Source organism: Paracoccaceae bacterium Fryx2 (genome assembly GCA_032334235.1).
Lineage (GTDB): Bacteria > Pseudomonadota > Alphaproteobacteria > Rhodobacterales > Rhodobacteraceae > JAVSGI01.
Map to the genome: position 1 here is coordinate 1,288,288 of JAVSGI010000003.1, position 57,671 is coordinate 1,345,958.

The window sequence follows — 57,671 nt, forward strand, 5'->3', positions numbered from 1 at the left end:
AATGCGCGGCGTCCTGGTGGACGCTCCCCGGCAGGAAGCTGCTGCTCGCGCGAGACCCGAGACTTCGTGGTTCCGCATGCCGGACAACGAAACCTGATGGAAGAACCTTCAGATCTGACCAGCCTCTGGCTTGATCAAGACGACAAAAATCGTCTTCGTTGAGCAAAGACTAGTCAGCGGACCGTCCTGCGTCAACGCCATCGTTCGAACAGCCGCCGCAGGACATAGGACCGGGCTATGCTGACCGAAGTGAAAACCAGCCCCATCTTCAGGTTCTGCGCCAGCGTCGTCTGCAGCCCGAAGACCGGGAAGATAAGGATCTGCGTGATGACGGCGACGCCGTAGCCGACGACCACGTTGGCCACAGCTTCAACCAGCGACATGGTGCGCGACTGCTTCATCCCGCCACCTCATCCATCGGCCAGCAATTCAACTGCCAGAGTTCGGAGCGCATGCGCCGCAACCAGGGGGACCACGCCATTGCCACAGAGGCGAAGCCGGTCCACCCGGTGGGCCAGCCCATCAGCGCCTCGACGAACAGCGGGTTCAAGGTCCGGCGCACATCGCAGGTATCGCTCCCAGCCACCTTCATCACCAGGACCTGGCGGCCAAGCAGGCCGTTCACCGGTGTGTTCGCCAATGTCGTCGCCCCGTCCTTGTGATCGCGCGCCGTCGGCGTCATCCACATCCCGGCCGCGTGGGTCAGGTCGGCTGTCCGCCGGTTGCCCGCACTCGGTTTGCAGCCATCGTTCGCCATCGGCGTCGGCCAATCCCGCGCCATGCGGTCCAGACCCTTTTCGTCCTTCCGCTCGCCGCCCCGGCTGTGGAAGCTGTCGATCTGCGGCGTCGGCCATAGGGCTGCTGTGGTCGCGAGGTTCATCCCGTGCTGCCCCGCTTCCTGCGACGGAGTCGGCCTGGTCTGCCGGTTCTCGTTGGCGCTGGCCCTCGGCGTCGGCCAGAGCCGCAGCAGCTCCGTCCGGTTCCCGCCACTGGACCGCGTGCCAGAGCAGGCGCGCGGGGTCGGCCAGCTCGCAGCCTTCGCGGATGGCAAGGATGAAGAGCCGCTCGCGCTTGTGGGGCGCGCCGACTTCCGCCGCCGTGAAGAGGCCTGCCGCAAGCTTGTAGCCCATGCCGACCAGTCCGCTGGCGACTTCGGGGAAGCCGAGGCGGAGATGATGGGCGACATTCTCGAGGAACACGAAGGGCGGCTCGATCTCACCGATGATGCGGGCGACATGGGGCCAAAGGTGGCGCGGGTCGTCGGCACCCCGGCGTTTGCCCGCGACGGAGAACGGCTGGCACGGATAGCCCGCAGTGACGATGTCCACTGTGCCGCGCCACGGGCGGCCGTCGAAGGTTGCAACATCGTCCCAGACAACAGCCTGATCCAGGGACGCGTCTTCCATCCGCGCCACGAGAGTGGCTGCGGCGTAGGTTTCCCGTTCGACATGGCCCACAGCACGATATCCGGGGATGGCGATGGCAAGCCCAAGGTCGAGCCCGCCAGCGCCGGAGCAAAGGGAGAGGCCGAAGAGGCATGCGTCTGCGGTTCCGGAAGCGCGTCCGGAGGAAGGTAAAGCCAGGTCATGCATGTCACGCGGCGGCTTCGGGTTGGGTTTCAGGCGCGGCCGGGGCGTCGTCGCCCAGCCGTTCAGCTTTCACGGCCGCGAAGGTCCGGCCATCGCCGTCGAGGATCGCCTCGCGACCGGTGTCGGCCTGCCAGCGCTCCACGGCCACATCGATGTACGCCGGGCTGATTTCCATCGCGAAGACGCGGCGGCCATTGGCCTCGCCCGCCATGATCTGCGATCCCGATCCGCAGAACGGCTCGTAGCAGAGGCCGCCCCGCGCCACATGCTGGCGCATCGGGATCCCGAAGGCGTCCAGCGGCTTCGGCGTCGGATGGTCGGGCCGCTCGTCCTTGGCAAAGCTGGGCAGTGCCCATGTCGATGGCAGCGTTTCTTCTGCCACCTTCGGCGGCCGGTTCGGTCTCCGCCAGCCCATGAAGCAGGGCTCGTGCTTCCAGAGGTAATGCGACCGGGTCAGAACCCCGCGGTCCTTCACCCAGATGATCTGCTGGTGCACGAAGGCCCCGGCCTTTTCCCAGCAAGCCTCCAGCATCGCCTGGCGTCGCGAGGCGTGCCAACAATACCAAGCAGCGTTCTCGGCGATCGCTTCCGCCACAGCGGCTGCGATGAAGCCGTCGTAAAGCTTGGCCCCCTGCGAACTGTCGTCCCAGGTCGTGCCGTAGGACGCCGACCAGTCCTTGTTCCGCGTCGGATGGTTCGAGCCGTCATAGTCCACAAGATACGGCGGGTCGGTCGCAAACAGGATCGCCCGTTCGCCGTTCATCAGGCGACGCACATCGGTGGCGCTTGTGCTGTCGCCGCAAAGGAGCCGGTGATCTCCGAGGATCCACAGATCGCCGGTGCGCGAGGCCGGATTCCGGGGTGGTTCCGGGATGGTCACCGGTGGCACGGAGCCACCGGCGCCACCTTCTTGCCCGTCCCCCTCCGGCACGTAGGCCAGCAGCTTGTCCAACTCGCCGTCAGAGAAGCCGACCAGCGACAGGTCGAAATCCTCGGCCAGCAGGTCGTTCAGTTCGGCCGACAGCAGCGCCTCGTCCCAGGTGCCGAGTTCCGTCAGCTTGTTGTCCGCGATCCGGTAAGCCCGGCGCTGCGCCTCGGTCAGATGCCCCAGCACGATCACTGGGGCCTCGGTCAGCCCCAGCTGCGTCGCGGCCAGCACCCGACCATGCCCCGCGATCAGCTCGCCGTCTTCGGCCACGAGGCAAGGCACGGTCCACCCGAACTCGGCCATGCTGGCGGCGATCTTCGCGACCTGATCCGCGCCATGCGCCTTCGCATTGCGGGCGTAGGGCTGCAAGCGCACGAGCGGCCATTGCTCGATACGCTCCGGGGCGAAGCTGAGGGTCATATGGGGCGTCCTGTTGAAGGATGGTCTGGCTTCCGGGCTGGACACCGGTTGTGGAATCCATGCCGGATTTCATCGGCCGCAGGAGTCCAGAGGTATCCACCTCGGAGTCCACCAGCCAAGTGCCTGTTTTATTGCGATATCTCAGCGGTTTTCGGGTGGCTTCCTAAGGGGGTGGCTTCCCAAAAATCCGGCCCTGTCGCTAGCGATGTGCCGCGCTTCGCCCGCCAGCATACGTTTTCGGCCCGAAAGGAACCGGAAAACAATGGCTTGGCGGATCGGGCGGTCAACTGGCACTGGCTGGACCCCGGTTCGGACTCTGGGGTCCACCACGGCATCCATCCCGAGACCGATTGCGCGAGCGGTCTCCCACACGCGCCTCTCCCGAGTATATCCAATTCATACCCTCGGGAGATGGTTTCTGTCTCAGCGAAAACTGTCCGGCGGACACTTTCCCATGTGGCGCGCAGGGTTACGCGCCACTGGCCAGTTCGATTACCCGTTGCTTCGACAGGTTGCGGTTGAACCGCCGCTTGTTGAGGGTCAGCGCGATGACGGAAATCCCGAACTGCCAGTGTTGATGGGCTGCCGAGCGATGCAGACCAACGGCCCAGCAGATTTCCTTCCAGCGTTCGCCATGCGCCTTCATCCAGACGATCTTGCCGTCGACAGGCTCGAGGCAGGCCGTCCAGGTCAGCGTCTCCTCCATCCGGCTGATCGCCTGTGGTGATGGCAGCACACGCATCGGCTTTGGCTCCTGCCCCACCTTGTCGGCGAAGCTGTAGACAAACTCTGGCCAAGTGCTGAAGTAGCCCTGCCGCCGGGGTTCAGGCAGGCACTTCAGAACATAGGCGGCTTCAGCCAGCCGTTCCTCGACCAGCGCGGGGGTCCAGATGGTCATCGTTGCACCTCCCGCCCACTCATGGCCGTGCCGTAGAGTTTCTCGCCAAGCTGACGCACCAACTCCCGCTCTGGCCAGGTCAGGCGGTGATCGTCGATGGCGACGGCCAGCAAGCCCTGTTCCCGCCAGCCGTCGCGCTTGACCTCGTCGGGATTGCGGCGATGGCCGCCATAACCCTTCGGCGTGAACCGCATCCCGGTCATTGCGGGCCCCCCTTGGTCTCGAGCGCCCAGAACAGGATCGCGATGGCATCGGCTTCGTTGTCGTCGGCGGGGCTGAAGCCACGGGCCCGGGCGGCGGCGATCATCGCATCTTTGTCGGCATTGCCCTTGCCGGTGGCGTGGCGCTTGATGGTGCCCACCGGGACGCCCTCGTAAGGCACGCCGCGCAATTCGGCCCATGCGGTCAATGTGGCCATCAGCCCGCCATAGACGTGGGCAGCGTCAGTGCCGGCATGGCGACGGACCTCCTCAAACCAGATGGTGGCGATGGGCCCCGACAGACGGTCCAACTCGCCCAGCCAGTTGGTGAACCGCAGGTAGCGCATGCCGCCGCCATCGAACCGACCCGGGCGAAAGGACACGGTGCCACTGGTGATCAGCCCATCGGCGCCATGCAGCGCCCAGCCAGTGGTGGTGCCGAGATCAAGCGCCAGGATGGTGCGTTGGCCCTGCGCAGGCAGAATGGGCGTTTTCTCGGTTGCGCCAAGATTGGTGTTGGCGAGAGTCGTATCAGCCATGAGTGCTCTCCTCTTGTGGTTGGCTGCTCGGGTGGAAGACGACGGCGGTTGATGCTTGCCGGTACCGGCCGCCGTCGTCGGATTGATCTCGGCCCACAACTTCGGCCCGAGAAGATTACCCAGGGGTGGGTGGTGGACCTCCCGCCTTGCGGGGGAGTCCACCCACCCCTTTAGGGGTGCTATTTTCGTGTTCTGCGTTCTGGCGTAAGCCATTGAACTTGATGGGAGATTTCCAGAACACAGATGAGTAAATGGCAGTCCGCAATCCGTGTTCTGTGTTCTGGCGTAACTCGTTGATTTTGTTTCGGGAATTCCAGAGCTCAGAACACGGCGACCCAGAACACGGCCTGTGTTCTGGCCAGAACACGGACGATCCGTGTTCTGGAAAAGGCTCCTTTCGGGTGCCAAACTCATGCCTCACCCCCGTCCTGATCGACCCAGACTTCCGGATTCTCGACGGGCAAGAGCGCTCCGGATTGGGGGCACATGAAGTCGGACGGGAGCACCCGAATGAAGGCCGGGCACACCTCGCCGGTCTCGTCGTCGACCACTTCGCGGTCGGTGCGAAGTCGCATGTCCCTGACGCAGAGATATCCAAACTTCGACCGGTCCCGCTTGAGGCCCAGTTCTCTGATCTGATCGCCTCGGACGAACTTCACGTAACCCTTTGTGGCCAGCACATGCAGCCGATCCCGGATGCTGGTCTGGCCTCCGAGACTGCCCTTGTTCTCAAAGCTGGCCGCGAACTGGCTGAGCGTGAACATCTTCCCCTGTTCAGCCTGCTCACTGATCATGTGGACGATCACACCACCCTTTCGGTCTCGTTCAGCATCATGTTTTGCCCCCACCTCTGCCCGCACCAACCGCTCGTTCATGGGGTTGATTTCGACCCATTCGCCCTTGACCTTGTCGACGATCTTGGGTGCCAGCGCCGGTCCGTTGCGCAGCTCGATCTCCAACTTGCGCTGCGGGTTGTCCTCATCTGGGCGATGCAGGATCAGGCCGGAGGTGTAGAAGCCGCGCAGTGCGCTGGCCCCGGAAAGCGCCAGAAAGGGATCATCCTTCACCTGCAGCTTGCTGAGTTTCTTCGTGTGGTGGACGAGGATGACGCCACAGTCCGGGTTGATGTGATCGCGCAGGACCTCGACCCGATCTTTCAGGAAGAACATCATCGCGCCGTTGTCGTTTTCGCCGCCACCGTCGGGACCGCCGTCGAAAAGATTGCGGATCGGATCGATGCAGATGATGTCAACGGGCTCAGAAGGAAACGCGGCCCGGATGGCATGGGCGACGCCCACGCTGCCCTCGACATCAAGCAGCATCTTCAGCTTCGGTGTGGCGACGAGGTTGTCGCGCGCGGCAGCCAGCAGCTTTGGCGGCAGGGTAATCTGCTGCAGCCGCTCCCGCAGATAATGATACTGGATCTCTGCCTGCAGATAGAAGATCCGCAGCGGACGGGGCGGCGCGAAGCCAAGGAAGGGCACGCCCGCCGCCATGTGCACCAGCCAGGAGATCAGCAGATCGCTCTTGCCGATCTTGGGCGCGCCACCCAGCACCAGCATTCCACCCGGGGTCAGCACGCGCGGCGCGATGATGTCGGCAGGCATGGGACTCTGGTCGTCAAGCAACGCCCCAAGCGTAAATGTGGGCAGTTCGTTTGGCACCGGGGCTGCGCTGTCGAGGCGGATCAGCGGGGGCCCGTGCTTTTCGACATGGATGGCCCAAAGACGTTCGGACTCGCGCTTGAGCCGCTCCACAGGCCACTGCGGTCGGAGCATCGCCGCGTTGTAGCCGCAGATGCCTTCCCAGCCTTCGTCCTTCGACATCCGGCCTTCGTGGACCATGCGGATGAAGTAACCGATGGCGGCCGATGTAGCGCGTCAACCAGCATGTCCGTGACCGTCAACCACGTTGGCCGGTTTTAGGCCGCTGGGTTGGCGTATCTGGAATTGTTTTTCGCTCAGCCTTCTCCTTTGTCCTTGTTGTCGGCGATGGTTGTCGTTGGCGGTCTGCTCAGCGCCTCTTTGTTGGAGGCGGCCGCGCGCTGGCGGAAGCTTTCGGCATTCATCTCCAGGATCGCTGCGTGATGAACCAGCCGGTCGATGGCGGCGACGGTCATCGCCTTGTCCGGGAAGATCTGGTCCCAGCCGCTGAAGGGCTGGTTGGCGGCGATGGCGATGCTGCGGCATTCGTAGCGCCGGGCGATCAGCTCGAAGAGCACGCCTGTCTCGGCCTGATCCTTGTGGGCGTAGGTGATGTCGTCGAGGATGATCAGGTCGAACTTGTCGAGCTTGGCGAGCGCGGCTTCGAGCACCAGATCGCGGCGGGCGGCCTGAAGTCGCTGCACCAGATCGCTGGTGCGGGTATAGAACACGCGGTGTCCCCGCTCGATCAGGGCATGGCCTATCGCGCAGAGAATGTGCGTTTTGCCCGTGCCGGAATTGCCGATGGCGATCAGATTGCCGCCACCCTCCAGCCAGTCGCCGGCCGCCAAGGCCTCGATCCGGGCGCGCGGCAGGGTTGGCAGCGCCTTGAAGTCGAAGGTCGCCAGCGTCTTGCCAGCCGGTAGCTGTGCCTCGTTCATGTGGCGCTGAATGCGGCGCATGTCGCGCTCGGCCAGTTCGTATTCCGCGAGGACAGCCAGAAAGCGGGCAGCGGGCCAGCCTTCGGTGTCGGCACGGGTGGCGATGTCGGCCCAAAGCTTGTGGAAGCTGGGCAGGCGCAGCGCGGTCAGCATGCCTGGCAGCGTGTGGATGTCGATCTCGCGGGAGGTCATGCGCAGGCTCCCAGAAGGGCATCGAAGCTGTCGAGCGAGGGATGGGCGACGGCAACATCTCTCGGCAGCGCCGTTTGCCGCGGGTTCAGGCAGGATGCCAGAGGTCCGGGATCGGGCACCCGGCCCGCGTCCAATTCTGCTGCCAGCAGATGTGCCAGTTCCGCCTCGCAGGCCCGGTCGTGGGCGATGAACAGCAGGTCGACCATGCGGCGGCAGGCGTCGCGGCGGGGCAGATCACGCTGCAGCACCTGCCAGGCTGCAGCGTATTCGGTTCGCGGGAACAGGCTGTCGCGGTAGATCGAACTCCACAGGGCTTGCGGTTTGCGCCGCAGCGCGTGGATGACGTGATGGTAGTTGATGACATGCACGCGATGGCCGTCGCCGCGACCACGCGCCCTTGTATGGCTGACGACCAGGGTGCTGCCGAGAAAGGCCTCAAGGCGATCGTCGTAAAGGTGGACCCGCAAGCGCTGCCCGATCAGCTGCGACGGGGCGCTGTAGAAGATGCTCTTGACCAGAAAGCCGCTGGTGCGGGTGACCGGAACCACGGTCTCTGTAAAGTCGGTGGTGCGCCGGGACGGCAGGGGCTTCAGATGCGCCTGTTCCGCCTGAACCGCGATCGCCCGCTGCCGGTTGCGCCGTGCCACCAGAATGTCGATGAAGCGGCGGTAGTCCTCAATGCTGGCGAAGTCGCGGCTGCCGCGCAGGATCAGCGCCTGTTCGATGGCCTTCTTCAGGTGCCGGTTCTGGGATTCCACCGCGCCGTTCTCATGAGCTTCCCCGCGGTTGTTGCGACTGGCCTCCATGCCGTAATGGCCGACGAAGGCATTGTAGCGCGTGGTGATATCCTGGCGCTGGTCAGCCGTCAGGTTGCGGAAAGCGGCCGAGAGGCTGTCGGTGCGATGCTCCTGTGGTGCCCCGCCGAGCGACCAGAGCGCCTGCTGCAGGTTCTCGGCCAAGGCCGTGAAGCTCTCCCCGCCCAGGACCACCCCGACATGCTCCCACCGGCTGTAGACCATGACGAAGTGGTAGAGCAGATGCGGGAATAGCTGGCCCGCGATCGTCACCTCCAGCTCCTCGGCATGAGTGAAGTCGGACTGGGCCATGCGGCCCGGCTCCGGCGTCTGGCGGAAGATGATGTCGCGCTCGGGTCCGTTCAGCGCCCGCCACTGCCGCACCCGCCGTTCCAGGGTGCGCCGGATCCGGTCATCGGGGAAGGCCAGCGGGTGCAGGCCCTGAAGGTGGCGCAGCAGGGTGACGGCCTGCAAGGCGCTGTCCCTCTCCAGCAAGGGAAGGATGTCGCCCTCCCAATAACCCTCGAGGGGATCGGCCACCGTGCGCCCGTGAACGATCTTGCGGTTCGAGGGCAGCGTCGGGTTGGCATCGAACCGTCGGGCCGTGCGCTCGCTGAACCCGGCGCGGGCGGCCGACGTGCGCTGACTGTGATATCGGAGGTCGGACATGTATAATCTCAATTGCTGGTCGTTGATGGGTTTGTAGGCCAACCCGGATCCTCCGTTTGACGGCAGAGGAACCCGGCTTACCAACCCGCAGCGACCAGCACCTTCCCCGAAATCAATCAGGCCGGTGGGGCTGCCCTCCAGACGGGCATGCCCGTCTTCCGTTCAGCCCCACCGGCCAAGGTGGTTGTCGGCACCGGCCAAGATGGTTGTCGCGCAACAGGCCGATGCCCCCTCGAAGCGGGACCAGTCATCCTGACCGCCCTCGCGCACCGGCGTGACGAGGACATCGGCAACACCGGGCTTGTCGGACGAAGAGAAGTCGGGCTGCAGGGTGACCCCCGGCGCGGGCGGCATGTCAGCCACTGCCTCGATGAATTCGCCCAGATCGCGTTCCAGCGTCGGGTTCAGCGCCACGATCCGGACCTGCGTTTTCAACCCATTCTTGTAATGGACCGAGCCCGCCACCCGGATCGGCTGATGGGCCGAGCGGAAATGCATGTCGCCACCGGCCTTGGCAGCAATGTCGCCCCGCAGGCGGCACACCCGCCGAATATCATCGCCCTCTGCGGGTTCGCTGAGTTTCCACCAGACATGACACTTGCGCTGACCCTCGGGCGTGACGCCGCCGCTTTCGACCACCATGGTGGGTTGGCCGAGGTGGCGCTCCAGATGGGCCCGTTTCGTGGCGATGTCGCCGCAGTCGATATCCACCACAACGGCCTGCATCTGCAGGATCTCGGCGGCCTTGGCCTGGCCAGGGGCAGCGACGGTGCCGGGGATCACATATACAGCCGCGCCCTCGCGCGAGGCCCAAGTGGCGAAGGTGGCCATCTTGTAGGAGACGAACTCGCCCATCTCGATCCAGATGTTATGTGGTCGGCCGTCGATACCCTGCCCCTTGTCGATGAAACTGCGGACCGGGATCAGCCCGTCGCAGTAACCAAAGACCACCTGCATGAACTGCGCGATCTGATCAGGGTCCGGCTCGTCGCCGAACGGATCGATCTGCGGGACGGCATCGTTGAAGTCGCGCCATGGATTGAAATGGACAAGGTTCTGCAGCGGTGCGGCGGACGGCAGGGGTGTGTCTTGCGCTGGTTTTTCGGGTTCGTTGCCCATGATCGTGTCCTCGGGCGTGTCGGGCGGGTTCTTTGGGGCATCGCTCATCCTGCCTGCCCCCAGCAGCGCCCAGCGTGCGAGCAGAAGCGGCATTCGAAGAAGTCACGGTTGGCGGCGATGCGTGGCAGCAGGTCGCCTGCATCGGTGGCCTGAAGGATCCGCACCGCGCGGTCGGACATGCGCTGTGCGAGGTCTGCATCGAAGGGCACCAACTCGTGGTACAATTCGGCAGTGTCTTTGTTGATCGCAGTGAACAAAGCGGGGGCTGCCGAAATGCCCGGAACCGAAGGTTCCATATAGGCCTGGTAGATCGCGATCTGCGCGGCATAGACCGGCTTGGAGACCGTGACCCCGTCCTTCACGCAGGCGCGCCAGTTCTTGGCGTTCATCGTCTTGCACTCCCAGAGTGCCGGGGTGCGCAGACCGAGTGATGCGGGGGCGTCGGCGATGATCCCGTCGACATGGCCACGGATGCGGCCACCGGCGACGGAAAAGCCGAACTGTTCACCATCGGGCCGATTGCCCTTACGGGTGTAAAGGTCGATCCCGGCCGCACACAGCCAGCGGATCGCGAGATCCTCGAGCTGGTGGCCGATCTCGAAGATCCGCAGCGTCTGGCCGCCAAAATCCGCGCCTTCGTCCTTGGGCGCGCCCGCAAATTCGAACTGCAGTGCCCGCTCGCAGGCATGCCCCAGCCGGGATGCGCCGAGATAGGTCCGGGGCGGCGTGGCCTCGCGCTCGGCGATCAGCGCGGCATCGATGGCGGTGTTGACGAGCTCGGCGATGCCGGGGCGGTGATTGTAGTCCAGCATCAGAACGGTACCTCCGCCGTGGCAGCGATGCGCGACATCTCGGCCCCGTAGCCTTCGAGCACCTCTTCGATCAGGTCGGTCACGTCGGTGGCGGTGAGATCGCTCAGTCGCTTGTCCCATCCGATCTGGTCCATCGTCTGGCCCAGCCGCTTCATCACCGGCGCGATGGCGAGGCGTTCTTCCTCAGTCGTTCCCTGCATGGTCAGTCCTTTGCGATGGCGGGCCGCGAACCATGCCTGGCAGGGCATCGAGCAGAACCAGCGATGGTTGCGGGGGCGTGGTTTGGCGGGGTTGAAAAAGCCGAAGCCTTGGGCGGGTCGCAGGCAGACGGCGCAGGGTTGAAAGCGCGGGTGCCAATGGCGCGCGGGGTCCGAAACCGGTCTGATGGGCGATGCGATATGCGCGACATGGTTCACGCCGCCCTCCCGATGTCCGGGCTGGCGCGGCCGACGAGTTGGCGGATCTCGCGCTTGTTGAAACCGAAGGTCATCAAAGCCGAGGCGCGATAACGGGTGAGGCCGTAGTCCTGCCGGAACGCAGGCGGCAGATATTGCAGCTGCTTTTCGGTTGCGGCCTGTTTCAGCCAGCCTTTCGATTTGAAGGCGCTCTCGTCGGTCTCGTATTCGTTCAGCCAGTCATCGGCCTGTGCAAGGCAGACCGTCCGCTCACCCACGCCCAGCAGCCGGGGCGCACGACCTTTCGCACCGCCCACCGCGTGCCAGCGGCCGTCGAGAAAGAAGATCCCGCCCCAGGCATTGAAGCCGTTGGCCATCAGCGCGGCGTCATCACCGAAGAGATCGACCCATGCGAAGCTGGACCGCATCCGAAGGTCGATCTCCGACATGATGAAGCCCGACAGCGGGATGGCGTCCTGGCCTTCGCCGGGCTCCTCCGCGTCGCGCGGGAAAGCCTCCCCGCAGAGCGGGCATTCCATCACGGCGAGCGGGATTTCCGCTTCGCAGGCCGGGCAGGTCTTTGTGGGGGCGGCACCGGCCTCGGTCTTGCCGTCCAGATCGACATCCTGTTCGAGTGTGCCGTGGATCAGGCTCGATGTCCCGAAATCCAGCACGATGCAGTCGGTCTTGACGCTGCCGGGGTGTTCCTCGGGATCCACCGTCCGCAGGCCCCGCCCTACCATCTGGATCATGGTCGATTTGTAGGAACTGGGGCGCAGCAGCACGACGCAGGAGGTGGGAGGATGGTCCCAGCCCTCGGTCAGCACCGCGACATTGACGATGACGCGGACTTCGCCCGCGGCATAGGCGGCGAGGATGCGGCGACGCGTGCCGGCATCGAGATCGCCGTGAATGACGGCCGCCGAAACGCCTGCGCCGTTGAAAGCGGCCGCGACATTTTCGGCGTGGGCGACGGTGGAACAGAAGACGACAGTCGGCCGCTCGCTCGCCTTTTCCTGCCAGTGCCGAACCACCTCGTCGGTGACCGGCGCGCGGTTCATGATTTGCGCGACCTCGGTCATGTCGTAATCGGCGGCGGTTTTACGCACGGCGCGCAACTGTTCCTGCACGCCAACGTCGATGATGAAGGTGCGCGGCGGCACCAGATGGCCCGAGGCGATCAACTCGCCCAACCGGACCTGATCACCGACATTGTCGAAGATCTCGCGCAGACCCTTGCGGTCGCCGCGGTTCGGTGTGGCGGTAACGCCGAATATCCGGCAGGCGGGATTGGCACCCCGGACATGATCGATGATCCGGCGATAGCTGTCGGCGACCGCGTGATGCGCCTCGTCGATGACCAGCAGGTCCAGCGCGGGCATCGCGGCCAGGTTGGCGGGCCGCGACAGCGACGGCACCATAGCGAAGGTCGCCTGACCGGCCCAGCTCTTGGTCTCGGCATCGAACACCGAGCTGGTGATATCAGGTGCGACCCGGCCGAACTTGGTCCGGTTTTGCGCGGTCAACTCATCGCGATGCGCGAGGATGCAGGCCTTTGCGTCGCTCCCTTCGAGGGATTTCGCGACGACCGCCGACAGGGCGATGGTCTTGCCGAACCCCGTCGACGCGATGCTGAGGGTGTTACCGTGATCGCAGAGCGCAGCGAGGCTGCGCTCTGCGAACAGGCTTTGACGGGGGCGAAGGCGCATGGATCAGACCCTCACTGCGCCCAGGACGGACGACCCGGCACGCCCGCCGATGGCTGCGGTGCCGCGGCAGGTTGCTGGACGGCCGCTGCAGCGGGTTGCCCCGCGAAGGACGGCGCCAGCCCCATGTTCTGGGCGTAATCCCGGTGGTCCGGCGTCACCGCGCTCCGAATCTCGTTCTTGTCGTCACCGCTGGCATCGGTGCCGACGTCGATCCGGGCCAGGAACTCGATCCCGTCGAGATCCTTGAGCCCGTTGATCCGGCGCGCGGACTGCGCCTGCGGCGACTGGTCCTTGTCAGAAATCCCACGCGCCGAATTCAGCATGCCGCGCACGAGGCTGCGGCCCATGTTCGCCCAATCCGGGCCCTTGGGGCTGTAAAGTCCGATCAGGGTGAAGATTTTGCGCCGGGCATACTGGCCCTCGGTGACGGTGAACTCGCCGTTCAGATTGACCGCGCCGGTCGAGCCGCGCGTGGCGTAGCCGCCGGTCCAGCCCTGCGCGGCATCGTCGAAGCCGCCGGGGCGGATCGTCAGGCGCACCTTGGCCAGCGTGCCTTTCGGGATGAGATTGGTATTGCTCTGCGCATCATTGAAATCGTTCCAGGACCCCATGGGGTGCCTCCTTCTGTGATCAGGATTGCGGGTGTTCGGGCGTGGCTGCCTCGACGGGCGGCTGATAGGTCAGCCGTTCGATTGGCGGAGCGGCGGGCTTGCGGATCTTGGCCATCAGGCGGCCGAGGTGGGGTTCTTCGACCGGGCCAAGGCGGCCGGAGCGGTCCTTGGCCGGAAAGCCCCAGGGGTTGATCGTCTGGCAGACGAAGGCGCGGTAGGGATCGCCCCCCTCGGCCTTCAACTCCGCCATGGTAATCACCTCGTCGACGATCCCCGGCAGTTCGAGCCCTGTCTTCGATCCGTCGATCTGCGGCTGGAAAACCTTGCGATTGAAGTCATCGAGTTTCTCGTCGAGGATGCCGACGAACCAGACATTCTTGGCCCGGGTGTGCTGCAGATGCGTCAGCCAGGCTATCATCTCGCGGCCGTGCAGCCCGTAGGCGCCGCGCACGTCCGGCTTGCCGGTCTTTTCCGACAGCGCCTCGGGCTGGCCCTTGCACCATTGAAAGCAGAGCCGCCCGGCGACAGTGATCGAGTCGACAAAGATCGTGTCGTACCGGTCGACGGCGGCCGGGTCGCCGAACTTCTGGCAGACCGCCGCGTGGTGCGCCGGGCTATAGGGTTGCTCGTCCCGCAAGCTGGGGTTCGCCCCGCCGATGAACACCGCGAAGTCCCGGCATTCGGCCCAAGTGCGCGGCCGGATGCTGTCGCCCGGCCAGCCTTCGATGGCGAGGTCGCCCGCTTCCAGATCCATGAACAGCGTGCGGGCGGGATCCAGCGTCCACAGAAGTGAAGTCTTGCCGATTCCACTTTTTCCGAAGATGCAGCCTTTTATCCCGCGCGGCTCGGCCAGCCGCTGGTCGGCGGTGATGATGGGCAGGGTCACTGCGCACCCCCTTGCGGGAGGATCTCGACCTTCAGAGTGCCGGTCCGCACCGTACGGGCGGGCTCGAAGCCCTGACGGATGGCCTCGGGCCAGGCGACGTAGTTGCGCTCCGGCACCTTGAAGCTGATCTCGACATACTCAGCGGGGTCATCCCCTGCGGAGCGGATGCGCTCGACCATGGCGGCCAGCCGGTCCTGATCCCAATCCACCCGCTTCGGCAGATCGGCGACGATGGTGAAATCACCCTCGTCGAAACGAACCGTCCCGGTATCCTTGCCGGATGCGCTGCGCACTTCGGCAGCGCGGGTGGCAAACCGGACTTCCAGCGCGGTGCTGAAGCGGGCGGTCACGGCCTTCATCTGCTTGGCCGCCGCGTCGATCTCGCGCTGCATGGCGGCCAACAGGTCCACCGGAAGCAGGGCGATCTCGCCCACGGGGAGGTTGATCAGCTCGTTGATGCCTGGCGTGTTATTTGGGAAGGGCATTTCAGTCTCCGTATTGGGGGATGGGGGTCAGGCGGCCTCGAGCAGGCGCACCGAGAGGGCGGCACCGGCCCGACGGGGCTTGCGCCGGGCGACGGCGATGTAGGCAAACTGGTCGGGTCCGATCCGGGCCTGAACGAGATGGACGAGGTCCTGCTCGGCGGCGCGCAGGGCGGCAGCTGCAACCAGCCGCAGCACGCGCTGCTGATCGGAGGGCAGTTTCGAGATGACGGAAGTCGCATCGACAGCGAGAAAGCCGCGATGATAGACCAGCGTCTCTCCGGGTTCGGCCTGCGCGATCCACGCCGAAAGCCCGATTTCACCGAGCGCCGGACCGGCTGCGCCGAAGATCGACAAGACGCCGGTTGCGCGGATTGCAGAATGAAGGGCCATCATGCCGCGCCCCGCTCGGCGGTGCTGCGGCGCTGGCGCGCCTGCTCATAGGCCAGCACATCCTCGAGGCGGTAGACCACGCGTCCGCCGATTTTCAGGAAGGCCGGGCCATCGCCGGTCCAGCGCCAGCGTTCAAGGGTGCGCGCCGAAATCGTCCAGCGCGCGGCAAGTTCAGTCTGGTTCAGGCAGGTTCTCGACTGCATCGTCTTCTCCCGGTGTCTCTATGGGAGGAAGATGCACGGTCCTATGCGGGGATGTCGTCGGGATCAGAGTGGGATACGGCGGGGGATTGGCCGAGGCGCTGCAATCATGGGATGAATCACGCGGCGGGGGATCACCATCCTCCCCCATCCCCCTGCGCATCCCACGGCGGGGATCCCGAGGGGGAGGCAGGGCAGGCTGGACTCAGAGCCCGGCGAGGCGATAGGCCCCGCGACCGTTCGATTCGATCAGCAGTGGCCAGTCCTTCTTCGACTTGAAGATGTCGGACATCTTGAGGCTGCGCGACCCCGCCTCCCCCAGCACAGCCTTACCGCTCTGCCACGGCTCCCCCCGCTGTGCCGCCGCGTGCAGGATGCGCACCACCTGCGCCTGGATCGGCCCAAGCTGGAACTCATGACCGTTGCAGCGGACGTTGTGGTAGTCGGCGGAGGCGTGAAAAGCCTTGGCCTGCTTCACTCCCGCTGCCTCACGGAATCCGGATTTTGCCTCGAAACGGTCGCGTTCCTCACGGCTTAGCACGAGATCGGGCTTGCGGGTCTTGAGAGTCTCGCGCGATCCAAAGAAACAGGCATAGTCCGCCTTCGTGGTGCGAAACCGGGTGACGCTGACCTCGCCTGTACGGAAGAGCTGGAAAACATCCTGAACATGCAGATCGAGAAGCCCGTTGAATGAGGACCGCTCACAGGGGATCGAGTAGCACCTGCCGTCGTCCGTTTCCTCGAAATCACCGAACTCGATCGGCAGGTTGAGGATGCGGATCGAGAGTCGCAGCTGGTCGTTCTCGGCCAGATAGGCGACGTCGGCCTCGGGCAGTGACCACCGGTCAAGCACCTCAGCCAGGGTGAAATATGCCTTCGCGATCTCCATTCTGGCCCCCGATTCCGATGCAAAGTGTTTGGCTTTTGTTCTAGCCGCTTGACGATCCCAATTCAATCCTGTCTTATCCTATCTTATCCACATGGCGCTGGGGACAACATGAGAGAGAACCACACCTTGGCCGACCGTCTGCGGGCCCGCTCAGATCAGCTAGGCCTGGCACCGGCCCATGTCGCAGAAATGGCGGGGGTCAACCGCTCCTTCGTCTATGACATCCTGCGCGGGCGATCCTCGCGCCCCGGCATCGACCGGATTGCTGATATTGCCCGGGTGCTGAAGGTCGACCGCGACTGGCTGATCCACGGCATTGGCGAGGTCGAGGGCCCCTCCCCCTTCCATGAGAACCCCGACGATGCCTTCGTGGCGATTGCCCATGCCACGCCTCGCCCTTCGATGGGCGGCGGCGCAGTGGTGACCGAAGATGGCGACACGCCCGGTCGCGCCTACCACTTCCGCCAGTCGTGGATCCGCCACAAGCTGAAAGCCAGCCCCGCACAACTCAGGATCATGCATGTGGAAGGCGACAGCATGGCACCGACCCTGCTTGGCGGCGACGCGGTGTTGGTCGACATGACGCGCCAACTGCCCAACCCGCCCGGCATCTTCGTGCTCGACGATGGCATGGGCCTCGTGGCCAAGCGGCTCGAGCATATCCCAAACAGCGACCCGCCGGCTGTGCGGGTGATCTCGGACAACAAGCTCTATCCCGAGTATGAACGCACTGCCGAAGAGATCCGCATCATCGGCCGCATCCGCTGGTTTGCGCGGGAGATATGAGCGGTCGGCTGAAACGAAAAAGCGCCCGAGAGGGTACTCTCCGGGCGCACTTGTTCCATGATCAGATAAGACGTCAAGGGGGGCAGGTGTGTCAAGTCGAATTCTGCATCAGATTCAGTAAGATGCAGGCTATCGGACTTCGAGCGTTCTGCGGCGAATTTCATGGTATCATTAGCTGTTAATTCACCACGGACCCGGTCAGTATCGTCGGTTGGATCTCGCGGTACGGTCGCGAAATGTAGATGACCAAACCGGGGCTGGTCCGCCGTGTCGGGGGCGACATATTCGTCCGTCAGAATGATGGCGATCAGGAGTGCGATGGACAACGACCGGAAATCAAACGGCATGCGAGAGGCACCCGCAACCTTCGTCGCGGCGACGGGCCAGCGCCACGAAGTCCTGGCCGGGCTGGTCGAGCGCGTAACATTCCACAGCACCGAGACCGGCTTTTGCGTCCTTCGCATCAAGGCACGCGGGCATCGGGATCTTGTCACCACCATTGGCCATGCGGCGATGATCTCGGCCGGGGAATGGGTGACTGCATCGGGCGAATGGACCAATGATCACACGCACGGCCTGCAATTTCGCGCACGGTTTCTGAAGGCATCGGCGCCCTCCTCACTTGAGGGCATTGAGAAGTATCTCGGCTCGGGCATGATCCGTGGGATCGGCCCCACCTACGCCAAGCGCATGGTCAAGTTGTTCGGCAAGGACGTCTTCGACATTATCGAGGCCGCCCCCGAACGCTTGCGTGAGGTTGAGGGGATCGGGGCGATGCGGGCTGCAAAGATCACCTCTGCTTGGGCGGACCAGAAGATCATCCGCGAAATCATGGTGTTCCTGCATGAACACGGCGTCGGAACCGCGCGCGCCGTGCGGATCTTCAAGACTTATGGCACGGACGCCATTCAGGTGATGAGCGAGAACCCGTACCGCTTGGCGCGCGACATACGCGGGATCGGGTTCCGGACAGCCGATCTCATCGCCGAAAAGCTCGGCATCGCGAAGACCGCGATGATCCGCGTTCGCGCGGGCATTTCTTATGCGCTGACCGAGGCGATGGGAAATGGCCATTGCGGGTTGCCGAAGGTTGAACTGGTCCCACTCGCCATAAAACTGCTCGAGGTGCCGGACAGCCTGATCGATACGGCGATTGGGTTGGAGATGGCCGAAGCCACGGTTACCGCCGATACGGTCGCCGGAACAGCCTGCATCTTCCTGACCGGGCTCTACCATGCAGAGCAAGGCATCGCCGGACGGTTGCAGCGGCTAACCTCTGGGCCCCTCCCCTGGGCGGAAATCGACGCCGACAAGGCGCTGCCTTGGATTGAGAGCAAAACTGGCCTCACCCTTGCGGCCAGTCAGGCCGAGGCCATTCGTCTGGCGCTGCGTTCCAAGGCGCTCGTCATCACGGGCGGTCCCGGCGTCGGCAAGACCACGATCGTGAACTCCATCCTGCGCATTCTGGCAGCCAAGGCGGTCAAGCTGCTCCTATGCGCCCCGACCGGCCGGGCCGCCAAGCGGATGACCGAGGCCACCGGCATGGAAGCCAAGACGATCCACCGTCTTCTGGAATTCGATCCCAAGGCCTTCGGCTTCAAGCGGGGCGAGGAGAACCCGCTCGACTGCGATCTTCTGGTCATCGACGAAAGCTCCATGGTCGATGTGTTGCTGATGCAATCCCTGCTGAAGGCAGTTCCGGATCATGCCGCCATCCTGATAGTGGGCGACATCGACCAGTTGCCCTCGGTCGGCCCGGGTCAGGTTCTGGCTGATATCATTGCCTCCGGCGCGGTGCCGGTGGTGCGCTTGACGGAGGTTTTCCGCCAGGCTGCTCAAAGCCGGATCATCACCAGCGCGCACAGGATCAACCAAGGACAGATCCCCGATCTTGCTAAGCCTGAAGGAGAGACGGATTTCTACTTCGTGGCGGCTGATGAGCCCGAACAAGCCGTCGAGCGTATCATCACCCTCGTCAAATCGCGCATCCCGCGCCGCTTCGGCCTTGATCCGATCCGCGATATTCAGGTGCTCTGCCCAATGAACAGGGGCGGTGTCGGCGCGAGGTCTCTGAACGTGGCACTGCAGGCGGCGCTAAACCCCTCCGGCGACAACAAGATCGAACGGTTCGGCTCGACCTTCGCGCCCGGTGACAAGGTGATGCAGATCGAGAACGACTACGACAAGGAAGTCTACAACGGCGATATCGGCTATGTCGAAAGCCTCGACTTGGCCGAGGGCGAACTGGCGGTCACCTTCGACGGCCGCTCGGTCACTTACATGTTCGGCGAACTCGATACTCTCGTGCCAGCCTATGCCGCCACGATTCACAAGAGTCAGGGATCGGAATACCCCGCCGTGGTCATTCCTGTCATGACGCAGCACTTCACCATGCTGCAGCGCAATCTGCTTTACACCGGCGTCACCCGCGGCAAGAAGCTGGTCGTTCTGGTCGGGCAGAAGAAGGCCGTCGCGATCGCGGTGAAGAACGTCTCCGGTCGGCGGCGCTGGTCGAAGCTCGATGAATGGCTTGGGCATCCTGAGGCAACTGCCCGCCACATCATGGACTGAGTCTTGGCTGAGCAACGCGAAGGGTGCGGATTTCGCGGAGAATGGGCGCTGATTTCGCGCGATCGTGGGCACGCGTTTCGCGCCATTCTGGGCAGTCATTTCACGGGATCGTGGGCAGGCTGGCCGACGCTTTCATGGAGTCAGGCTTGAACGATTTGGTCAAGCTTTTTTGTGACGGCGGAGCGCCTGCGCAGGCTTTCACCTGAGAGGGTGAGGCGGTGTGCGTTGTGAACGAGGCGGTCGAGGATGGCATCTGCGAGCGTTGGGTCGCCGATGGCTTCGTGCCACTGGTCAACGGGGAGTTGGCTTGTGACGATGGTGGAAGCGCGGCCGTGGCGGTCTTCGAGGATTTCCAGCAGGTCACGGCGCTCCGGGGCGGTGAGGACGGCGAGGCCCCAATCGTCAATGATCAGCACATCCATGCGGGCGATGGTTTTGAGGATGCGTTCATGGCGGCCATCGCCACGGGCCAGAGCAAGGGCCTCGAACATGCGCGGCGCACGTTGATAGAGGACGGGCCGCCCATCCCGGCACGCCTTGTGGCCAAGGGCGCAGGCGATCCAGCTTTTGCCCAAACCGGTCGGCCCGGTTATCAGCAGGTTCTCGTGCCGGGCGATCCAGCCGCCATCGGCAAGATGCGCCATGACACTGCGGTCAAGACCACGTGGGCTGCGCAGGTCCAGATCCTCGACGCTGGCATCTTGGCGCAGAGCCGCAAACTTGAGCCGGGAGGCCAGTTTCTTGGTGTCGCGCTCTGCAGCCTCGCGGTCGACCAGCAGGCCGAGACGCTCTTCGAACGAGAGGGCGTCGAAGGCGGTTGACCTGCGTTGTTCTTCGAGCGCCGATGCAATGCCGGTCAGGCCGAGCGCCAACAGTCGGTCGTGGGTGGGATGGGTCAGCATTTTAGTCCTTTCTCAATGGTAATAGCTGCCGCCACGAATGTTGGCGTGCTGGAGGGGGGCGACCTCTTCGGAGCCTTCCAGGAAGGCGCGATCGAGGCCGGTCTTGAGGATCGAACGAATGGAGGTGACGGTGCGGGCCCGGATGGTCACACCCCGCTGGCAGGCCGCATCAACGCGCTCCGGCCCATAGGTTTTGACCAAGGCCAGCACACCCAGGCAGGTGCGGAACCCCTGTTCAGGATGGGGGCGGTCAGCCATCACCATCTCGCAAAAGGCGGCGACGGCGGGGCCGGTCTTGGTTGCCTGCGCCAGCATTCTGGCCGGGGTCCATTCGGCAAAGCGACGATGGGCCGATGGCATATGGTCGGCCACGGTGACATGGCTGCGCCGCCCCGGGGTGCGCACGTGGCTCGCAACCCTCTGACCACGATGGAATATCTCGACCGTCTGGCCGCTTGTGCGAACATCGACCTCTTGTTTGATCAGCGCGAAGGGCACGGAATACCATGAGCTGTCGACCTCAACGTGATAGTCGGGTGCCACGCGGGCGCGCTTCCAGCGGGCGAAGACATAAGGTTCGGGCGGTAGGGGCTGAAGATTGGGCCGATCCAAAGTGGCAAACAGATCGGCGCGGCTGGCGCCATAGCCGCGCATCACGCGCATGTTCAACTCGTCCAGCAGCCGCCGGATCGCCACGTTCAACTCGGCCAATGAGAAGAACCGGTGGTTCCGCAGCCGCGCCAGAATCCAGCGTTGTGCCACTTGGACAGCCACTTCCACCTTCGCCTTGTCCCGGGGTTTGCGCGGCCGGGCGGGCAGAACGGCGGTGCCATAATGCGCCGCCATCTCGGCATAGGTCCGGTTCAGCCCCGGATCAAACCGGTCTGCCTTGATCACGGCGGACTTCAGATTGTCCGGAACCACCGCCTTTGGCACGCCGCCCAGAAAGGCGAACATCCGGATATGCGCGAGGATCCAATCTTCCAACCCCTCCGATGCCACCGCCTCGGCATAGGTGTGATTCGATGCCCCCATTGCCGCCACGAACAGCTTCATGGCCCGCGCTTCGCCGGTCGTGGGGTCGATCACGTCGATGGTGTCGCCGGCAAAGTCAACGAACACCTTCTCGCCGCCCACATGTGTCTGGCGCATCGTCGGGCGCACCCGACCCTTCCAAGCCTCGTAATGCGTGCAAAACCAAGTATAGGCAAAACCCCCGGGGTGCGCGGCACGGTATTCTTCCCAGAGCAGCATCCGCGTCACCCCAGGGCGGCGCAACTCGCGGTCAATCTCCGCCCAGTCGGGCACAAGCCGCTCCGCGTCCGGCACCGTGGGCGGGGCTGGAAACAAAAGAAGTTCAAGGCTGTCGTCATCGATCCCCTCCGGCAAGGGCCACGTGAGCCCGGCATGACGCGCCCGTTGGGTGTAGCTTCCGACGCTCCCCTTGCTCAGACCGAGGGAAGCGGCAATGGACCGCTCGCTCAGGCCTTGCCCAAGCTTCAATCGCAAAACATCTCGTATCCGGCGCATGTTCAATCGTCCTGTCGGCATCAAGCCACCCCTTCATTCCTGAAGGCGCAACTATCCTCAATTTGCCGACCAGACCTGCCCGCGATCCCGCGAAATCAGTGCCCAGCTTCACGCGAAATGACTGCCCATGATCCCGTGAAATCGATGCCCACCATCAAGCGAAACACGCAATCAAACGGATCGCTGCCCTTTATGCAGTGGAAAAAGAGGCGCGCTACAAGCCTGCTGAAGAGCGCGTTGCCCTGCGGCTGGAAAAGGCAAAGCCGGTCTTCGACAATCTCGAAGTCTGGCTGCAGCTGCAATTGCCCAAGATCTCCGGCAAATCGTCGCTGGCCGAGGCTATCCGCTATGCGCTCGGTCGCATGCCCAAGGCCCGGGCCTATCTTGAAAACGGCCAGCTCGAGCTGGACAACAACATCTGTGAGCGATCAATTCGGCCGGTGACTCTCGGCCGCAAAAACTATCTCTTCATGGGATCAAAGGGCGGCGGTGAAGCTGCGGCCATAGCCTACACGCTCATCGAAACCGCCCGCATGAACAAGGTAGATCCCGAAGCCTGGCTTCGCTGGGTTCTCGAGCGCGTTGCAGACCACAAGATGACCCGCCTCGAAGAACTCATGCCATGGAACTGGGCTGCCGAATAAGTCAACACCAGTCAGACCGGACGGATACGTTCAATCAGCTTTCGCATGAGCGCCGTAATGGCGACTTTTGGTGGCTTTCCAGCTTTGATCATGGCTTGGTATTTGGCCTTGAGGTCGGGATTGTGTCTCATCGCCACCAGGGCGGGCATGTAGAGGGCGTTCCTCACTACTTTGCGCCCACCCTGAATGAATGATTTCCCACGCCATTGCCCAGATTGACGTGTCATAGGCGCTACTCCGGTCAAACTAGCCACCTGCTTTCGGTCCATACTCCCGATTTCGGGCATCTCTATCAAAATGGTGGACGCACAGACCGCACCGATTCCTGGAATTGAGCGGAGAATTTTCATCGAGTGCGCCAGTGTGTCGTTGGAGTTTATCAGACGGTCAACCTCAGCATCAATTTCAGCGATTTGCTTTTCAACGTGAACCAAGCGTGCTTTACTTTGACGGCAAGTGATGGACAGTGTTTGGGTTTTCAAACGGCTCATGATGCGCGTTCGGTCTTTGACCAATCCTGAACGGAAAGTGCGTAACTCCTTCAGATCATGCTGTGTTTTTGTAGCCGGTTCATCTGGTGCTAATACAAAAGCATCCCCCATGACGGCCAACATTTTGGCATCAACGGCGTCGGTTTTTGCGCGCATGCCTTGTGCTTGCGCAAATCGGCGCGCCTGCAAAGGGTTCACTTTTACCAATGGCAAATGCACGCCCAAGGCGCGTTCAAGCCCGCTGTGGTAGGCGCCTGTTGCTTCATAAACAACGCGTATCACAGCCGTCTGTGCGCAGAACTTGGCAAGTGCCCTAAATCCTGCGGGGCAATTGCTAAACGACATAATCTTCCCGTCGCTCAGCCGGTGAATGTCTAAAGTTGCTTTGGAAATGTCTATACCAATGGTATCATCCGTCATCTTCGTCATATCCTATGCTTGTCCTAGAGGGCTTTGCGCCGCTCTGTATCCGTTCAGGCCTTTGGCGAAGGTGGTGGTTGATCTTACTCTCGAACGGTCCTCAAAGACCAAGCGTCTTACGATCCAACCACCACCACAGATCAGCATTCTAGAATGCTGATCTGTGGCTCTTGTTTCGCACAAAAGCTGGGATCTTCATAAGACAAGCATCCACGCAGGCAAGGTGCCGATCACCAGGACCGGCGACTGGAGCGACGTCACCGTTGTGGATGCCGACGGCAACCGCATCCCCTGGACCGAGGTCTCGCACATCAACGATGACGAAATGCGCGACCTGATGCGAGATGTTGTTAACCGCCTCTACACGTTTCACCTCTGCGCCGATGAGCCGGGGCTGCAGGCCGAGATCGAACGGTGGATGGCCGTCGCCAGCAAATGGGACGCGCCGGAAATCGATCCTCGGATGATCGGTGGCATGGTCGAGCAGCGCTGAAACACTCAGGCTCGGGCTTTAACCTCGCGGGTAATCCAAAGGATCTCTACTTCGGGTCTGTGTCTATGGTCGGTCATAGTGCCGGATCTATGCTGATATCGTCAGCTCAGAAAGACGGCCCTCGGCGTGGGCTTGCCACCAAACTGACCTTGGGAATCTTATGTCAGGTGGGGAGCACTGGTATAACGGCGAGCATCTGCACAGCGCCATCCGCTTCGTCCCACCCAACAGCCTGCTCCGGTTAGCGGGGCTGAACTGGCCCGTACCGAACTTCTCTACCCTGTGCCGCAGGCAAAAGACCTTGGCAGTTCAGATCCCCTATCCTACGCTGGGACACGTGTCGTGTGCTTCGATAACAAAGAGGGAGATGCACGCAAGCAATCCGTTGCAGAGGGTCGGCTCGCGTTCATGGATTCATGGACGCTCCGTTGTTTGACGCCACATCGCCCGTAGCGCCGCACCAAAATCCGCAGCATAACGATCTGCGTCCCAGCCCGGGCGGGTCAGTAGCCGGGCGCGCAGCCCGCGTTTAAGGTTAAGAAGCGCTGGCCTATCCTGGCCAAGCTCCACCGCTTTGGCGACATAGGCGGTGTCATCCTTGGCGACCCAATCGGGCAGACCCGCCGCGGTCATGAAGCTTGCGCCCATGCGGGAGACGAACTGACCGCCCTCCATAGTCAGGACTGGCACCCCCATCCAGAGCGCCTGGAGCGTGGTAGTGCCGCCGCAATAGGGGAAGGGATCGAGGGCGATGTCGATCTCACCATAGGCCTGCATCATCACGTCAAGCGCGACAGGGCCACGGAAGGTCAGGCGCTCTGGCGCGATGCCCTCCTCGCTGAAGAGGCGGCGGAACCGGGCGACGGCAGCCGCATCCTTGAAGCTTGGCGCGCGCAGGAGGAGCTGGGAGTCAGGCCCGGCTTTGAGCACATCAGCCCAGAGGCGGATCGTGCGCGGGGTCAGTTTTGGAGTGTTGTTGAAGGAGCCAAAGGTCAGTGGGCGGCCACGTGTCAGCCCCACGAAATCCGGCAGGGGATAGTCCACCTCTGGCGCGAAGCAGAACACCGTGTTTGGAAGGCGCATCACGTGTTCGCTGCACAAATGATCAGCTTCGGGGGGCGTCACCAGCGGATCACCGATCAGCCAGTCGATGTTCGGCACGCCGGTGGAGCCGGGATAGCCGAGGAAACTGGCTTGGAGGGGCGCCATGCGCCGGGCAAAGGCGCGCATGGTGCCGCCTGCGGTATGGCCTGCCAGATCGATCAGGATGTCGATCCGGTCTGCTGCGACTGCTTCGGCAAGCTGGGCTGTGGTCACGTCGCGCCAGACACCCACGCGGCTACGGGCAAGCCTGGTCTGATCGTCCACCGCGGAGCCGGTGTTGTAGATAGTCAGTGGCAGGCCCGCGTGATCCCATCGCGCCAGAAGCGGTTGGAGGAAGATGTTTACCGGGTGCTGATGGTGCAGATCGCCACTGACCATGCCGATTCGAAGCGGGCGGTTCGGGTCTGGATCGGCCCGAAAGCTCTCCTGCGACCGCGCCTCATTTCCCCATTCCGCGAACAGGGCGCGGTGACGGTGGGCCACCTCTTGCGGGGTCGCGCTATCGGCGTAGAGCAGGCTCATCGCGGCGTTCGGCGCGAAACTGTCCTGTCCGTTCGCCACCAGGCCTTCATACAGGGCGAGAGCCGTATCCGCGTCCCCAAGCCGGTTGGCGATCGAGGCGCGCAGGGCCGCGCTGGCGGTCGGCGGCACAGATCCGGAGGCTTCGGCTCTGTTGAGTGAAATCAGGGCTTGCTCCAGCAACCAGGCCTTCACCTGCATGTCGGCCAGATCGAGATGGGCCTGGGCGTTATCGGGGAACAGCTTGGTCCAGCGTTCAAGGATCGCCACCGCCTCGGCCCAGAAATTGAACCGGTAGGCGAGCTGCGCCAGCTTGCGGATTTCGCGGAGAATGGGCGCTGATTTCGCGCGATCGTGGGCACGCGTTTCGCGCCATTCTGGGCAGTCATTTCACGGGATCGTGGGCAGGCTGGCCGACGCTTTCATGGAGTCAGGCTTGAACGATTTGGTCAAGCTTTTTTGTGACGGCGGAGCGCCTGCGCAGGCTTTCACCTGAGAGGGTGAGGCGGTGTGCGTTGTGAACGAGGCGGTCGAGGATGGCATCTGCGAGCGTTGGGTCGCCGATGGCTTCGTGCCACTGGTCAACGGGGAGTTGGCTTGTGACGATGGTGGAAGCGCGGCCGTGGCGGTCTTCGAGGATTTCCAGCAGGTCACGGCGCTCCGGGGCGGTGAGGACGGCGAGGCCCCAATCGTCAATGATCAGCACATCCATGCGGGCGATGGTTTTGAGGATGCGTTCATGGCGGCCATCGCCACGGGCCAGAGCAAGGGCCTCGAACATGCGCGGCGCACGTTGATAGAGGACGGGCCGCCCATCCCGGCACGCCTTGTGGCCAAGGGCGCAGGCGATCCAGCTTTTGCCCAAACCGGTCGGCCCGGTTATCAGCAGGTTCTCGTGCCGGGCGATCCAGCCGCCATCGGCAAGATGCGCCATGACACTGCGGTCAAGACCACGTGGGCTGCGCAGGTCCAGATCCTCGACGCTGGCATCTTGGCGCAGAGCCGCAAACTTGAGCCGGGAGGCCAGTTTCTTGGTGTCGCGCTCTGCAGCCTCGCGGTCGACCAGCAGGCCGAGACGCTCTTCGAACGAGAGGGCGTCGAAGGCGGTTGACCTGCGTTGTTCTTCGAGCGCCGATGCAATGCCGGTCAGGCCGAGCGCCAACAGTCGGTCGTGGGTGGGATGGGTCAGCATTTTAGTCCTTTCTCAATGGTAATAGCTGCCGCCACGAATGTTGGCGTGCTGGAGGGGGGCGACCTCTTCGGAGCCTTCCAGGAAGGCGCGATCGAGGCCGGTCTTGAGGATCGAACGAATGGAGGTGACGGTGCGGGCCCGGATGGTCACACCCCGCTGGCAGGCCGCATCAACGCGCTCCGGCCCATAGGTTTTGACCAAGGCCAGCACACCCAGGCAGGTGCGGAACCCCTGTTCAGGATGGGGGCGGTCAGCCATCACCATCTCGCAAAAGGCGGCGACGGCGGGGCCGGTCTTGGTTGCCTGCGCCAGCATTCTGGCCGGGGTCCATTCGGCAAAGCGACGATGGGCCGATGGCATATGGTCGGCCACGGTGACATGGCTGCGCCGCCCCGGGGTGCGCACGTGGCTCGCAACCCTCTGACCACGATGGAATATCTCGACCGTCTGGCCGCTTGTGCGAACATCGACCTCTTGTTTGATCAGCGCGAAGGGCACGGAATACCATGAGCTGTCGACCTCAACGTGATAGTCGGGTGCCACGCGGGCGCGCTTCCAGCGGGCGAAGACATAAGGTTCGGGCGGTAGGGGCTGAAGATTGGGCCGATCCAAAGTGGCAAACAGATCGGCGCGGCTGGCGCCATAGCCGCGCATCACGCGCATGTTCAACTCGTCCAGCAGCCGCCGGATCGCCACGTTCAACTCGGCCAATGAGAAGAACCGGTGGTTCCGCAGCCGCGCCAGAATCCAGCGTTGTGCCACTTGGACAGCCACTTCCACCTTCGCCTTGTCCCGGGGTTTGCGCGGCCGGGCGGGCAGAACGGCGGTGCCATAATGCGCCGCCATCTCGGCATAGGTCCGGTTCAGCCCCGGATCAAACCGGTCTGCCTTGATCACGGCGGACTTCAGATTGTCCGGAACCACCGCCTTTGGCACGCCGCCCAGAAAGGCGAACATCCGGATATGCGCGAGGATCCAATCTTCCAACCCCTCCGATGCCACCGCCTCGGCATAGGTGTGATTCGATGCCCCCATTGCCGCCACGAACAGCTTCATGGCCCGCGCTTCGCCGGTCGTGGGGTCGATCACGTCGATGGTGTCGCCGGCAAAGTCGACGAACACCTTCTCGCCGCCCACATGTGTCTGGCGCATCGTCGGGCGCACCCGACCCTTCCAAGCCTCGTAATGCGTGCAAAACCAAGTATAGGCAAAACCCCCGGGGTGCGCGGCACGGTATTCTTCCCAGAGCAGCATCCGCGTCACCCCAGGGCGGCGCAACTCGCGGTCAATCTCCGCCCAGTCGGGCACAAGCCGCTCCGCGTCCGGCACCGTGGGCGGGGCTGGAAACAAAAGAAGTTCAAGGCTGTCGTCATCGATCCCCTCCGGCAAGGGCCACGTGAGCCCGGCATGACGCGCCCGTTGGGTGTAGCTTCCGACGCTCCCCTTGCTCAGACCGAGGGAAGCGGCAATGGACCGCTCGCTCAGGCCTTGCCCAAGCTTCAATCGCAAAACATCTCGTATCCGGCGCATGTTCAATCGTCCTGTCGGCATCAAGCCACCCCTTCATTCCTGAAGGCGCAACTATCCTCAATTTGCCGACCAGACCTGCCCGCGATCCCGCGAAATCAGTGCCCAGCTTCACGCGAAATGACTGCCCATGATCCCGTGAAATCGATGCCCACCATCAAGCGAAACACGCAGTGATGTGGGCGGAATGGCCGAGGCCGGTGACTGCGTAGATCATGGTGCGGCCGTCGCCGATCGCCGCGCCAAAGGCCTGCGCCTCGGGCAGGGTCGCGAATTGCTCCCGCGTGCGGGTGGCGGGCGTGCGGCCCCGGGCGGCGACAAAGTGTGCGGCGTTCTTCAGGCAGAATTCTTCGTGGTTTGTCAGGGGCTTGGTGGCGGCCTTCATGGCAGTCTCCGTTGCGTTGCGATGGGTGCAGACAGCCGCTGAGACCAAAAGAGAGCAACTCCTAAGTCACTGACTAAATGATATTTATTGTGATACTAACGCGGCGAAATCGCTGGAAGCCTATTGCCCGCCCACCAATCGGGGCGGTTGACGCGAGTGCTACTTGGTATTACTTTACGTCAAAAGGAGTGCCCTTATGACGGTGAAATCCTCGATCTCGCTGACCGACGAACAGCACAGTTTCGTCAAGGAACTGGTCGAAGCCGGGCGCTATTCGAGTGTGAGCGCGGTGCTGCAACAGGGGATCGACCTGCTGCGGCAACGCATGCAAGATGACGATTTGCACCGGACAGCGCTGAAAGCGCTGCTGGACCAGCGCAGCGCCGGGGCGTTTGTCAGCGGCGCCCAGATGGACAAGACCATCGCGCGCATGATCGCTGAGAAACGCCGCGCACATGCGGTTCAGAATTGAGTTTTCGGCGGAAGCCGAGCGTGATTTTGCCCTGATCTTCGACCACCTCTTTGAAAGCTACCGAGGCTTCGGCGAAAGCATTGAAGCGTCACTGGATCATTGCGAGGCCCGCATCCACGAGATCCGGCAGGAAGCCGACCGGCTGTGTGCGGCGCCATTTCGTGGTGAGCGTCACGATGATCTGCTGCCGGGTCTGCGACATCTAACGATCGATCGGGCGATCTACTGGTTCGAAGTGAACGAAGCGGAACAGCGGGTCCGCATATTGGCGATCTTTTTCGGCGGCCAGGATCATGTCCGCCATATGCTTACGCGGCTTCTTACGCCCTGAAACGCGCAGCCCTTTGCTCGGCGTCGCTGGGTCAAGCGGCGTCTTTTCAAGAGTATTCTCAAGGCAGTCAGGGACAGCATGGGACGTTCACGTCGCGCCGGTGCGGCGCATCGCCACCCTGCAGGACGTCACGATCGATGCCGCCCTGAATTTCCAAGTGGATGTCCAGACCGATCCGACCAAGGGGCGCGGCGCCTGCACGCCCCCAGGATGAGCACTAAAACAGAGGCGGGACCGGCGCTGGGCCCGCCTCCAAGCCGGTAGGCAGGCAGCGGGAGACTAGTGTTCCCCACCTGACACAGGATTCCCATTGAGGGCCTGATGTGCCATATTCGGGGCATGAGACGCGATGACATTTGCCTTTACCTTGGCCCCGCCGACCGTGCTGAGCTTCAAGCTCTGATCACCAACCGCAACACTGCGCGCAAGCTCGTCTGGCGTTCCGAGATCGTGCTGGCGACAGCGGACGGTCACGGCACTTTTGAGATCATGCGGCGCGCACGCACTTCGAAGCCCACGGTCTGGCGCTGGCAGGCTCGGTATCTCGATGAGGGTGTGGACGGCCTCAAGCGCGACAAGACAAGGCCCTCGCGCGTGCCGCCATTGCCCATGGAAACAAGGCTGAAGGTGATCACCAAGACGGTGCAGGAGACGCCGCCCAACGCCACCCACTGGAGCCGCGCCCTGATGGCCGAAGCCATGGGGATTTCGCCGTCGAGTGTGGGTCGCATATGGGCCGAAGCTGGCTTGAAGCCGCATCTCACGAAGGGGTTCAAGGTCTCGAATGACCCGCTGTTCGAGGAAAAGGTCACGGATATCGTCGGTCTCTACCTTGATCCACCGGATCGGGCTGTGGTTCTGTGTGTTGATGAGAAGTCGCAGATCCAGGCGTTGGATCGGACGCAACCCGGTCTGCCGCTCAAGAAGGGGCGCGCAGCTACCATGACACACGATTATAAGCGGCACGGCACGACCACGCTGTTCGCCGCGCTGGATGTGAAATCCGGCAAGGTCATCGGCGATTGCATGCCCCGCCATCGCGCCAAGGAGTTCCTGAAATTTCTGCGGCAGATCGACAAGGCCGTGCCCGCGCGTCGTCACGTGCACCTGGTGCTCGACAACTACGCCACCCACAAGACGCCCGAGGTGAAAGCATGGCTGGACAAGCACCCGCGCTTCAAGCTGCACTTCACGCCCACCAGCGCCTCATGGCTGAACCTGGTCGAACGCTTCTTCGCCGAAATCACATCGAGGCGCATCCGACGTGGCAGCTATTCCAGCGTCGATGACCTGAAGACCGCGATCTACGACTATCTGGCGCAGCACAACGAGAAGCCGAAGCCCTTCAGGTGGACCAAAACCGCCGAGGACATCCTCACCCGAGAACGCCGCGCGCTCGACAAACTCGACGAAATTCGCGGAAACAGGTAGGAAGTGTCAGACTCAGAACACTAGTGTTCCCCACCTGACACAGGATTCCCATTGAGGGCCTGATGTGCCATATTCGGGGCATGAGACGCGATGACATTTGCCTTTACCTTGGCCCCGCCGACCGTGCTGAGCTTCAAGCTCTGATCACCAACCGCAACACTGCGCGCAAGCTCGTCTGGCGTTCCGAGATCGTGCTGGCGACAGCGGACGGTCACGGCACTTTTGAGATCATGCGGCGCGCACGCACTTCGAAGCCCACGGTCTGGCGCTGGCAGGCTCGGTATCTCGATGAGGGTGTGGACGGCCTCAAGCGCGACAAGACAAGGCCCTCGCGCGTGCCGCCATTGCCCATGGAAACAAGGCTGAAGGTGATCACCAAGACGGTGCAGGAGACGCCGCCCAACGCCACCCACTGGAGCCGCGCCCTGATGGCCGAAGCCATGGGGATTTCGCCGTCGAGTGTGGGTCGCATATGGGCCGAAGCTGGCTTGAAGCCGCATCTCACGAAGGGGTTCAAGGTCTCGAATGACCCGCTGTTCGAGGAAAAGGTCACGGATATCGTCGGTCTCTACCTTGATCCACCGGATCGGGCTGTGGTTCTGTGTGTTGATGAGAAGTCGCAGATCCAGGCGTTGGATCGGACGCAACCCGGTCTGCCGCTCAAGAAGGGGCGCGCAGCTACCATGACACACGATTATAAGCGGCACGGCACGACCACGCTGTTCGCCGCGCTGGATGTGAAATCCGGCAAGGTCATCGGCGATTGCATGCCCCGCCATCGCGCCAAGGAGTTCCTGAAATTTCTGCGGCAGATCGACAAGGCCGTGCCCGCGCGTCGTCACGTGCACCTGGTGCTCGACAACTACGCCACCCACAAGACGCCCGAGGTGAAAGCATGGCTGGACAAGCACCCGCGCTTCAAGCTGCACTTCACGCCCACCAGCGCCTCATGGCTGAACCTGGTCGAACGCTTCTTCGCCGAAATCACATCGAGGCGCATCCGACGTGGCAGCTATTCCAGCGTCGATGACCTGAAGACCGCGATCTACGACTATCTGGCGCAGCACAACGAGAAGCCGAAGCCCTTCAGGTGGACCAAAACCGCCGAGGACATCCTCACCCGAGAACGCCGCGCGCTCGACAAACTCGACGAAATTCGCGGAAACAGGTAGGAAGTGTCAGACTCAGAACACTAGCGTACGATGGCCGACAGAATAACCGCCTGCAGGTCCGTCCCGACGCGGAGAAAACCCATCAGACGCGCTATAGCGCGCACCATGTCCTCGGGTGGCATTTCGCCGCTCTCAGACGCGATCAGACGGGCGGCGGCCGCAATTTCCATCGGAGGCAGCGCTGTTGCCCTCAGCAGCGTACCACTTTCGGCTGATCGGTCTCGCACTGGCGGATTTTCGGCTTGCGGGCCGGTCAGCCAAAAAATCACCAATCGGTCGGATGCCGTCCGGGGCCTGGCGCATTGCATGTTTCAGCGCTGCCAGCGTCGCATCCGTGATACGGCTCCCTGTCCGGGCTTTGCCAAACGCTGCGGACACACGCCGGGCAACCTCATCGCTGTGGACCGGACCCTCAATCTCCACAATCCGCGACACAAGACCCGCCAGTTGATGAATCGGCGCCTCGTGCGGCTCGACCGCGCTTTGCAGCCGGATATCCGCGCGCTGATAGGCGGGCACCGTCAGGCGAATATCGTCGATGACAATCGGTGCTGTCTCAGGCTCTTCGATCTTGCCCCCCACAACCTCGCGCCCGATGTTTGCCCCTCTGACCTTGATCCCCTGCCCCGCGGCCTGCCGTGCAGTCTCCAGCGCCGCGGCAAGACGGCGGATTTCACTGTCACGCCGGTGGAACCAGTCCGTGCTCCAGATCCGGTGGAACTGCCAGCCGAGGTTTTCAAGGATGTCCTGCCGCAATCGATCACGCTCACGCGCCCAGAGGGCAGAATGATAGGTGGCGCCGTCACACTCGATAGCCGCGATGTACTGGCCGGGCCTCTCAGGGTGGCGGATTCCAAGGTCGATCCGAAATCCTGCACTGCCGACCTGCGCGTCAGCCTCATAGCCAAGTGAGCGGATTACTTCGGCCACGTCCTCTTCGAACGGGCTGTCGGCATCAAGACCGGTTGGCAGGCGCTCGTCAATGATGCCGGTCTTTGCGAAATCGAGAAAGCGTTTCAGCACGCGTGGGCCATCGCGGAGTGTGCGCGAAGGGTCGATATCGCCGGGATCGAACGAGGCAAACACCTCGCATCTCACTCGGGCGCGACTAAACAGCACGTTGAGCCTGCGCTCACCTCCTTCGCCGTTTACAGGGCCAAATGTCATGCTGGACAGTCGGCCATTGGCCTCATGCGGGCCGTAGCCCACGGAAATTAGGATGACATCGCGTTCATCGCCCTGCACGTTTTCGATATTCTTGACGAACACGTCCTCGTGCTGGCCTTCGCGCAGGAACGCATCCAGCACGGAATCCTGACGGCGGCCATGTTCCAGCACCTCGGTCAACATATCGGCCTGGGCTTTGGAAAAGGCCACGACCCCAAGCGACAAATCGGGCCAGTCCCGCGCGTGGCGAGCCATCGCGGCGACAATTTCATGCGCCTCGATCTTGTTGGTGCCAGCACGGCCACCGCCCTTGCTCGCACTAGAATAGACGCCCGGCACCCTACGAAACTTCAAGCCGTAGTTGTCATCCAGTTCGAGCGGCGACGGCGGCAGCACCAAATTATTGCCGTAGAATTCGGCGTTCGACACCCGGATCAGTGATGGATCGCGCGAGCGATAGTGCCATTCCAGCATCCGTTGCCGCAACCCGCGCGCCTCGCACAAGGTCAGGATACTTTCCATATCGGCGGCCGACGCGGCTACGGGCGCGTCCGCATCCTCGGCATCATTATCGTCCACATCATCAACCAGCCGATCGAAGAACGACGTCGGTGGAAGCTGTTTCTGATCGCCCACAACTACGATCTGCCGCGAACGGGCCACAACGCCCAGCGCGTCTTCAGGTCGGATCTGGCTCGCCTCATCGATGACCAGCAGATCAAAGGTGACAGACCCCGGCGGCAGGAATTGTGCCACGGAAATCGGGCTCATCAACATCACGGGCTTGATGCGCTGCACCATGGAGCCCGCATTCTTCATCACCCAACGAATGGATTTATGGCCACGCTTGCGGGCAATTTCGCCCCGGATGACGGCCATCTCGCCCATATGGCCTTTGGGCATCTGCTCAAAATGCCGTGCGAGCACAAGGGATTGCGCATCTTTCAGGCGGTCGCGTTCAAGACCCCGAAACACCTCCACCAGATCGTGACGGTTCAGTGTGGCCAGTTCGTTCAGGTCCGGGCGGACCTTGCGGGCCAGTCGCCAGCGCGCCTCAGCACAAGCGTAGGTGAATTCGGTCTGGGCCTGCGCCGCATCCAGCCTGCCTTCGGCGACGGCATCGACGATGGCTTCGGCCCCGCCCTTGACCAATGTTCCGATGCAAAGACTAAGCGCCGTCCAGTCAGCGTAACGCGCAAGACTGCCTCGCATTTGTTCCAGCCGAAAAACGATCTGCGGCAAATGCACGGACGCCAGAGTTTCACCCAAGCCCGCCTGCGCCAGATCGAGGCCTAGCCGCGCTATGGGCACCCCCAGCCGGGTTTCTGCCTCCTGCCGGTCTCGTGCAAGCGCCGCCGCCTGTGCATCGGGATCGGGCACTGCACCCATTGCCGAACTCAAGGCAGCGGGCGATGTGAACACCCCTGCACGCCGCACGGCAGCCAGCCAAGCCGCGGCGGTCTGCGCTTCGTCAAAGCGGGTCCGTTCGCCACGCCACGCTTCACCCAGCACGGTTTGCAACCAGCCCTCCTCATCGGCGAGGCTGCGACGTTTGCGATGCACATCGGCCAGCTGATCGACCAGAGCAAGGCGTATCGCAGGGGCTTTTGGCAGGGGCGTTTTCAACAGGCTGGCGAGTTCAGCACTGACACGCCGATACGGGCCGAACAAACGCGCGAAGTACGACGCTTGCCCACGCAGGATGCCTGATCGCAGCGGGGCAGGATCAACTGACCATGCCGCATCAGTGAAATCCGTTTCGGCGGACCGGCGCGCATTTGCCCAGCTGGCACCGCTGGCCAGCGCCTCAGTCAGGCGGGGTTCCGTAGCGCGGTCAAACAGCTGAGTTATCTGGGCGGCACCGGTGGCCGGTGCAGCACCGAGCGCCGCAAGCGCCTCGCCAAGTGCGGCGATGGCACCCAGGGATTCTGGAATGGAAAGACCAAGGGCCGCGGCCAGTTGGGCCGCTTTTCCCGCAACTCGCGCTGAAGCGGCAAGCGCTACGTCCAGTTCCTGACCAAGGCGCGCAAGATCAGTCGGCTGAAGGTCCAGCACCGTCACCCCGGCGAAAGGGTGATCCGCAGGTTCGCCCACAGCGGCAAGGGCCGCGACGAAACGGTCGATCCCCGCCCGCGTGTCGACGCGCGCGTCAGAGCCGAGCAGTTCGAGCCCTTCCAGTGGGATCGCAGGCGGCGACACATTCCGGCCAATGAAACGGGTGATTTCTGACATAGCCTGAAACGGTGTCTCGGTGCCCGGTGCGATCGGCAAGTGCAACAAATCGGAAATGCGGTTCAAATCATCGCGCGTGCGGCGCAGACGGGCCGTATCGCTTACAGGTGGCAGCGGGCGGGTGCTGGCCATCAGGGTGCGGCCCAGCTCCTGCGCCAGCGCCTTCTTGTTGGCACCGCGCGAATGCAGTTCCAGACAGATGTCGCGCAACCCGGTCTTGACCAGCCGGTCATGCACCACCGACAGCGCTGCCATCTTTTCGGCGACGAACAGCACTGTCTTGCCGTCATGCGCTGCGGCGGCAATCAGGTTTGTGATGGTTTGCGATTTGCCAGTTCCGGGCGGCCCCTGCACAACAAGGCTGGACCCGCGCCGGACCTCTTCGATTACTTTGGTCTGGGAGGCGTCGGCATCGATCACCTGAATGATTTCGGCCGGGTCAAGCAGGGTATCCAGTCGGTCCTCTGGGCCAAAGATCGAGGGCTCATGTGCGAAACCTTCGGACAGCAGCCCACGCACCAGCTCATTCTCCGCCACGCCACCTTCGGGCCATGTCTCCGGATCAAGATCTCGGTGCATCAACAGTTTGGCGAAAGAAAAGAACCCCAACTGCATTCCATCGGCGTCAATCGACCAACCCGGCTTGGCTGCAATCACTTCGCGGACCTGCGCAAAATAGTGGGCTGGGGTCCATTCTTCCGCTTCGCCGATATCAGGCAAGATCAGGCCGAAATCCTGCTTCAGCCGTTCCTGAAGCGGCAGGTTGGTCGAAAGGTCATCGTCGCGGCAGCGGATATCATAGGTTGAGGTGCGTTCATTGCGGATCAGTTCCACCGGCAGCAGGATCAGCGGTGCCTCGCGGTTGATCTGCGATGAACTGTCCTCGCGCCAGACCAGAAAACCCAGCGCCAGATACAGAATGTTGATGCCCTGCTCTTCTTCTGCGGTGCGGGCATCCACGGCAAGGCGCAGCAGACGCCGTTGCAACGCGTTCGGGCCCAGCAGCGTTTCCAGATATTGGTCGGTCTGGCGTTCAGCACCAGTGGGCTGATCAACAATCGCCAGATCAAACAACGCATCCTGATCCTCGGCGTCGCGGTCCTTGCCCATGGCCTTGAATCGCATCCGACGTGTGCCACCCAGCAATTGCGCGTAAACATCATCTGATCGCTCATTGATCACGTTCAGGCAGTTTGCCCGCTGATTGGCGCGGTTGACGTGGATCAGACGGTTGCGCGTGCCGGTTTCCAAAAGCTTGCGCCGCGCCGCTTCCAAAACCGAAGTTACGTAGCGGCCAGTATCCGAGGAAGTCATTCCCATACAGTCGTTGCCTTCCTTTAATCCATTGTCGAAAATAGGTTTTCGTTCTTTTTTGTCATCGCCCGGATTTCAGGCAATACTAAGGCGTGAAAGTAGGTGGGATGGGCTGTCTTGCACAATCGCGATCCGATTGCTGTTCCAGCGCGACAGCCATTTGAACCAGTCTGGACCTGCCTCTTTGCCATCACGCCGTCAGCGCCCCTGTTTCGGCAGATCACGCTGCGGCAGCCCGGCGTCACGGACCAGCAACACGATTTGCTGATCCTGCGGACGTCTTGCCGAGGGATCGGTATCCAATCCCAACCGCTTCAGCGCATAATAGAGCATAGCCCTGCGAACATGGATTGTTAGCCGACCATCGATCATCCCATAATCCAGGGCGATAGCGGCTCTTTGCGGTGGTGAAAGCTCGGGATGCGGGCCGATTTCAAGAGCCGTGATCTCTGACCAATCCGCGTCCGAAGCTTGATCCACGCCGCCTGCCCTGATGGCTCGCGTGTCAAGCATGCGCGACAACACAAAATCCTTGAAGCATTCGTCGACTTCGCACCACGCCCTTGCATGCCAGCGAAAACCATCAAAGGCCAAAGCATGCGGCGCCATCCACCGCCACATCGGTTCGGGGCGCGAAAACGATTGATAACGCACTTCCAGCGCCTGTTTGCGCCCGATTGCCTCGACTACAGCACGCAGGATTTCTGCATCCACACCGCGCACAGGAACGGGGGTGGCATCATGTGCCGGTGGCGCTGACAGCCAGCTATCGGCTTGCGCAATCAACCCGGCGCTGACCGCCCGCAAAGACGAAAGATACCGGTTGGCATCGGGTTTGAAAAAGCGAGGCGTGAAGTCCGGTGCACGCTCGTAGCTGCGGACACGAACATTATAGACCATGTTGCCCGGGGCAAGGTCCGAATACTTTGTCAGGTCACCAGAGGCCTGATTGACCGAGACCTGAAACGTTTCGATCAGGTCGGACCGGTTCACTTGCCCCTGCCAGAACAGCCGGAACTCGATGAATTCAAGGCGCTGCTCGACACTCCAGCGCAGTTCGCCGACTTCCTTCGCCACCAAAGCCTCCTCCAGCATAGCAGATGGTGTATAACCAGTAACTAGACAGGGTAGATATTTTGTCGCACGATGGCAAGATCGAATCGGTTCAGCCGTGTTTGGCAGTCCGAGGCAACGGTGTCAGGTCACGTTAGCGGAACAGGAAGGTTGAGCGCATGAAAATTGACCCGATCCTGACGGCCCACCCTGTCACCGGTGCTGTGCGGCACATCACGGCAGATCTGCTAGGCGCAACCTATCTAGCCCCTCGCACGCCCACCTTCGACCTGACGGTGGCGTTGCAGCAGGGCCCGTCACCGTGGCGCGACAGCTTCACCGCCGCACCCGCAGAAACTGCACTGGCAATTGAGCGCGGGATCGTCTCGCTTGCCCGAGCGACCAAAACACTTTCGCCAGAGGCGATCGAGATGCGCGATTTGCCGGACGGCCGCGCGCGACGGCATCTGTCGGCGCTGGGCGATCTTTGGCGGCAGATAGGTGACGCCCTGCCGGATGATCTGGGGGTCTTGGCGCATGTGTTGCACTCGGAATCAGACCAAGCCGTCGAAGCCTTGCCCGTGCTTAATCCAACGGCTTGCGCTTTTTCCGATCCGGCGGAAGTCGCGCTGATCGAGAGGCTTGTGGCACATCACGGATCGGCCCCACCGGAAGCGCGCGCTGCTTGGCAAAGCAGCAGAGTTTCCCCGCACGCCAATGCGACCGGTGCCTTGGGGCACCTTCAGGCGAACTTGACCAGCAACTCCGCGCCCTTTGACCCTGACAGCAGTATAGCCGTTTTTGGCCTGCGCGATCCCATCGAGGAGGCCGCCTTTGCCGCGGCCCGCACCCGGCAGTTGTTGGACAGCAGGGTCATTTCCTCGCCACAAGAAGTTGGCCTGCTGATCCCGGACGACGCCATCTATCTGGAACAACTTGCACAATCGTTCGACGCTCTTGGACTGCCACTGGCGGGTCTTCCCGTCGAACCCGCAACGCGTGACCATGTCGGTGAACTGTTGACTGCGGCCTTGGCAATTCTGCGTGGTCCAGCCCCCAGAACCGCGCTTGCAAGTCTTTTCACCTCGCCCTTGGCGCCCTGGAGCGCAGATCAAGGCGCGTTGATGGCCAGAGAGACAATGGAAAACGGCCGGTCGCGCAGTGCAAAGAGCCTTGAGGGGATTTCTGCAGATCTGGTCGATACTCTGCGTCCAGTCGCAACGACGGCACGCATGATGGCACGTTTACAGGCGATTGCATCGACTCTGCCGGACCCGGAGGCCAGACGCGATTTCCAGTCGCGGGTCGCCCTGATCGGGGCAGGCCAGAACGATGAGGCTCCCGAATGGACATTAGCCTTGCGCAAAGCGGCAGCACGCCCGAACGCAAGCTCAGGGTCGGACCGCTTTGTCGAAGGAGTCAGCCTTTTCACCGAAAGCGCTTTGCCATGGCGCCCAGTGCGGCAATTGATCGTGCTGGGCATGGCGGGCCGCGCCTGGCCGCGCTCGGCGCCAGCAAACCCGCTGTTCACCGACAGCGAAATAGCACAGATCAAAGAGCATACCGGTCTGACGATGCGGACCCGCGCCGATGTGCTGAACCGCAGGCTGGAATTGTTCCGCCGCCAGCTTTGTGCCGCCAGTGACGGCGCCACCCTGCTGGTGCCCGCCCGGGATGCTGCAGGAAAGTCGCTTGCGCCTGCCACTGTGCTCGCCCTGATCGGACGGGCACTGAAGGCGGCAAAGCCGGAGGATTTGGTGACAGACCTGCGCGCCATGCCCTCTGCGGCATGGCCGGTTGCGCATCGACTGACCGCGCGGCTAATGGGGGGCGGCGCGCCTGAAGTCCCCGACACCGGAATCTTGCGGATTGGCACCGATCTGTTGCGGATCAGGCGCGAAGACGATGGGCGAGGCAAGCCGCAATCACCTTCCCGGTTGGAGACGTTGATCGTCAGCCCACTCGCCTGGGTTCTGGAGGAATTGGGCGCAAGAGACCGAACCTGGACACCTGAAGGTCTTGACGTGCTGGTCCTTGGCAGCATCGTGCATGAAGTGCTGGAAATCCTGTTTCCGAAAGCCGCGCCCATTCCTGACATGGCACAGATCGAGGCATGGGCCGATGCGGCACTGGACACAGCCATTGGTATCCACGCCCCATTCTTGTCAGCAACGGACTGGGCGGCGGAACGCGCAAGCCTGGCCCGTGAAGTGAGGCGTGTGGCACTAAGTTGGGCGCGGTTCCTAACCGCCAATGGGGCCGAGATCCTGGACAACGAGTTCCAGCTAGCGGGCGATCAGCGCGGTCTTCGCATTGCCGGGCGTGCCGATACGCTGCTGCGGCTGGCTGATGGGCGGATTGTGATCGTCGATCACAAACGGTCCGCCTCAAAGGGGCGGCGCGACCGTATGGAAAAGGGCTGGGACCTACAGGTAGCTCTTTACCGGGCGATGATGGAACGGCCCGAAGTGGATACCGAACTGACCCGGCTTGTGACGGCTGGAGTCAGCCCCGTGACTGCGTACCACCTGACCAATGACGGCACTATCCTGACCGGGCCTGCAGGCGCAGGCATTCCCGGAGCGCAGGCGGTTGTGTCAGACATCGCAGAACATGCGCTTGACCACCTTAACCAGACCATTGCCGCAGTCGGCGCGGGCGATATTGTGTTGAACCGCAGCGGCGATTCGAAACACATCCGAAAAGACCGGGGCATCACGCCTTACGCGCTGGAGAACAATAGCTTTCTGGCAGCCTTCACCTTGAGCGACCTTGCCGAGGAGCCGGACGATGACGAATGATCTGACCCTGGTGCCCGCCGGTGCGGGATCGGGCAAGACCCACAGGATCGAACAGGAACTGGCCGGGCTGGTGGAGCGCGGCCAAGTCGGTGCAAGCCGCATTCTGGCAGTCACCTTCACCGAAAGCGCCGCCGCCGAACTACGTGGTCGTATCCGGGGCGAGTTGATGAAGCGCGGCCGGATCGAGGATGCGCTGGCGATCGACCGCGCCTATGTCGGCACCATCCATGCGCTGGGCCAACGCCTGTTGACCGAACACACCTTCGCCGCAGGGCGCAATCCAGATGCCCGTCTGGTCACCGAGGCCGAGCGTGACCTTCTGATCCGACGCGAAGTTGGCCGGTCTGCCGCCCTACTGCCGATCATCTCGGACCTTGAGCGGTTTGGCTATGCCTGGGACCGCGTCAGTGGTGACAGCGCAGAGGACAGTTTTCGCAAGGCGGTGCTGAAGACTACTGATCTTTTGCGCGGGCTTGGCAATCGGGCCATGGACCCCGACATCGCGGCCGGGGCGCTGGACTTCATCCGCCAGACTTATGGCGTTTGCGACAACGATGGAACGGCATTGGAAACATCTCTGCGGCGGGCCTGTGGTGAATTGTTAAGCGCATTCCCCAACTGCATTGCGACGCCGGATATGGCAAACGCGGCGCGCGATGCGTTCTGGTCGGATTTCCGCAACCTGCGCGATGCGGCGCATAAACCCGACGAGTTGGCCCGCAACTGGCCGCTTTGGCAAAAACTGCGTGGGCTGCGCATGACCAAGCGCGGTTGCCCAACCCCATCTGGCTATGACGACCGTGCGCAGGCCGTGATGACCGCCGCAGACGGGTTGTTGCGCCATCCGGGGCCACTGCAGGATGCCCTGACCCATCTTACGGCGCTGGTGCAGGGAGTTCAGGGTGCAATGGCCGCCTATGCCGGGGCCAAGCGGCAGGCAGGTCTAATCGACTATGCCGACATGATCGCCGACACCGAAGCTCTCTTGCGCAGCCAGCCCGATATCCTGGCCTCTGTCGTGGCGGAAATCGACTGTGTGGTGATCGACGAGTTTCAGGATACCAACCCGGTGCAATTCGCCCTTCTGTGGCGGCTGGCTCAAGCAGCGCCGCGCGCATTGATCGTTGGTGACACCAAACAGGCGATCATGGATTTTCAGGGCGCCGACCCACGCCTCGCTGCGGCGCTGGAGGCCAAATTTCCCGCCTGCGTCCAGCCGCAGGACCGAAACTGGCGCAGCGATCCTCGGATCATGGCCTTCATCAATGCCATAGGCCCTAGGCTGTTCCCGGGTGCCTATACGCCCCTCGCCCCGACGCGCGCCGAGACTGGCGTAACGGCGCTGGAGGCGATATCTCGCCCGAGTTCATGGACCGACAAGAAAGATCACACTGCTGATTGTGCCGCCGACCGGATCGCAGCAATCTTGTCGGACGCTGAGCAGGTCGTCTGCCCGGTTGAAAAGACGCGTCGTGCCGCAAGACCTGCCGATATCGCGGTTCTTTGCTACACTCGGGCGCAGGGTGCCAAAGTGGCCGATGCCTTACGCAAACGCGGGCTGCCTGCCCGTATTCAAAGCGAAGGATGGCTTGAGGCACCCGCCACCTCCGTCGCTCGCGCGGCAATCGCACTTGTGGCTGATCCCGACGACCGGCTAGCCGCCCTCGGCCTTGTCACGCGTGGTCCAGCGCGGATGCCTCTGGCGCAGGCATTGCGCGCGACAATTGACACCACCCTGGATGCCCATTCTGACCTTGAACGCCTGGCTGAAATCTCAGCGCTGGTGCGGGATCTGCCGGTTGGTGATCTGGTGCCTCGCATCATCGCCGCCGCCCGCCTGCGTGATTGGGCCAAAGGGCTGGCGGCACCCGAACAGGCGCTGGCCGACCTTGCACGGCTGGAGGCAGAGGCCCGCGTCTTTGACCAACTGCCCGATGAACTGAAATCCGCGGCAGGCTTCTTCGGATCTGGCCCGCAGGTTTTTCTGGGCTGGCTTGCTGCCCAGACCGAGCGGGATTTCGACCGCCATCCCGACCCCGCCGGTTGGTCCGCGCCGGGGGTCGAAGTCGTGACATGGCACGCGGCAAAGGGACGCGAATGGCCGATCACGGTGGTTCTGGGCCTCGATCAGAAGATCGTGGAACGCCCCAACACCTTGCGTGCAGATTTCTCAGATTTCGATGACCTGAGCCACGTGCTTGAAAAAGCGGGCCTGCACTGGACACCGAATTTAGCCGCCCCCGAAAAGCAACTACCGTTTCAAGAGGCGCGACAGGCGGCCGATGAGGCTTCCGCGGCCCGCCTGATGTATGTGGCCCTGACCCGCGCGCGCGACCGCCTGATCCTGATGGTGCCTCCTCCGCCCTCAAAACCTAAGGACCGGCCCGAACGGATGATCGACCTGCTGCGTGATCGCACCGGGCTAACCTTAGCCATGGATGGAACTGGCCTGAAGGCCTGCGATTCCGTATTTCCGGCACGCATCACCGCGCTGGGCCGGGAGTGGGTCGAGCCGCCGATGATCGCAGAACCAGTCGACCCAGTTGCCAGCTTTGGCATGCTCAAGCCGCATGCCGGTGGCGGCAGGACACCATGGCGGCAAAGCCCGTCCACACTTGTCGCGGCTTTGGACGGCCCCGCGCCGCACCTCCAACACGCGGATCTGGGCCCCAGAATTGGTGTCGCGCGCGATGGCATTGGTTTGGCTACCGATCGGGGCACCGCCTGGCACCTCGCGTTCCGCGTGCTATCCGAACGACCAGAGATGACAGCGCGACTGTCCACCGCCAGCGGGCTCGACCCGGCGACGCTGGACGCCATTGCAGCGCAATCAAGCGCAATGCGCGATTGGCTTGCGGCACAGGGATACACCCGACTGCACCATGAGCTTCCCCTGCAGATCACTGCACTGGATGGCTCACAAATCAACGGCGTCATCGATTGCCTGGCAGAAGGGCCGGAGGGTTACGCCATCATCGACCATAAATCCGGACCCTGCCCGGACCCTGACACCCGTTTCGCAACCTATCTTCCACAATTGCGAGCCTATGCCGCCGCGGTCGAACACTGCATGCCGGGCAAACCCGTGCGGCTGCTTGCAATCAACTGGATGAACGAAGGCCGTATCTCCAGCCACCGCATTTCCGAACCTGAAAGCGTCACATGAGGCGAACAACCTATCGCCGCCCTGCGTTTTCGCGGTGGAGATCCAACCCACCAACCGATACCCGCCGAGACCGTGAACTTCGACCCCCTGCTATTGTTTGGCTGACCTGACGGGTCGCGGCCGACGCCGCTTTCATCACGGCCATCCGACTTATCGATTAACAAAGACAGGCTAATCCGAATGCGCATTATTCACACCGCCGACTGGCACATCGGTCAAACCCTGAATGGCTGGAACCGTGAGGCGGAACATCGTGCCTTTCTGGGTAATCTGGGCCAGTTGATCGCTGACCATCAGGTGGATGTGCTGCTGGTGGCGGGCGATGTGTTCGATGGGATCAACCCGTCGGGTGATGCCCAGCGCCTGCTTTACGGCGCGCTGGCGGACTTCCTGCGCCAAAGGCCCGGCCTTACAGTGGTGATGATTGCCGGAAACCACGACCCTGCCGGGCGGCTGGAGGCACCCGGCGCGGTGCTGCGCGCGCTTGGCGTGCATGTCGTGGGCACGATGCAACGCCAAACCGGCGGGGTCGACATGGACCGCCACCTGATCCCGCTGCGGGATGCGGCAGGTGTGACGCGCGCGCATGTGCTGGCCATTCCGTTTCTGCGTGCTTCTGATCTGCCGGGCTTGACCCTTGGGGCGACGGGCGGCACTGAATCGGCCATCGTGACTGCCACTCGAGCCCTGCACGCGCAGATGACCGATGCCGCAATTGCTTGTGCCGGTGGCGTGCCGGTCATCGCGATGGGGCATTTGACCTGTGCGGGCGGGCTGGAATCCGAAGGGGCAGAGCGGCGCATCCTGATCGGCGGCGAACATGCCGTGCCGCCCGATATCTATCCGCCGGGGCTGTGTTATGTGGCGCTTGGCCATTTGCACCGCCCGCAAAGCCTTGATGGCGGTCGTGTAAGGTATTCCGGCTCTCCCTTCCCGCTTTCGGCGACCGAAATTCCTTATGATCACGGGGTGACGCTGATCGACCTTTCACCGGGTGGGATGACCATCACGCATCTCCCGATGGCACGCCCTGTCGATGTGCTGCGCCTGCCTTCTGCGGGCGCGCTGACCCCGGCCGAACTGGACGCTGCGCTTGTCGCCCTGTCACTGGATGCAGGGCTTGCACCGGATCTGCAGCCCTTCGTCCATGCCGTGATCCGCGCCGAACATGCCGTACCGGTGGTTCTGGCCGAAGTTGAGGCGGTGTTGGCCCGCCATCCCGTGCGGCTTGCCGATATTCACCTTAGTCGGCCCGAGACCACGACAATCAACGAGCCTCCTCCGACAACGCTGGCGGAAACCTCGCCCGAGGTTCTCTTCCTTGCCGCTTTCCGTGATACGCATGGAATAGACCCAGATGGCCGCCATCTTGCAGCCTTCCGTGATACTTTGGCCGAGGTCTGACCCGATGCGCATCCTTTCCATCTGCGGCCAGAACATCGCCAGCCTTGCCGATCGGTTCGAGATTGATTTTACCGCCGAACCCCTGCGCTCGGCCGGGCTTTTTGCGATCACGGGCGAAACGGGGGCGGGGAAATCGTCGATCCTCGACGCACTTTGTCTGGCGCTTTATGGCGAATGCCCGCGCCTGACCATGGGCGGAAGTGGCGACGAGGTACCCGATGCGGGCGGTGATCCGATCCGAGCCCGCGATCCGCGTGCTGTGCTGCGCCGGGGCGCAGCGCAAGGATGGGCTCAGGTCACCTTCGTCGGCGTGGACGGTGAGACATACCGTGCCGAATGGTCGGCCCGTCGCGCACGCGACAGAGTTGACGGCAAGCTGCAATCCGTCTCGCGTGCGGTGATCCGGGCAAGCGACGGGCAGGTGCTGGAAAACCAGTCCACCGCTGTCGCCCAAAAGGTGCAGACGCTAACCGGCCTCAGCTATGATGAGTTCCGCCGCACCGTTCTTCTGGCGCAGGGGGACTTTGACGCCTTCTTGCGTGCTGACACGAATGATCGGGCGGCGTTGTTGGAAAAGGTCACCGGAACTGGGCTCTACCGCGACATATCTGCCCGTATCTTCGAGCGGACTGAAGCAGCGCGCACCGAACACAAGGAGCTGGAAATTCAGCGCGCAGCACACCGTCTGTTGTCCGACGATACCATCTCCGCGTTGACGGAAGAGCGGATGATGCTCGCCGGGGCAATCGAGGCTGGGAATGCTGCGCGCGGAACAATCACGGCGGATCTGGACCGGCATCGCAGAATCGTGGCGGCGCGCGCTCTGTTTAATGAGGCCGTACAGGCGGTCGGCAGGGCCGATGCCGCCAGCGTAGCGGCGCAGCCGGACCGAAACCGTTTGTTGCAGATCGACAGCTGCGAACCCTTGCGCTTGCCGTGGCAAACGGCGCGAAGCACTGAAGCCGCCTGGTCAAGCGCAGTGCAGACCCTTGCCGTGGCCGAAAGCGCGGTGTCGGCGGCAGAGGCCGAAGTACTGACCCGGCGCAGCGCGGCAGAATTGTCCAGTACAGCGCATCAGGCAAAAGAGGCTGAATTCAAGACCCTCGGCCCGATCTGGAGCAAGGCCGCCGCGCTGGACACTCAGATCGAAGGGGCGACGGAAGAGCTTTCAAAGGCAGACGCCGTTGCAATGAAGGCCGGGGCAGACGCAGGGACCGCGCAAGCAAAAGTTGCCAACCTGACGCAGCGTGAGGGTTTGGCCAGTGCCGCATGGGCTGACGCATCCGCGCTGTTGGCAAATCTTGCCCCCATCGCGCCGCTTGCCGCGCGGTGGGCGGATATCGCCCGCGATCTTGCCGAACGAACCCGCACCCTGCAGGACGAGGAAATCGCCCGCACAGCGTTGGCGGCGCTTGACACCAAAGCTGCGGACTTTTCCCGGCAACTTGCACTACTTGAGGCTGACGATACGCAGGATCGCAACACCCGGACCGATCTTGTCGCGCAGGTCGAAGAGTTTGCCGCCCTGATTGCCACGATAGAGGCGGACCGCCCGCAAGACCTTGCCAACCGGCTTGCCGATCTGGCGGACACCCTGACAAACCTTGACCGCGCCACGCGGGAGCATACCGCAGCAGTGACAGTCGTGGCCACCGCTGCAGCCAATAAAATTAAAGCCGAAGCCGATGGCCAGCAGGCCGCAGCAGAGATTGCTGCGCAGAACAATGCTTTTGTGCGGGCCGAGGCCGCCGGACAAAGCCTGTCAGCACCGTTGGAACGGGCCTCGGCTGCTGCATCGGAGAATGCACAAGCGCTGCGGTTGCGCCTTGTACAGGGCGAACCCTGCCCCGTCTGCGGCGCGACCGACCACCCGACCCTTGCGGATGCTGCCCTTGCCAATCTGGCGCACCAGTTGCGCGCCGATCTGGAGGCCGCACGGCAGGCAGGCGCAGCGGCGCGTCTTGCGCTGAAAACTGCCGAAGGTCAGGCTGCCAAAGCCGCCGCTGTCGTGCAACATGCGTCGGATGCCAGCGCAGAAGGTTTGGCGCGGGCGGAAGAAGCCGCCAAGATTTGGCAAGTCGCGCGCGACAAGGCGCTAGGCTCCGGTCTTTGCTCCGATCTGCCCGAAACCCCTGCAGACGGCGCGAATGCTGTGGCAACTGCGCTGGCGGAAGTGGGCCAGCGGCGGAAGGCTCTGCAGACCACTTTGCTGCAGATCAGCAATCTGCGCGACGAACAGACGCGGGCCACCGAGGCGCGGAACAATCTGACCACGCGGATGGAAACCCGGGGCGCTGACCGCAGCCGCCTCGCGGGCGAGTTCGCACAGACCGCCCAACAAGTCGCCCTCACTCAGCAAACAGCCAGGACTGCGGCGCAGCGGCGCGATGATCTGGATACCGTTTTGTCGCCCTTGCTGATGCTGGCGGGCGAAAGCATCGCCGCACTTGGCACCGCACCGGATGCGGTTGCATCCCGGCTGCTGGACCAGGTCAAAGCGCTTGGCGCGGCGACAACGGCAATGGCCGCCGCCGAGGTCGAACTTGCCACGATCCGCCCTGCGCTCCAGACCGAAACCGCGCTTGCGGCGCAGGCGGTGGTGGATCTGACTGGCCTGAAAAACGCGGCAACCGACCGCCGGAATGCGCTTGCGGTGCTGCGCTCGGATCGTGCGGGGCTGTTGAACGGCGAGGCGACAGACAGCCACCGGACGCGGTTCAACGACGCCCGGCTTGCGGCGCAAACGGAACAGTCAACCGCTGCGACGGCGCTGGCCGAGGCCGCGTCGAAACTGGCGCACGCCGCGGGCCAAATGCAGTTAGCCGCCAGCCACGTTGCCGACTGCAATCTTGCCGCGTCCGCGGCGGGCAATGCGTTGCGCGCCGCGCTGGCCTTGACCGATCAGACAACCGCAACGCTCGACGCGACATTCGCACTGGCGCAGGCCGAGGTTGACGTCCTGCGGACCGCACTTCGCAAACTGGATGACGACATGACCGCCGCCATCTCGGCCCGAAACGCGCGGCAGGCCGATCTGGACGCCGCCGAGGCGACCGGCCTACCCGAAACCCCGGCCGAGGCCCTGCAAGATGCGCTGGCCACCCTTGACGCCCAACAACGCCTCCAAACCGAACGCACGGGGGAAATTGGCGGACAGCTGGCCGCCGACGCAGCATCCCGTGCTGCACTCAGCGGACTTGAGGCAGAAATCTCCACGGCAAAGGCAACGCTGGAGGTATGGCAGGCCGTCAACATGGCTGTCGGATCGAAGAATGGCGATCGCTTTGCACGGCTGGCGCAATCAATCACGCTGGATGTTCTAGTGGACCGCGCGAACCACCATCTGCGCGATCTGAAGCCCCGCTACCGCCTGAAACGGGCAGGCACCGAACTGGCGCTGAACATCGTCGATCAGGACATGGGGGATGAAGAACGTTCCACCCGCAGCCTTTCGGGCGGCGAGCGTTTTCTGGTATCGCTTTCGCTGGCGCTTGCGCTGTCCCGCATGGGCGGCAGCGGCGGTCTGGCGGCGACGCTGTTCATCGACGAAGGCTTCGGGTCTTTGGATGCCGAAAGCCTTGATCTGGCCATCGACGCGCTGGAGGCGCTGCAAAGCCAGGGGCGCACTGTCGGTGTCATCAGCCATGTCGATGCGATGAAAGAACGCATACCCGTTCAGATTCGCGTAAAGCGTCAAGGCGGAGGGCGCAGCAAGATCTCCGTGGAAGGGCCCGGCACGGAGTTGATGTGATCGATCGGCAGTACCGCCTGCAGTTGTTTCGCCCATGGTAAAGATCCCCGAGGTCCAACAGGATCGGGACCGTCGGCGAAGGCCAAAGGGCTGCATGAGCAGGTGGCAAATGAAGAAAATTCGATTTAGCGAGGTGCCAACTATGCGATTCTGCGGCAGGCTCACTCAGGCGAAGAAACGGATCAAAGTGCTGAAGAAAATTATTGGAGCGTCGATGCCGTTGAGAATTGTCTGCGGATCATGAACCCGCATTCCCCAAGTAATCCGCTGATTTCGCTGTCGTGACCATGGTATTTTCTATATAAATCATAGTGTTGATGGCTTCGAGGGACGGATTTCATGGATCACCCAGAGGGTGCGGGCTTGCAGCGGGCAGATCGGGTAGAATTCGACTCTCGCGTGCGGTTGGAATTCCGCGGCACGCAGCTCAGTTCGGACGGTGACCTTCTGGTGATGCGCGAGTTGGATGACGCGCTTGGGTTGTCTGACCTTGCGTCATCGGCGCTGTGCGACACCCGTCGTGGCAAGAACACGGTCCACCGGCTCGACGGGCTGTTTCGGCAGTCGGTCTATGGACGGCTGGCCGGATACGAGGATGTCAACGATGCTGACCGTCTCGCCCTCGATCCCGTGATGCGTCAGGTCGTGGGCGGCAGGGCAGTCGATGCACAAGCGGCCTCGGCCTCGCAGATGGGGCGGTTCGAGACAGAGACGATGGCCCTGGTCGAAAACCGGGAAGCGCTGGCCGATCTGAATGGCCAATGGATCGACCGGTTTCATGACCGTAACGGGCTGAAGTTCATCGTGCTGGACATGGACAGCTCGGTCAGCCCGACCCATGGTGATCAGGAAGGGTCCGCCTGGAACGGGCATTTCGACTGCACCTGCTATCACCCGAACTTTCTGTTCAACCAGTTCGGCATGCTGGAACGCTGTGCCCTGCGCAATGGCAACGTCCACAGCGCCGACGGCTGGCGGGATGTCCTCGATCCGGTGATCGCTCGGTATGCCAAACGTGACATCCTGCGGTTCTTCCGGGCCGATGCCGCCTACGCGATCCCGGCGATCTATGCGCGGCTCGAAGAGGCAGGCTATTTCTACGCCATCCGACTGCCCGCCAACAGCGTCCTGCGCGAGAAGATCGCACATCGGCTGACCCGGCCGGTGGGGCGGCCTTCGCTGACCAAGGTCAAACGCTTCTTCGAGGATTTCCACTATCAGGCCGCGTCCTGGGACAAGGAGCGCCGCGTAATCGCCAAGATCGAATGGCATCCGGGCGAGCTGTTCCCCCGCGTGGGCTTCATCGTCACCAACCTGCCGATGGAGCCGGACTGGGTGATGGGCTTCTACAACCAGCGCGGCACGGCCGACCAGCACATCAAGGAGGGTAAATATGCCTTTCACTGGACACGGCTGTCATGCAGGAAGTTTCGCGACAACGAGGTCCGACTGCAGCTGCACGCGCTGGCCTACAACCTGGCCACCTTCTTGCGCTGCATCGAACTGCCCGAGGAAATGGCCGACTGGTCGTTGACCAGCCTGCAATTGAAACTGATCAAGATCGGGGCCCGCGTCGTGCGTCATGCCCGCGCCATCACCTTCCAACTGGCCGAAGTCGCTGTCACCGGCCCGATGGTACGCGCCATCCTCGCCCCCATTCGCCGATTGCGAGCGCCAGCGTCATGCACTTGACGGCGAACTAGGCCCGAACTGAACGAAAGCGGCTCCATAGGTCCGTCCGCCGCGCTGAAAAACGTCGCCGCCGGGCACCGACGCGGCCGCTTTGCGGCCAAATCCGCACAACTCCAACCGTCTGCGCGACCACAGACACCGCTCAGGGCGAAAAACACTTGATCAACTGGCCCAATCAAGCGATATTGCCGACAGATCGTATCCCGCATTCCCCAAGTAAATCTATGATTTCGCTGTCCTGAACTCATTATTTCCTATATAAATCATAGTGTTGATGGCTGCGAGGGACGTGTTTTATGGATCACCCAGAGGGTGCGGGTTCGGATCAAGGTCATCGGGTCGATTTCGACCGCCGCGTGCGGCTGGAGTTCCGGGGTGCGCAGATCAGTTCGGACGGCGGTTTGCTGGTGATGCGCGAGCTCGATGACGCGCTCGGGCTGTCGGGCCTTGCGTCAGAGGCGCTACGCGATAACCGCACCGGCAAGAACACCGTCCATCGGCTCGACGGGCTGTTCCGGCAGTCAGTATTCGGGCGGCTGGCCGGATACGAGGACGTCAACGATGCCGACCGTCTCGCGCTCGATCCCGTGATGCGTCAGGTTGTCGGTGGCCGGGCTGTCGATGCGCAAGCGGCCTCAGCAACGCAGATGGGGCGATTTGAGACCGAGACCTTGGCCTCGCCCACGAACCGGGCGGCGCTGGCAGACCTGAACGGCCAATGGATCGACCGCTTCCACGACCGCAACGGGCTGAAGTATATCGTGCTGGACATGGACAGCTCGGTCAGCCCCACCCATGGCGATCAGGAAGGGTCCGCCTGGAACGGCCATTTCGACTGCACCTGTTATCACCCGAATTTCCTGTTCAACCAGTTCGGCATGCTGGAACGCTGCGCCCTGCGCAACGGCAATGTTCACAGCGCCGACGGCTGGCGGGATGTCCTCGATCCCGTCATCGCCCGTTATGCTGGCCGCAACCTTGGTGGCCGCTTCTTCCGCGCCGACGCCGCCTATGCGATCCCTGCGATCTACGCGCGGCTGGAAGAGACGGGCTATTTCTACACCATCCGGTTGCCCTCCAATGCAGTGCTCAAGGAGAAGATCGCGCATCGACTGACCCGGCCCGTAGGCCGTCCGTCGCTGACCAAGGTCAAACGCTTTTACGAGGACTTCGAGTATCAGGCGGCGTCCTGGGACAAGCCCCGCCGTGTCATCGCCAAGATCGAATGGCACCCCGGAGAGCTGTTCCCCAAAGTCGGCTTCATCATCACCAACCTGCCCATGGAGCCAGATTGGGTGGTGCGCTTCTACAACCAGCGTGGCACCGCCGAACAGCACATCAAGGAGGGCAAATACGCCTTCCACTGGACGCGGCTGTCATGCAAGCGGTTCCGTGACAACGAGGTCCGGCTGCAACTGCACGCGCTGGCCTACAACCTGGCAACGTTCCTGCGCTGCATCGATCTGCCCGAGGCCATGGCCAACTGGTCGCTGACATCCCTCCAGCTCAAGCTGATCAAGATCGGGGCCCGCGTCGTGCGTCACGCCCGCGCCATCACCTTCCAACTTGCCGAGGTGGCGGTCACAGGCCCCATGGTCAGAGCCATCCTAACTGCAATTCACCGCCTTCGAGCGCCACCGTCATGTGCGTGACCGCGAACCTGACAGAAACTGAACGAAAGCGGCAGGACAGTTCTGTCCACCGCGCTGAAGAACGGCGATGCTGGGCCAGAATGATGCGAGTTTGCGGCCCGACCCCCCCGCATTCGAACGTTCTGGCGCACGCAAACGCCGCTCAGGGCCCAAAACGCTTGATCGGCAAGCGAGTTTAGGTGATCTTGGCGTCAAACGGCATGCCACTTGGGGAATGTCGGCCAGAATCGATCCCGCCCTTAGCCACAAGAGGTTCAGATCACGTCGTCAGTGCCAAACGCGATTCCCCTGCGTATAGGAATAGGGCCCGGGAGGAACCATGCCGGGGGGGATGCGCCCCGTTTCTTGCATGTGGCAATCTTGCGGCACAACGATTATCGCATCCTTGTCTGGGCTGACCCTGACGGGATCGTTCGCGCAATCAGGCGTTGACCCGGCCCCTTCGAGAGGTTAAAGAGTTTTTTATTCAGAATTGATTTTGGAATATCACATTCTGGTGAACCCTGGTCGGGGGGGTGAGTAATGTATCTGGTTCTTTATTTATTTTGCGCATTCATTGGGTCGCTTTTTTCTGGCTTTATTTTGCTCCGGATCAGGCAGCAACTGAACGGTGTATCAAAGCCGCGTGACGATGGAACCGCCGTCCAATCCTCTCACGTCGGAAACCCGCTGCGTTTAGGTGGATTGGCGGCCGTTGCCGGTCTGGCTTTCGCCGTAGCCCTGCAAATGCTGAACGAGGGCGAAAGCTTCGCGCCGCTGTTGCTTCTGTCGGTTCTTCCGGTCTTCATTACGGGGCTGGCCGAGGATCTCGGCCATCACGTGTCGCCGCGCGGGCGATTTCTGGCGGCGGTATTCTCTGGCGTTGCTGCGGTTGCCCTGTTGGGGGTTTGGGTGCCGAAAGCGGACATACCGGGCATCGACTGGGCTATGGCCACGCCTGCGGTTGCCATCATTCTGACCGTGATCTTTTCGGCCGGGTTTTGTCATGCTGTCAACCTGATCGACGGAATGAATGGTCTGGCAGCGTCGGTGATCACGACATCGGCACTGGGCTGCGCCGCAATTGCTACGCTAGCGTCCTTGCCCGCTGTCACCGGCTTTGCCCTGTTGCTGGTAGCCGCCACAATAGGTTTCCTGTTTCTGAACTGGCCGGTCGCGCGTGTGTTTTTCGGCGATGCCGGTGCCTATGGTCTGGGTCATCTGCTTGTCTTTTTGATGTTCCTGCTGGCATCGCTCTCCAGCGAAGTGGCAGTGCCGGCTTTGCTTTTGGTGATCTTCTGGCCGCTTGCCGACGTGTTCCACACGATCCTGCGGCGCGTGGCCGACAAGGTTTCCATAACACAGCCTGACAGGATGCATCTGCATCAGAAGGTCCGACGCACGCTGGACATCGTCTGGTTCGGATACCGGGGGCGCTATCGGTCCAACCCTTTGACGACGATCATCCTGCTGCCGTTCATCATCGCCCCCGTCGTGACCGGTGTCCTGCTCTGGAACAATCCGGGTGCCGCATGGTTCGCGCTGGGGGGCTATATGCTGGCATTCTCGGCCTGCCATCCATTGACGATACGACTCGCGCGGAGGTTCCGGAGATGGACATCTTACACCCGCAAATCGCACTGACCACGCAAAATATGCTGGCAAGACACCTGTCAGACCGCTAAAGATGGAGTAATGGGCAACCAGTTTGTTGTCCGGGCATTTTAAATGGGTTGAACAGGCCCGATTAGGAAATCGCAAATATATGACAACCACAGCTGCCCACCATGCATCGCTTTTCGGGACCGTGGTCGGTGGTGGCTGGCTTGGCAAGTGGATCCGCGCTTTGATGGGTCTGCTTGCCGTTCTTGTGCTTGTGGCCTGCTCGGACGGTTATGTTGTCTTCCCTACCACGCCCGAAGGTCAGCGCGCACTGGGCGACGATGTCGAGGTGGTTGTCCTAGATGCGACGAACATCGGCAACTACACCAGTCCGGCCCGGGGACATCGTGCATCGTCGCTGCCGGCAGGCCGCCAGTGGATCTATCACGTCGGTCCCGGCGACATCCTGTCAGTGATCGTTTTCAATCACCCCGAACTGACGCTTCCTTCAGGCCCGCAGCGCAGCGCTGCGGAAAGCGGGATGAACACACCCAACATAACTCTACAGCAAGAGCAGGTTGCATTTCGATACGAGGCTGGCTTGCTTGGCAGCATCCAGCAAGCGCTTACAGGCTTGCACGGCTTCGACGTAATGGCGTTGGAGATTATTCAGAGCGGAGACGACGTTTATGTCGATCTGAGTTCCGACAGCTTTGCGGATCGCTGTCTTGAAACGAAAGGTAAGAGATTGGAAATGGACAGTGCATGTTCCAAAAAGCTATTTGATGAGACTGGTTACAAGGCAATCGCTATCGATAACCGCTTTATTCACGATTTTGTCGATTTTTCTGAATTGGGAGCACCCTTGCAAAGCACTTCACATGGGCAGCCCTTTGTCACGGGCCATCGGCCTTTAATGACAACGACCACCGCCTGATGTCCGCCCTTGCCTGGATCGACTTTGACCAGACTGACCGCGACCGCGCGCGCCGGATCATGGACCTGTTCGGGGTCGAGGACTCACGCGATGAACTGGGGCTAGGGTCGATCCGCGATGCGCTGTCGGATCTGATGTTCCCGGGGACCAGCACGATCCAGACGCGGCTGCGCTACATGCTGTTCGTGCCCTGGCTTTACCGGATGGCGGCAAAGTCCGGCGGTCGCGCTGATCAGGCGCGGCGGCTGGAGATTCAGCTGATCACCTCACTGTTGCGCGGAGGTGAGACGGAAAACGTCATCGGGTCCGAGGCGCGCGACAGCCTGAAGCGATTGCCAAGTGATGTGTATTGGGCGGGGCTTCTGGCGCTGGGTATCCGCACCTCGCCCGGCAGTCGGGCCGAGATGCTGGCGGCACAGGACGCCTCTGGCTTGTGGTCGCCCGGCCTGCCTGCGGCACCGGAGACCTTGCTGGACGAGGCGAGTTTTCGCCTGACGCCCGAGGAAGGCAGCTTCCTGCGCGACCGTCTGGCCGTATCGGCACGCGACAGCCTTTTCAACGAATTGGCGCAATCGGGCGATCGGGCGGGGTCGATGTCGATCTGGCTCCACCCGATGCGTGCGAACTGGAGCGCGCGCAATCGCGCCGTCGTCGATCAAACTGAACGCTTTGCCCGCGTGATGAACGGTGCATCCTTGCTCTACAACCTGATGCTGGCCGAACGCGCCGCCGCGATGCAGGGAACAGAGCATGGCCGCTGGCACGATCTTGCCGCCACCTACCGCGCCCGTCTGGACGTTTGGCAGACAGAAGACCCGGGCCGTCTCGCAGCGGGCTGGAGCCTTGCAGGGCTTTGGGCACAGACTTCTGAGACAGTCCACCGAGTGGCACCACAGACCACGGCCTTCGTCACTGAATGGGCGGCTATCACGCAGCGCGGACATAACATAGCCGATGATCCGGACGCCCGCGCGCTGATCCTGCGGCGGGAAACGCGTCTGAAGGGGCCGAAGGCGCGGCTGACCAATGACGCGGCCTTAGCGCGCTGGGGTGGGGCCTCGGGGGCTGGCGTGCTGAACTTTCGCTGGACCGTTGTGCAACGCCATCTGCGGGACCTCGCCGATGCCGTCGGACAGCCCGCTCGACCCGGAAAACCGCGCGCTCTATGGCGAAATCCTGCGGGCCCCGCCAGGCTATGAGGTCGATATGGCGCTTGCCACGACCTATTCGCTGGATTTTGAAACCGCTTTGGTGATCCCGGCGAGCATGGCCTTTCAGGCAGCCGAAAGCCGCGCGCAGGTGCTGGATACGCCGCTTGCGCTGCTGGACGGTCTGGAGCGGCTGGCCGAAAGGGTGGCAATCTTCTGCGAGGCCGGACGCATCGCCGCCCAACCTCGCGCAGCCAACCGTCTGACCGCTCTGCTGGAAGACACGGTGACCGAGGTGCTTGCCCCGAAAGGTGGTGCGTTTCATCCGAAGATCTGGGTGCTGCGGTTTGTCCCGCTGACCGGCGCGGGTCCCGTTCGCTTGCGCCTTGCCATCTTGTCGCGCAACCTCACCACGGACCGCAGCTGGGACCTGTCACTGTCGCTGGACGGCGAAGTGACCGGGGTCGCACAGGCCGATAACGCGCCCATCTCGGCGCTCCTTCGCGCCCTGCCCGGGCTGGCGCGGGGCCGCCCGACGCCCGCGCGCAATCGCAAGATCGCCGAGGCGCTGGCCCGCGATCTGGATCACGCGATATGGACCCTGCCCGATGGCGCGCGGCGCCTACGCTTTGCCGTCAACGGGCTGGGGCAGCCACCGTTCCGGCCACGCGTCGGCAATGCGCAGGGCATTATCTCCCCCTTCCTGTCGGCAGAGGCGTTGATCCAGCTGACAAAGGGCCTCGCGCCCGCGGACTGCTGGCTGCTGAGCCGGGCCGAAGAACTGGCACAGATGCCGCCCGAGGTGCTGGCACGGTTCGGGCAGGTATTGGTGCTGGACGATCTTGCAGAAACCGAGGACGGGGAAGAAGCCGAGGCCGCTTCCGCCGCGCTTGGCCTGCATGCCAAGGTCTTTGTGACCGAACGCTACCCGCGACCGGAATCGACGACAGACCTGACGGTCGGATCGGGTAACGCCACAGCGGCCGCCCTTTTGAACGGCAGCAATGTCGAAGTGTTTGCCACGCTGTCGGGCCCGTCCCGCAGGATGGGTTGGGTGGCCGATCACATCGCGCCGGAACGGCTGGGCCGGTTTCTGCGGCCGTGGCAACCACCGGCCACGGCACCTCCCCCCGATCCGGCCGTGGCGGCCGAGGCGCGCCTTGATGCGGTGCGCAAGGCGCTGGCGGCAGCCGACCTGACCCTGCGTTGCGCCCCTGCAGTGGAGGACCGGATCAGCCTGACCCTGACAGCGCGCAGCAAGATGGCCCTGCCCGACGGCCTTCGCGCCGAACTTTGGCCGCTGACGCTTGGCCCGAACCATGCCCTCACCCTCATGGCCCCGCTTGGGCGCACCGGCCTGCACCTTGGCCAGTTCGCCTTGGCCGATGTGACGCGCTGGCTGGGGGTGCGGTTGACTGACCTCGAAACCGGGGCCGAACTGGTCTTTACCCTCGGCACCACGCTCAAGGACCTGCCCGACGCGCGCACAGCCGA

The 57,671-nt window shown here is 62.7% G+C and carries 45 protein-coding genes and 3 pseudogenes (1 of these 48 running past the window's edge); 19 read left to right on the forward strand and 29 right to left on the reverse strand.

Annotated features, from left to right (window positions below; genetic code table 11):
• Positions 1-191: 191 nt before the first annotated feature.
• The 20 genes and pseudogenes from RNZ50_07350 to RNZ50_07445 all read right to left on the reverse strand — a co-directional run bounded on the left by RNZ50_07350 (position 192) and on the right by RNZ50_07445 (position 16,309).
• Positions 192-401 carry a hypothetical protein gene (locus RNZ50_07350; protein MDT8854836.1) on the reverse strand — a complete coding sequence of 70 codons (210 nt, stop codon included), beginning with the start codon at positions 399-401 and terminating at the stop codon, positions 192-194.
• On the reverse strand, positions 398-880 hold the full coding sequence (locus RNZ50_07355; protein ID MDT8854837.1) for a hypothetical protein: 483 nt from the start codon (positions 878-880) through the stop codon (positions 398-400). The genes RNZ50_07350 and RNZ50_07355 overlap by 4 nt, the downstream gene beginning before the upstream one ends.
• 205 nt (positions 881-1,085) lie before the next feature.
• Positions 1,086-1,592 (reverse strand): annotated as a pseudogene (locus tag RNZ50_07360) (DNA cytosine methyltransferase).
• Position 1,593: 1 nt separating this feature from the next.
• Positions 1,594-2,937 (reverse strand): ParB N-terminal domain-containing protein, encoded by a 1,344-nt coding sequence (locus RNZ50_07365; GenBank protein MDT8854838.1) that lies wholly within the window; start codon positions 2,935-2,937, stop codon positions 1,594-1,596.
• Between the two features lie 469 nt (positions 2,938-3,406).
• Positions 3,407-3,835 (reverse strand): DUF6362 family protein, encoded by a 429-nt coding sequence (locus tag RNZ50_07370; GenBank protein ID MDT8854839.1) that lies wholly within the window; start codon positions 3,833-3,835, stop codon positions 3,407-3,409.
• Positions 3,832-4,029 (reverse strand): hypothetical protein, encoded by a 198-nt coding sequence (locus RNZ50_07375; GenBank protein ID MDT8854840.1) that lies wholly within the window; start codon positions 4,027-4,029, stop codon positions 3,832-3,834. The genes RNZ50_07370 and RNZ50_07375 overlap by 4 nt, the downstream gene beginning before the upstream one ends.
• A 5-nt stretch (positions 4,030-4,034) precedes the next feature.
• Complete coding sequence (locus RNZ50_07380) at positions 4,035-4,574, reverse strand: hypothetical protein (protein ID MDT8854841.1); 540 nt, start codon at positions 4,572-4,574, stop codon at positions 4,035-4,037.
• Between the two features lie 410 nt (positions 4,575-4,984).
• A complete protein-coding gene (locus RNZ50_07385; protein ID MDT8854842.1) occupies positions 4,985-6,400 on the reverse strand; it encodes an AAA family ATPase in 1,416 nt (471 codons plus the stop codon).
• 134 nt (positions 6,401-6,534) lie between these two features.
• The gene (gene istB, locus RNZ50_07390; GenBank protein MDT8854843.1) at positions 6,535-7,350 is read right to left on the reverse strand and encodes an IS21-like element helper ATPase IstB; all 816 of its coding nucleotides are present in this window, start codon (positions 7,348-7,350) and stop codon (positions 6,535-6,537) included.
• Positions 7,347-8,855 carry an IS21 family transposase gene (gene istA, locus RNZ50_07395; GenBank protein ID MDT8854844.1) on the reverse strand — a complete coding sequence of 503 codons (1,509 nt, stop codon included), beginning with the start codon at positions 8,853-8,855 and terminating at the stop codon, positions 7,347-7,349. Before istA (RNZ50_07395) ends, istB (RNZ50_07390) begins: the two co-directional genes overlap by 4 nt.
• A 120-nt stretch (positions 8,856-8,975) precedes the next feature.
• Positions 8,976-10,025, reverse strand: a complete 1,050-nt coding sequence (locus RNZ50_07400) for a hypothetical protein (GenBank protein MDT8854845.1) — start codon at positions 10,023-10,025, stop codon at positions 8,976-8,978.
• On the reverse strand, positions 9,977-10,744 hold the full coding sequence (locus tag RNZ50_07405) for a hypothetical protein (protein ID MDT8854846.1): 768 nt from the start codon (positions 10,742-10,744) through the stop codon (positions 9,977-9,979). Before RNZ50_07405 ends, RNZ50_07400 begins: the two co-directional genes overlap by 49 nt.
• Positions 10,744-10,944, reverse strand: coding sequence for a DUF6511 domain-containing protein (locus tag RNZ50_07410; GenBank protein MDT8854847.1), 201 nt, complete (start codon positions 10,942-10,944; stop codon positions 10,744-10,746). The genes RNZ50_07405 and RNZ50_07410 overlap by 1 nt, the downstream gene beginning before the upstream one ends.
• Before the next feature lie 212 nt (positions 10,945-11,156).
• The gene (locus RNZ50_07415; GenBank protein MDT8854848.1) at positions 11,157-12,848 is read right to left on the reverse strand and encodes a DEAD/DEAH box helicase; all 1,692 of its coding nucleotides are present in this window, start codon (positions 12,846-12,848) and stop codon (positions 11,157-11,159) included.
• Positions 12,849-12,859: 11 nt separating this feature from the next.
• Complete coding sequence (locus tag RNZ50_07420) at positions 12,860-13,459, reverse strand: hypothetical protein (protein ID MDT8854849.1); 600 nt, start codon at positions 13,457-13,459, stop codon at positions 12,860-12,862.
• A gap of 19 nt (positions 13,460-13,478) precedes the next feature.
• Positions 13,479-14,345 carry an ATP-binding protein gene (locus tag RNZ50_07425; protein MDT8854850.1) on the reverse strand — a complete coding sequence of 289 codons (867 nt, stop codon included), beginning with the start codon at positions 14,343-14,345 and terminating at the stop codon, positions 13,479-13,481.
• The gene (locus RNZ50_07430; GenBank protein ID MDT8854851.1) at positions 14,342-14,830 is read right to left on the reverse strand and encodes a hypothetical protein; all 489 of its coding nucleotides are present in this window, start codon (positions 14,828-14,830) and stop codon (positions 14,342-14,344) included. The genes RNZ50_07425 and RNZ50_07430 overlap by 4 nt, the downstream gene beginning before the upstream one ends.
• Positions 14,831-14,857: 27 nt before the next feature.
• Positions 14,858-15,220 (reverse strand): hypothetical protein, encoded by a 363-nt coding sequence (locus RNZ50_07435; protein MDT8854852.1) that lies wholly within the window; start codon positions 15,218-15,220, stop codon positions 14,858-14,860.
• The gene (locus tag RNZ50_07440; protein MDT8854853.1) at positions 15,220-15,423 is read right to left on the reverse strand and encodes a helix-turn-helix domain-containing protein; all 204 of its coding nucleotides are present in this window, start codon (positions 15,421-15,423) and stop codon (positions 15,220-15,222) included. Before RNZ50_07440 ends, RNZ50_07435 begins: the two co-directional genes overlap by 1 nt.
• A gap of 202 nt (positions 15,424-15,625) precedes the next feature.
• Entirely contained in the window at positions 15,626-16,309 is a 684-nt protein-coding gene (locus RNZ50_07445) for a hypothetical protein (protein ID MDT8854854.1), read from the reverse strand.
• Between the two features lie 108 nt (positions 16,310-16,417).
• Here RNZ50_07445 and RNZ50_07450 point away from each other — a divergent pair, with 108 nt between their 5' ends.
• A complete protein-coding gene (locus RNZ50_07450) occupies positions 16,418-17,095 on the forward strand; it encodes a LexA family transcriptional regulator (protein ID MDT8854855.1) in 678 nt (225 codons plus the stop codon).
• Positions 17,096-17,413: 318 nt separating this feature from the next.
• The gene (locus RNZ50_07455; protein ID MDT8854856.1) at positions 17,414-19,666 is read left to right on the forward strand and encodes an ATP-dependent RecD-like DNA helicase; all 2,253 of its coding nucleotides are present in this window, start codon (positions 17,414-17,416) and stop codon (positions 19,664-19,666) included.
• 140 nt (positions 19,667-19,806) lie between these two features.
• Here RNZ50_07455 and istB (RNZ50_07460) read toward each other — a convergent pair whose 3' ends face one another.
• Positions 19,807-20,568 (reverse strand): IS21-like element helper ATPase IstB, encoded by a 762-nt coding sequence (gene istB, locus RNZ50_07460; GenBank protein ID MDT8854857.1) that lies wholly within the window; start codon positions 20,566-20,568, stop codon positions 19,807-19,809.
• A 12-nt stretch (positions 20,569-20,580) separates the two neighbouring features.
• Positions 20,581-22,119, reverse strand: a complete 1,539-nt coding sequence (gene istA, locus RNZ50_07465; protein ID MDT8854858.1) for an IS21 family transposase — start codon at positions 22,117-22,119, stop codon at positions 20,581-20,583.
• Between the two features lie 137 nt (positions 22,120-22,256).
• Between istA (RNZ50_07465) and RNZ50_07470 the strand changes: the two are divergent.
• Positions 22,257-22,742 (forward strand): annotated as a pseudogene (locus RNZ50_07470) (transposase).
• 11 nt (positions 22,743-22,753) lie between these two features.
• Here RNZ50_07470 and RNZ50_07475 read toward each other — a convergent pair.
• Entirely contained in the window at positions 22,754-23,653 is a 900-nt protein-coding gene (locus RNZ50_07475; GenBank protein MDT8854859.1) for a transposase, read from the reverse strand.
• A gap of 163 nt (positions 23,654-23,816) precedes the next feature.
• Between RNZ50_07475 and RNZ50_07480 the strand changes: the two genes are divergently transcribed.
• Together RNZ50_07480 and RNZ50_07485 are read left to right on the forward strand one after the other, a co-directional pair.
• Positions 23,817-24,146: a hypothetical protein gene (locus RNZ50_07480; protein ID MDT8854860.1), complete on the forward strand. Its 330-nt coding sequence runs from the start codon at positions 23,817-23,819 to the stop codon at positions 24,144-24,146.
• Positions 24,147-24,375: 229 nt separating this feature from the next.
• A pseudogene (locus tag RNZ50_07485) lies at positions 24,376-24,468 on the forward strand (transposase).
• Positions 24,469-24,560: 92 nt separating this feature from the next.
• Here the strand turns inward: RNZ50_07485 and RNZ50_07490 are convergent.
• The 4 genes from RNZ50_07490 to RNZ50_07505 form a co-directional block, all read right to left on the reverse strand.
• Positions 24,561-26,039, reverse strand: a complete 1,479-nt coding sequence (locus RNZ50_07490; GenBank protein ID MDT8854861.1) for a hypothetical protein — start codon at positions 26,037-26,039, stop codon at positions 24,561-24,563.
• 160 nt (positions 26,040-26,199) lie between these two features.
• Entirely contained in the window at positions 26,200-26,961 is a 762-nt protein-coding gene (istB, locus tag RNZ50_07495) for an IS21-like element helper ATPase IstB (protein ID MDT8854862.1), read from the reverse strand.
• A 12-nt stretch (positions 26,962-26,973) separates the two neighbouring features.
• A complete protein-coding gene (gene istA / locus RNZ50_07500) occupies positions 26,974-28,512 on the reverse strand; it encodes an IS21 family transposase (GenBank protein MDT8854863.1) in 1,539 nt (512 codons plus the stop codon).
• Between the two features lie 133 nt (positions 28,513-28,645).
• Entirely contained in the window at positions 28,646-28,873 is a 228-nt protein-coding gene (locus RNZ50_07505) for a hypothetical protein (protein ID MDT8854864.1), read from the reverse strand.
• Positions 28,874-29,069: 196 nt separating this feature from the next.
• Here RNZ50_07505 and RNZ50_07510 point away from each other — a divergent pair, with 196 nt between their 5' ends.
• From RNZ50_07510 to RNZ50_07525, 4 genes are all read left to right on the forward strand, one after another.
• Positions 29,070-29,345, forward strand: coding sequence for a type II toxin-antitoxin system ParD family antitoxin (locus tag RNZ50_07510; protein MDT8854865.1), 276 nt, complete (start codon positions 29,070-29,072; stop codon positions 29,343-29,345).
• Positions 29,329-29,676 (forward strand): type II toxin-antitoxin system RelE/ParE family toxin, encoded by a 348-nt coding sequence (locus RNZ50_07515; GenBank protein ID MDT8854866.1) that lies wholly within the window; start codon positions 29,329-29,331, stop codon positions 29,674-29,676. Before RNZ50_07510 ends, RNZ50_07515 begins: the two co-directional genes overlap by 17 nt.
• A 339-nt stretch (positions 29,677-30,015) precedes the next feature.
• Positions 30,016-31,107: an IS630 family transposase gene (locus RNZ50_07520; GenBank protein ID MDT8854867.1), complete on the forward strand. Its 1,092-nt coding sequence runs from the start codon at positions 30,016-30,018 to the stop codon at positions 31,105-31,107.
• A gap of 80 nt (positions 31,108-31,187) precedes the next feature.
• The gene (locus RNZ50_07525) at positions 31,188-32,279 is read left to right on the forward strand and encodes an IS630 family transposase (GenBank protein MDT8854868.1); all 1,092 of its coding nucleotides are present in this window, start codon (positions 31,188-31,190) and stop codon (positions 32,277-32,279) included.
• A gap of 132 nt (positions 32,280-32,411) precedes the next feature.
• On the opposite strand, the gene RNZ50_07530 is transcribed toward RNZ50_07525, so the two are convergent.
• Together RNZ50_07530 and RNZ50_07535 are read right to left on the reverse strand one after the other, a co-directional pair.
• Positions 32,412-36,998, reverse strand: a complete 4,587-nt coding sequence (locus RNZ50_07530; protein MDT8854869.1) for a DUF3320 domain-containing protein — start codon at positions 36,996-36,998, stop codon at positions 32,412-32,414.
• Positions 36,999-37,190: 192 nt separating this feature from the next.
• Positions 37,191-38,069 carry a WYL domain-containing protein gene (locus RNZ50_07535; protein ID MDT8854870.1) on the reverse strand — a complete coding sequence of 293 codons (879 nt, stop codon included), beginning with the start codon at positions 38,067-38,069 and terminating at the stop codon, positions 37,191-37,193.
• 155 nt (positions 38,070-38,224) lie between these two features.
• Between RNZ50_07535 and RNZ50_07540 the strand changes: the two genes are divergently transcribed.
• The 10 genes from RNZ50_07540 to RNZ50_07585 form a co-directional block, all read left to right on the forward strand.
• The gene (locus RNZ50_07540; protein ID MDT8854871.1) at positions 38,225-40,846 is read left to right on the forward strand and encodes a PD-(D/E)XK nuclease family protein; all 2,622 of its coding nucleotides are present in this window, start codon (positions 38,225-38,227) and stop codon (positions 40,844-40,846) included.
• The gene (locus RNZ50_07545; GenBank protein MDT8854872.1) at positions 40,836-44,012 is read left to right on the forward strand and encodes a UvrD-helicase domain-containing protein; all 3,177 of its coding nucleotides are present in this window, start codon (positions 40,836-40,838) and stop codon (positions 44,010-44,012) included. Before RNZ50_07540 ends, RNZ50_07545 begins: the two co-directional genes overlap by 11 nt.
• A gap of 180 nt (positions 44,013-44,192) precedes the next feature.
• Positions 44,193-45,416, forward strand: coding sequence for an exonuclease SbcCD subunit D (locus RNZ50_07550; protein MDT8854873.1), 1,224 nt, complete (start codon positions 44,193-44,195; stop codon positions 45,414-45,416).
• A gap of 4 nt (positions 45,417-45,420) precedes the next feature.
• The gene (locus RNZ50_07555; GenBank protein MDT8854874.1) at positions 45,421-49,167 is read left to right on the forward strand and encodes an AAA family ATPase; all 3,747 of its coding nucleotides are present in this window, start codon (positions 45,421-45,423) and stop codon (positions 49,165-49,167) included.
• Positions 49,168-49,506: 339 nt separating this feature from the next.
• Complete coding sequence (locus RNZ50_07560; GenBank protein MDT8854875.1) at positions 49,507-50,859, forward strand: IS1380 family transposase; 1,353 nt, start codon at positions 49,507-49,509, stop codon at positions 50,857-50,859.
• Positions 50,860-51,155: 296 nt separating this feature from the next.
• Positions 51,156-52,511 carry an IS1380 family transposase gene (locus RNZ50_07565; GenBank protein MDT8854876.1) on the forward strand — a complete coding sequence of 452 codons (1,356 nt, stop codon included), beginning with the start codon at positions 51,156-51,158 and terminating at the stop codon, positions 52,509-52,511.
• Positions 52,512-53,033: 522 nt separating this feature from the next.
• Positions 53,034-54,134: a glycosyltransferase gene (locus tag RNZ50_07570; protein MDT8854877.1), complete on the forward strand. Its 1,101-nt coding sequence runs from the start codon at positions 53,034-53,036 to the stop codon at positions 54,132-54,134.
• Positions 54,135-54,255: 121 nt separating this feature from the next.
• The gene (locus RNZ50_07575) at positions 54,256-55,029 is read left to right on the forward strand and encodes a hypothetical protein (GenBank protein ID MDT8854878.1); all 774 of its coding nucleotides are present in this window, start codon (positions 54,256-54,258) and stop codon (positions 55,027-55,029) included.
• Positions 55,029-56,228 (forward strand): DUF6361 family protein, encoded by a 1,200-nt coding sequence (locus RNZ50_07580; protein ID MDT8854879.1) that lies wholly within the window; start codon positions 55,029-55,031, stop codon positions 56,226-56,228. Before RNZ50_07575 ends, RNZ50_07580 begins: the two co-directional genes overlap by 1 nt.
• Positions 56,152-57,671 carry the 5' portion of a phospholipase D family protein gene (locus RNZ50_07585; GenBank protein MDT8854880.1) on the forward strand. Its footprint extends 331 nt past the window's final position, so 1,520 of the gene's 1,851 nt are visible here — the first part of the coding sequence; its start codon is at positions 56,152-56,154; its stop codon lies off the right edge, out of view. Before RNZ50_07580 ends, RNZ50_07585 begins: the two co-directional genes overlap by 77 nt.

Bases quoted from the DNA above. Each gene is read 5' to 3' on its own strand.
- RNZ50_07580 (MDT8854879.1), top strand. From the start codon at position 55,029: ATGTCCGCCCTTGCCTGGATCGACTTTGACCAGACTGACCGCGACCGC.
- istB (MDT8854857.1), bottom strand. From the start codon at position 20,568: ATGCTGACCCATCCCACCCACGACCGACTGTTGGCGCTCGGCCTGACC.
- RNZ50_07525 (MDT8854868.1), top strand. From the start codon at position 31,188: ATGAGACGCGATGACATTTGCCTTTACCTTGGCCCCGCCGACCGTGCT.
- RNZ50_07410 (MDT8854847.1), bottom strand. From the start codon at position 10,944: ATGCAGGGAACGACTGAGGAAGAACGCCTCGCCATCGCGCCGGTGATG.
- RNZ50_07520 (MDT8854867.1), top strand. From the start codon at position 30,016: ATGAGACGCGATGACATTTGCCTTTACCTTGGCCCCGCCGACCGTGCT.
- RNZ50_07455 (MDT8854856.1), top strand. From the start codon at position 17,414: ATGGACAACGACCGGAAATCAAACGGCATGCGAGAGGCACCCGCAACC.
- RNZ50_07475 (MDT8854859.1), bottom strand. From the start codon at position 23,653: ATGACGGATGATACCATTGGTATAGACATTTCCAAAGCAACTTTAGAC.
- istB (MDT8854862.1), bottom strand. From the start codon at position 26,961: ATGCTGACCCATCCCACCCACGACCGACTGTTGGCGCTCGGCCTGACC.
- RNZ50_07400 (MDT8854845.1), bottom strand. From the start codon at position 10,025: ATGCCGCTTCTGCTCGCACGCTGGGCGCTGCTGGGGGCAGGCAGGATG.
- RNZ50_07450 (MDT8854855.1), top strand. From the start codon at position 16,418: ATGAGAGAGAACCACACCTTGGCCGACCGTCTGCGGGCCCGCTCAGAT.
- RNZ50_07575 (MDT8854878.1), top strand. From the start codon at position 54,256: ATGACAACCACAGCTGCCCACCATGCATCGCTTTTCGGGACCGTGGTC.
- RNZ50_07355 (MDT8854837.1), bottom strand. From the start codon at position 880: ATGAACCTCGCGACCACAGCAGCCCTATGGCCGACGCCGCAGATCGAC.
- RNZ50_07510 (MDT8854865.1), top strand. From the start codon at position 29,070: ATGACGGTGAAATCCTCGATCTCGCTGACCGACGAACAGCACAGTTTC.
- RNZ50_07350 (MDT8854836.1), bottom strand. From the start codon at position 401: ATGAAGCAGTCGCGCACCATGTCGCTGGTTGAAGCTGTGGCCAACGTG.
- RNZ50_07370 (MDT8854839.1), bottom strand. From the start codon at position 3,835: ATGACCATCTGGACCCCCGCGCTGGTCGAGGAACGGCTGGCTGAAGCC.
- RNZ50_07545 (MDT8854872.1), top strand. From the start codon at position 40,836: ATGACGAATGATCTGACCCTGGTGCCCGCCGGTGCGGGATCGGGCAAG.
- RNZ50_07435 (MDT8854852.1), bottom strand. From the start codon at position 15,220: ATGGCCCTTCATTCTGCAATCCGCGCAACCGGCGTCTTGTCGATCTTC.
- RNZ50_07420 (MDT8854849.1), bottom strand. From the start codon at position 13,459: ATGGGGTCCTGGAACGATTTCAATGATGCGCAGAGCAATACCAATCTC.
- RNZ50_07365 (MDT8854838.1), bottom strand. From the start codon at position 2,937: ATGACCCTCAGCTTCGCCCCGGAGCGTATCGAGCAATGGCCGCTCGTG.
- RNZ50_07550 (MDT8854873.1), top strand. From the start codon at position 44,193: ATGCGCATTATTCACACCGCCGACTGGCACATCGGTCAAACCCTGAAT.
- RNZ50_07570 (MDT8854877.1), top strand. From the start codon at position 53,034: ATGTATCTGGTTCTTTATTTATTTTGCGCATTCATTGGGTCGCTTTTT.
- RNZ50_07505 (MDT8854864.1), bottom strand. From the start codon at position 28,873: ATGAAGGCCGCCACCAAGCCCCTGACAAACCACGAAGAATTCTGCCTG.
- RNZ50_07540 (MDT8854871.1), top strand. From the start codon at position 38,225: ATGAAAATTGACCCGATCCTGACGGCCCACCCTGTCACCGGTGCTGTG.
- RNZ50_07385 (MDT8854842.1), bottom strand. From the start codon at position 6,400: ATGTCGAAGGACGAAGGCTGGGAAGGCATCTGCGGCTACAACGCGGCG.
- RNZ50_07380 (MDT8854841.1), bottom strand. From the start codon at position 4,574: ATGGCTGATACGACTCTCGCCAACACCAATCTTGGCGCAACCGAGAAA.
- RNZ50_07405 (MDT8854846.1), bottom strand. From the start codon at position 10,744: ATGCTGGACTACAATCACCGCCCCGGCATCGCCGAGCTCGTCAACACC.
- RNZ50_07415 (MDT8854848.1), bottom strand. From the start codon at position 12,848: ATGCGCCTTCGCCCCCGTCAAAGCCTGTTCGCAGAGCGCAGCCTCGCT.
- RNZ50_07445 (MDT8854854.1), bottom strand. From the start codon at position 16,309: ATGGAGATCGCGAAGGCATATTTCACCCTGGCTGAGGTGCTTGACCGG.
- RNZ50_07530 (MDT8854869.1), bottom strand. From the start codon at position 36,998: ATGGGAATGACTTCCTCGGATACTGGCCGCTACGTAACTTCGGTTTTG.
- istA (MDT8854858.1), bottom strand. From the start codon at position 22,119: ATGCCGACAGGACGATTGAACATGCGCCGGATACGAGATGTTTTGCGA.
- RNZ50_07560 (MDT8854875.1), top strand. From the start codon at position 49,507: ATGGATCACCCAGAGGGTGCGGGCTTGCAGCGGGCAGATCGGGTAGAA.
- RNZ50_07565 (MDT8854876.1), top strand. From the start codon at position 51,156: ATGGATCACCCAGAGGGTGCGGGTTCGGATCAAGGTCATCGGGTCGAT.
- RNZ50_07555 (MDT8854874.1), top strand. From the start codon at position 45,421: ATGCGCATCCTTTCCATCTGCGGCCAGAACATCGCCAGCCTTGCCGAT.
- RNZ50_07515 (MDT8854866.1), top strand. From the start codon at position 29,329: ATGCGGTTCAGAATTGAGTTTTCGGCGGAAGCCGAGCGTGATTTTGCC.
- RNZ50_07430 (MDT8854851.1), bottom strand. From the start codon at position 14,830: ATGCCCTTCCCAAATAACACGCCAGGCATCAACGAGCTGATCAACCTC.
- istB (MDT8854843.1), bottom strand. From the start codon at position 7,350: ATGACCTCCCGCGAGATCGACATCCACACGCTGCCAGGCATGCTGACC.
- RNZ50_07375 (MDT8854840.1), bottom strand. From the start codon at position 4,029: ATGCGGTTCACGCCGAAGGGTTATGGCGGCCATCGCCGCAATCCCGAC.
- istA (MDT8854863.1), bottom strand. From the start codon at position 28,512: ATGCCGACAGGACGATTGAACATGCGCCGGATACGAGATGTTTTGCGA.
- RNZ50_07440 (MDT8854853.1), bottom strand. From the start codon at position 15,423: ATGCAGTCGAGAACCTGCCTGAACCAGACTGAACTTGCCGCGCGCTGG.